Source organism: Rhodococcus sp. NKCM2511 (genome assembly GCF_014905595.1).
In the GTDB taxonomy this organism is placed as follows: domain Bacteria; phylum Actinomycetota; class Actinomycetes; order Mycobacteriales; family Mycobacteriaceae; genus Rhodococcoides; species Rhodococcoides fascians.
Genome location: NZ_BNHJ02000001.1, coordinates 3,488,657 through 3,544,843, shown reverse-complemented (window position 1 = coordinate 3,544,843; position 56,187 = coordinate 3,488,657). Strand labels below are relative to the sequence as shown.

Sequence of the window (56,187 nt, the reverse complement as noted above, 5' to 3'; positions counted from 1 at the left end):
CTCCACTCGAGGAGTACAACAAACGACTGCTCGTTGCGACGACCACGTGAACCCGTCACGAGGTTCCACTCACATGGGTGGTCACAAACGGTCTTTGACGGCCTTCGACAGGCGGGATCCATCGGCCTTACCGGCAGCGAGTCCCGACGCGATCTTCATGACCTGACCCATCTGCTTCATGGCCGGTCGCTCGTCCAATTCTTCGGCAACCTGGGCGATGGCGGTGTCGACGATGGTGGCCAGTTCCTCGTCGGTCAGCGGAGTGGGCAGGTACTCGTTGATGATCTGCGCCTCGGCGTGCTCGTTGGCGGCGAGTTCACCGCGACCGTTCTGCGTGTAGATCTCGGCCGATTCGCCGCGCTTCTTCGATTCCTTCGCCAGCACCTTCAGGACGTCGTCGTCGGTCAGCTCGTGGGCCTCCTTGCCGGAGACCTCCTCGGTCTGAATGGCGGCGAGGATCATGCGCAGCGTTGCCAGCCGGAGCTTGTCCTTCGCTTTCATCGCTGTGGTCAGGTCGGTTCGGATACGGGCCTTGAGTTCGGACATGGCAGAAACGCTACGCGGCCCAGCCGTCGGCTCGCGCGTCCATATCGGCTTGCTGCCGTATCGTGGACTGGGTGGCCGTTCACATCAGTTCCTCGTTACTGCCAACCTCGGCGCAACTACGCAGTGCCTCCACGCAACTACGCAGTGCCTCCACGCAACTGCGGTCGGTTGCCGAGCACACGCGCGACGTCGTCAGAGCGGCACCGCTCAAGAGCTCGGTGATCGGGACGGCGGGTGCTGCGGCCTTGGGCATCGGCTACGCCACCCTCGTCGAGCGCAACGCGTTCACGCTCCGTGAGACGTCGATGGCGGTGCTCGAACCCGGCTCCGCGACGCTGCGAGTACTGCACATCAGCGACCTGCACATGATGCCGGGCCAGCGGATGAAGCAGAACTGGCTCCGCGAACTGGACCGCCTCGAACCCGACCTCGTGGTCAACACCGGCGACAATCTGTCGCACCAACGCGCTGTCCCCAGCGTCGTGCAGGCTCTCGGGCCGCTGCTGTCGCGTCCAGGGCTGTTCGTGTTCGGCAGCAACGACTACTTCGCGCCCAAGCCGAAGAACCCCTTCAAGTACTTCGACAAGAACCACAAGCGCACGACGGGCGAGTCGCTGCCGTGGCGTGACCTGCGGGCTGCGTTCTCCGAACGCGGCTGGCTCGACGTGACGCATGTCCGCCGCGAACTCGAAGTCGCCGGCGTCCGGATCGCATCGGCGGGCGTCGACGATCCGCACCTGAAGCGCGATCGCTACGACACCATCGCCGGCCAGCCGAACCCGTTGGCAGATTTGCGCCTCGGCATCACCCACTCCCCCGAGCCCCGGGTGTTGGACAAGTTCGCGCAGGACGGTTACGACCTCGTCCTCGCCGGGCACACCCACGGCGGCCAGCTGTGCCTGCCGTTCTACGGTGCGCTGGTGACGAACTGCGAGATCGATCGCTCCCGGGTCAAAGGACCGTCCAAGTGGGGCGCGCACACTCAGCTCCACGTGTCGGCCGGTCTCGGGACCTCGCCATACGCGCCTGCCCGCTTCTGCTGCCGCCCCGAAGCAACCCTGATCACGCTCACTCCTGCCCCCAGAAAGGGCCCCAAGGACGTCTCCGACGAGGGCGTTTCGCGTTCTGAGGCAGTCGTGAGTTAGACTTCTCCAGCGGTACACGGGGTGTGGCGCAGCTTGGTAGCGCGCTTCGTTCGGGACGAAGAGGTCGTGGGTTCGAATCCCGCCACCCCGACAGTTGGACCACGAAAAGGGACCCACTCGATTCAGTCGAGCGGGTCCCTTTTCTTTGCCTGATCGGCGCTACTGTGAGGCATGCCGACCCCCACCCGCGTTCATGTCACCCATCGGTTCGCTTCGTCTCCCGACGTCGTCTTCGCGGCGCTGTCCGAACACGAGAACCTCGGCCCGTTGTTCCTGGCCAAGATCCGCCGGGTGCGCGACGGAGACACCTCCCGCAACGGCGTCGGATCGGCTCGTAGCCTGAAGCTGGGGCCACTCCCCGCGTTCGAGGAGACCACCACCGTCTCGGAGCCGAACACCCTCATCGAGTACCGCATCACCAAAGGTGGCCCGCTACGCGGTCATTGGGGTGTGCAGAAGCTGACCCCCACCACTGACGGCGGTACCGAACTCGACTACACAATTGGATTCGACGCCCCGATCCCCGGTCTCGCCGCGATCGTCGGCAAGGCACTGACGTCGAGCATCTCGAAGAACCTGCCGCGCTTGGCTCGGTAGCACTGCCGCACAACGACAAGACCCCGATCGATGGTCTCGATCGGGGTCTTCTCGTGTGTGCTCAGCTGGACGCAGCGCGCAGCTTCTCCAACAGTGGGCCGGCCGCCTCGGCCAGGAAGCGCTCCTGAGTTTCGTCGCCCACCTGCACCAGCGCGATGTCGGTGTAACCGGCCTCCCAGTACGGCTTCACGGCCTCGACGATGGCGTCCAGGTCCGGTCCGCACGGGATCGTGTCGGCCACATCCTCTTTCCTGACGAACTTCGTCGCACCGGCGAAACCGGCCGTCGTCGGCAGATCGGCGTTGACGGCCCAACCGCCGGCGAACCAGCGGAAACGGTCGTGTGCGCGATCGATGGCTGCGTCCTTGTCGGGGTCCCACGAAATGGGGATCTGGCCGATGGAGCGCGCCGGTCCCTCGTGGTTGTCCGACCACGCCTTGACGAGATCCGCATCCGGCTCAGTGGCGATGAGGTGATCGCCGTACTCGGCGAACCTCGCCACGGCCTTCTCGCCGCCGGCTGCGATGCCGATCGGGACGCCGCCCTCGGGCAGGTCCCAGATCCGAGCCGAGTCGACGCGAAAGTGCTTGCCCTCGTAGGTGACCAGGCCACCGGCGTGCAGTGCGCGGATGATCTCGAGTGCCTCGACGAACATGTCCTGTCGCTTGTCGATGGACGGCCAGCCTTCACCCACGACGTGCTCGTTGAGGTTCTCGCCGCTGCCGAGGCCGAGGGTGAAACGTCCGTCGGCCAGGATCTGCAATGTCGCCGCCTTCTGGGCGACGACGGCCGGGTGGTACCGGATGATCGGGCACGTCACGTACGTCATCAACTCGACGCGCTCCGTGGCCTGCGCGACCGCACCCAAAGTGGTCCACGCGTAAGGAGAGTGGCCCATGGACGAGAGCCACGGCGAGTAGTGGTCACTGCTGACCTCGAAGTCGAAGCCGACCTTCTCGGCTCCGACGGCGTACTTCACCAGCTCTTTGGGACCGCTCTGCTCGGTCATCAACGTGTATCCGAAATTGGTCATGCTGTTCTCCTAAATTGTTGCGACGGAACCGGCGTCGACTCGGTAGTTGGATCCGTTGACGAAGGACGCGCGGTCCGAGCACAGGAACGTGATCACCGAGGCCACTTCCTCGGGTTCGCCGCGGCGTCCCAGTTCCATGTACGGGCGCTCCTCGTCGAGGAAGCTCCCGATGGCACCGTCTCTGTCGGTGCCCTTCTCTTCGGCTCGCTTGTCCATCATCGCGTCGGTCATCGGGGTGTGAATGAATGCCGGGGAGACCGCGTTGACCAGCAGGCCCTCCGACGCGTAGCTGCGCGAAAGCCCCTTGGCCAGGGCCAGAACTCCGGCTTTGGCCGAGCAGTAGGGCAATTCGTCGTCGTACGGCTGCACGGCGTCCTCGGACGTCAACAGCACGATGCGCCCCCATCCACCGCGCCGGAGGGCGGGGAGAAACGCGCGCAGTAGGCGGACCGGGCCCATGAGGTCGATGTCGAGGGTGGAGCGCCACCCTTCCTCGTCGATCTCGTGGAACAGCCCCTGCGCGCCGGTGACGCCGGAGGACTGCACCAGAATGTCGATGTCGCCCACGGCCTGCTGCGTGCGCACTGCCAGGTTCTCGACGGCCTCGGTGTCGGTCACGTCCGCGGCGAACGCGAACACCTGTCCTTCTGCTGCACCGAGTTTCGCGGCGGCTTCGTCCAGCGAACTCTGGTCCTTGTCGCTGACGACCACACGGACGCCTTCGGCCAGCAGCAGCTTCGCAGTGTGCCACCCGATGCCGGAGTCGGCTCCGGTCACGAGTGCGGCTCTACCGTCGATTCCCAAATCCATTCGATCCCACTTTGCGCTAGAGGTCGGTTGTCAGGCTGTGGCGTCGTGCGAACGCGCGATGGTCAACGCCGCATTCACCAGGGCCAGGTGGCTCAAGCCCTGCGGGAAGTTACCCAGAAACGACCCATCCGAAGCATCGATCATCTCGCTGTACAGCCCGACGTCGTTGGACATTTCCACCAACTGGTCCATCAGGGCCGTGGCCTCGTCGTCTCGGCCGACGCACGACAGCGCCGATACTCGCCAGAACGCGCAGGCCACGAACGTGACCTCTTCTTCGGACACTCCGCTGTAGCGGTACATCAGGGGCCCGGCACCGAGCTCTTCACCGAGCGCATCGATCGTGGCCGAAATACGTTCTCCGCGATCGAAATTCATCTCGGCTGCCAGCAGCACCGACGCGTCGAGCCCGTCGGCACCCGGGTACGCGAGGTAGGTCTGCCGCTCCTCGGACCAGCACTCGGTTTCGATGTACCGCCGTATGCACTCCTTCTCGGCTTTCCACCGATCCGGTATGCCCGGGATCTCCCCGGCTTCGGCCAGGTGCACCGCGCAGTCCAGTGCCTGCCAGCACCCGAGCTTGGAGCTCGTGTAGTGCTGCTCCACCTCGAGCTCCCAGATACCGGCATCCTTGCGCTGCCACGAGTCGCAGGCCTCGTCCGCGATGGTCGCCAACAGCCGACCGGTCTGCGCGTCGAGGATGTTGCCCGCGTCCACGTACTGCCGAATGATCGAGAACAGGTCTCCGAAGATCATCAGCTGGAGTTGGTCCGCCGCGGCGTTGCCGTTGACCACCGGTCCGATGCCGCGCCAGCCGGGCACGTCGGGCTGCTCTGTGCCGCCCGGCAATTCGCCGCCGAGGGTGTAGAACACGTTCACCAACGGATCGTTGACTCGAATGACCTTCAGCAGCCACGCGACCGCAGCATGGATTTCCTCACGCAGACCGAACCGTTGCAGCGCCCGAATGGTGTACGCGGCGTCCCGAACCCAGGCGTACCGGTAGTCCCAGTTCTTGCCACCTGTGCGATTCTCGGGCAGTGACGTGGTCGCTGCCGCCGCGATGGCACCGGATGGGCTGTGCAGCAACAGCTTCAACGCCAACGCGCTGCGAGCGACGTGCTTCGCCCACGGGCCCTCGTACGAGAACTCGTCCGACCAGACGCGCCAATTGTCGATGGTCCGGTCGATGCCCTCGTCGAGGTGCTGAGGATCCGGCAGCGGCAGTGGCTCGTTCTCGGTTCCGACCACACCGATGACGTGACGCGAACCCGAGCGCGTGGTGAAGACGCCGCTGATGTCGCGATCCGCGAGCTGCACATCTTCGATCCCCAAAGTCCGGACTGCCAGCGTCAATCCGTCGACGCGCAGGACGGTTCCGTGCTCGGTGTCGTACGCCCACGGCGACGCGATACCGAGCATCGTGCCCGGTGCGACGGACCACGTCATGTCCACTGTTCCGTCCAGTCCGTCGATGCGGCGCGCCAACTCCACCCACGGCAATCGCCCGGCCACACCGGTGTTGAGCGAGTCGGTGATTCGGACGGTACCGCTGTCGGTGCGGAACGTGGTGGTCAGAACGTTTGTGCCGGGCACGAATTCGCGCTCGACGGTGAACTCGTCTCTGGGCGTCAGTTCGATGTACCCACCGTGCGGGGCGTCGAGCAGCGAGGCGAACGGCGGTGGTGAATCGAGATTCGGTACCGGGAACCAATCGATGCGGCCGTCGTCGGCGATCATGGCGACGGTTCGACCGTCACCGATCGCGCCGTAACTTTCGATGGGGACGTACCCGTCGACCCTCGGACAAGGCTTTCGGAAGTTGCTCAAGCACTTGCCTTGTCGGCAAGGATCGGGCTCTCGGCGAGGTGTTCCAGCAGATCGGCCGGGTCGTCGAACACTGCCACCGCACCCGCGTCGAGCAGCTCTGCGCGTGAGATGCCGCCGCTCAACACGCCGATGGCCCGCACCCCTGCTCGACCGGCGGATTCGATGTCCCACACGCTGTCTCCCACCATGACCGCGCTGTCGGCGTCGACGCCGGCGCGCTCGAGCGCAACACCGATGATGTCGGGCTCCGGCTTTGCCACCTCGGCGTCCTCGCCGGATGTCACCACCGCCACAGAATCCTCTACCTCGAGCAGATCACGCAACGTCGACAGCTCGGACTCCGGCGCGGACGTCGCGAGCACCACGGTGACCTCGCGAGTGTTCAGCTCTGTCAACAGCTCCCGTGCACCCGGTAGGATTTCCAAGGTCTTCGACGCCGCCGCGTAATACTCCCCGTGCAGGGTTTTTGCTTCCTGCGCGAGCGCGCTGTCGGGCGAACCGACCAACGCCTCCAGCAACTTCGACCCGTCCATCCCGATACTGCGATGAATACGCCACGACGACACCTCGTGCCCGGCATCGCGGAACGCGCGGGACCACGCGTCGACATGGACGTAATTGGAATCGACGAGCGTGCCGTCGATATCGAACAACACCGCGTCGACCTTCGGACCACTTTCAGACATGGGCGTACGAATACCCATGGGCTGTACACGCAAACAAAGCGGGCCCCTCACCACCGGTGAGGGGCCCGCATCGAATTCAGGTTTCAGCTGGCCTGGGCCTGCCACATCCAGTGCAGCTGCTCGAGCCGAGCAGTGATGGCGATGAGCAGGTCCTGCGTCACCGGGTCGGCTTCCGCGGTATCAGCGACGCGTCCACGCAGCCGGTCGACGACGGCAGCGATGTTGTCGACGACGGCCGGCACCACTTCGCTGTCCTGGGTCCACCCGGCACCGAAGCCCTTGGTTCCGGCCGTCGAGGAGACGGTGGCTGCCCGGCCGTCCGGGCTGACACCGATCGCGGTGGCGCGCTCGGCCGCCTGATCGGTGAATTCACGTGCAGCAGTGACCAATTCGTCGAGCTCGAGGTGCACGGACCGGAAGTTCTTGCCGATCACGTTCCAGTGCGCCTGCTTCGCGATGAGCGAGAGATCGATCAGGTCGACGACGGTGCCCTGCAGAGCGTCGCCCGCGATCTTCTGCTGACCTGCGTCGAGGGTGCTGGTGATGGGGTTCGTCATGATGTGGCCTCCCTGCCGTTGTACGACGGTGTGCATCGCACGCCATTATTGTGCTTCCGTCTGTATTGCACAACGGCAGCATCGCGCCGGTTGTTCCGGAATCGGCGTCGTTGTGACGCCGATCCCAGGAACGGACGGATCAGACCTTGGCGGCCTCGTCAGCAGGATCGTCGATCGCGCCGGCACCGGTGGTGGGAGCGGTCTCGTTCTGCTGCGACCGAACACCTTCCTCGACCTTCTTGCCGAGCTCGGGGTCGACGTTGGTCCAATACTCGAACACCCGGCTCAGAACCGGCTCGCTGACGCCGTTGAGGACGTGTCCGACGATGTTTCCGACCAGACGCTCGCGCTGCGCGTCGTCCATGACCTCACGGACCAGGGCTCCCGCTTGCACGAAGTCGCCGTCCTCGGGGTGCTCGATGTAGCCGGTGCGGACGAAGCGAGGCTCGAAGTCCCACGCTCCGTCGTCGCCGTATTTGTTCGTGTCCGCCGACGGACCGCCGAAGGAGTTCGGCGCGTAGACGGGCGTCTCCGGAGAGTTGAACGAGTACCGCATGTTGCCGTCCTTGGAGTACGAGTTGACCTCGGACTTCGGGGCGTTGACCGGCAACTGCGCGTAGTTCGCTCCGATGCGGTACCGGTGCGCGTCCGCGTAGGAGAACACGCGGCCGAGCAACATCTTGTCGGGGCTGAAGCCGATGCCGGGCACGGTGTTGGACGGCTCGAACGAGCTCTGCTCGATCTGAGCGAAGAAGTTCTCCGGGTTGCGGTTCAAGGTCATCTTGCCGACCTCGATGAGCGGGTAGTCCTTCTGCGACCAGACCTTGGTAAGGTCGAACGGGTTGTACTTGTAGTTCTCGGCCTCGTCGTACGGCATGAGCTGGACCTTGAGGGTCCAACTGGGGAAGTCGCCGTTTTTGATGGACCCGAACAGATCCTGACGGTGGTGGTCGGGTGACGTACCCGCAACCTCGTCGGCCTTGTCCTGCGTCAGGAAATCGATGCCCTGATCGGTCTTGAAGTGGAACTTCACCCAGGTCTTCGTGCCGTCCTCGGCGATGAGCTGGTACGTGTGCGAACCGAAACCGTCCATGTGGCGGAACGACTTCGGGATGCCGCGGTCACCCATGAGCCACGTGACCTGGTGCGCCGACTCGGGCGAGAGGGTCCAGAAGTCCCACTGCATGTTGTTGTCACGCAGACCGGAATCGGGCATGCGCTTCTGGCTGCGGATGAAGTCCTGGAACTTGATCGGATCCTTGACGAAAAAGATCGGCGTGTTGTTGCCGACGAGGTCCCAGTTGCCTTCCTCGGTGTAGAACTTCAACGAGAAGCCGCGCGGATCACGCCAGGTGTCGGGGCTACCCTGCTCGCCGGCGACGGTGGAGAACCGTGCCAGCATCTCGGTCTTCGCGCCGGGCTGCAACGCCTTCGCCTTGGTGTACTTGCTGATGTCACCGGTGATCTCGAGCTCGCCGAACGCGCCCGCGCCCTTGGCATGCACGACGCGCTCCGGGACTCGCTCGCGGTTGAACTGCGCCATCTTTTCGATCAGGTAGTGATCGTGCAGCAGGATCGGGCCCTGTGCGCCGGCGGTGAGCGACTGATCGTCGCTGGCTACGGGGATTCCCGAGTTGCTGGTGGTGGGCTTGCTGGTGGTCGGCTTGGTCATACGAAGCCTCCTGATGGCTGTAGAGAGTCCGAGAGGGCTGTCCCGGACGAAATCTGTGCGGCCGAGGGCGCGGCCGGATTCTCATGGGGAATGCCCGTACTCACGCGGCATAAACCCTCGAGCTCGACCACCAGCATGCCATCAATCTGTACTAAGTCAAGAAAAGGATTGCCGTCACGGCACCAGCCGCGCTTCGCCCGTCCGCATCGAACCCGACACGATCTGCAACCCGAAATACGTGCCCGACGGCATCCAGCGATCGAGCGTCGGCCCCGACGCATCCACCTCCACCCGGGCCAACCTGGCTTTCCCCTTCAAGCTCGCGACGCCCAGAGCCGATCCGCCGGGCACCGGCTGCGCGAACCCGATCGATCCGCGCATCGGAAATGCGGGCCCGAAGCCGCGGGAGCCGGTCCGCACCGACCAGTCCCCACCGCTGACCCCGGCCTTGTTCAGCACGTCGCCGTCGAACTCGGCCAGCACCTTGGGCAGATGCCAGTTGGTCCTACCGCCGTGCACCGACGTCGCCGAATCGACGGCGATGAACGGCACCGACATCCGCGGAATCTTTCCGACGTCCCGGCGCAACACCGGGCTCGCCAGTATCTCGCGGTAGGGACCGACGGGTGACGTCATGTAGTCGACGACCATGCACATCGTGATCGGCAACGTCTTCGCGCCGGCAGGCGCGAAATCCGACGACCGGGCGCGATGCCACCAGATCGTGGCCCGGACGTTCGCCGGCCACGGCGCTGCGGGGCTGACCGGCCAATCGGTGCGCTCGGTCTCCGACTCGGCGACGCTCCACATCAGGAGTCCCTCCCCACGACGGTCAGCGGCAGGCGCAGCGCGCCCGGCGCGGTCACCGGCACCACCGGGTTGGACGGTTGAACCGGTGCCACCTCGACATAACCCGAGCCGACGGCAGGCCTACGGTCCGGCTCACCCTTGTTGGGCCACAACGCCATTGCCCGCTCGGCCTGCGCGGTGATGGTCAGAGACGGATTGACGCCGAGGTTGGCGCTGACGGCAGACCCGTCGAGCACGTGCAAGCCCTCGTACCCGTACACCCGCTGGTAGCCGTCGATCACACCGGTGTTCGGTGAATCACCGATGGCGCAGCCGCCGAGGAAGTGCGCGGTCATCGGAATGTTGACGATCTCGGCGATCGACCCGCCCGGATCGCCGCCGATCTTGTCGGCGAGCAACCTGATGGCCGTGTGCCCCTGCGGAATCCACTGCGGCGGCGGATCGCCCGCCCCGGGCCGACTCGTCAGTCGACGCCCGAACGGCCCCTTCTTCGAGCCCAGCTCGAGGGAGTTGTCGTCGGTCTGCATCACCAGAGCGATGACGGTGCGTTCGGACCACCTGTGGACCGACAGACTGCGGGCCGCCGCGCCGGGGTGACGCAGCGCCACTCCGAGCGTCTTGAGAATCCGCGGCACCTTGCCGCCGCCGTCACTGAGAACGGTTTGCAGCAGCCCGATCGCGTTGCTGCCCTTGCCGTATCGCACCGGTTCGATGTGCGTGTGATCGTCCGGGTGGAACGACGAGGTGATCGCCACTCCCTCGTGGTAGTCGACCTCGCGTCCGCGCGCCGTTGCGGCCAGTACGGCCTCGGAGTTGGTACGTACCAACGAACCGATCTTGTTCGACAGCCGCGGCAACGAGCCCTTCTCCTTCGCGGCGAGCATGAGCTTCTGCGTTCCGTAGGTGCCGGCCGAGAAGACCACCTGATCGGCGGTGATCGTCTTCTCCTTGCGGCGCAGCTTGCCGCCGGTGCGGCGCGTCACGACGTCGTAGCCGCTGCCGTTCGGGCGGACGTCCACGACGGTCGTCAGCGGAAGGATGTGTGCGCCTGCACGTTCGGCGAGATACAGGTAATTCTTGACGAGGGTGTTCTTCGCGCCGACGCGGCAACCCGTCATGCACGAACCACACTCGGTGCACCCGGTCCGCTCGGGACCGGCACCACCGAAGAACGGGTCGGGTGCGGTCTTGCCACGGTCACCGAAGTAGACGCCCACCGGAGTCGAGGTGAACGTGTCGCCCACGCCCATGTCCTCGGCGACCTCCTTCATGACCTTGTCCGAGGCAGTGATCGTCGGGTTCGTCTCGACCCCGAGCATCCGACGCGCCTGGTCGTAGTACGGATTCAGCTCACGCTTCCAGTCCGTGATGGCACCCCACTGCGGGTCCTCGAAGAACTTCGTCGGCGGCTGGTACAGCGTGTTGGCGTAGTTGAGCGAGCCTCCGCCGACGCCTGCCCCCGCCATCACCAGCACGTCGGGCAACAGATGGATACGTTGGACGCCGTAGCAGCCGAGCGCCGGAGCCCACAGGTACTTACGCAAACGCCAACTGGTCTTGGGCAATTCGTGATCGGCGAACCGTCGGCCGGATTCCAGCACCGCCACCCGGTAGCCCTTCTCGACGGCCCGCAGCGCGGCAACGCTTCCGCCGAACCCGGAGCCGATGATCAGTACGTCGTAGTCGCTCATGCGGAAACCGCCTTCTTGTCTGATTCACGGGTGTCGGAGACGAGTCGGTAATTCGAGGTGTCGAACGTTCGCGTCTTGTTGCGGAACCGGAACGTGTACGTGGGCCACATCGTCGAGTTACGTCCGTTGGCGTCGAGGTACCAGCTCGAGCAGCCGCCGGCATTCCAGACTGTGCCGTCGAGAGAAGAGTCGACCCACGAGTTGTGCTGCTGCTGAGCGGATTCGGACACCTCGACGGCGGTTGCCCGGTGGTCCCGCATCTCACTGAGCGCCGAGACGACGTAATTGGCCTGCGACTCGAGCATGTAGACGATCGAACTGTGCCCGAGATTGGTGTTGGGGCCGTACATCAGGAAGAGGTTCGGGAACCCGGCGACGGTGGTGCCCAGGTGGGCCTGCGGGCTACCGCCCCAGCGCTCCGCGAGAGTACGACCATCGCTGCCGCGCAACAAGTGCGACACCGGCGGTTCGGTCGGGGTGAACCCCGTCGCGAAGATGATGGTGTCCACCTCGTAGTTGCGGCCCGACGCGTCGACGACGCCGTTCTCGGTCACCGACGTCAGGCCCGATGTCACCAAGTCGACGTCTTGTCGATCCAGCGTCCGCAGCCAATCATTGGACAGCAGAAGACGTTTGCAGCCGGGTGCGTAGTCGGGTGTGAGGGCCGCCCTCTTCGTCGGGTTCTTGACCTGACGCTTCAGATTGGCCTTCGCGAATGCCTTGACGGCGGGCAACATCCACGGGTTGTCGGCCAGCACGGTCACGTATGCCTCGCGGTACCCGTAGATGATGCCGCGAACCGCGCGATGAGCCGCGGGGACCTTCTCGTACAGAGTCCGCTCGACCCGGCCGATGGTGCGGTCCAGACGTGGGATCACCCAGGCGGGTGTGCGCTGAAAGACGGTGAGCCGCTGGGCCTTGTCGACGATCTCGGGCACGAACTGCACCGCCGACGCTCCAGTGCCGATCACGGCGACGCGCTCCCCGGTGAGATCGTGCTCGTGGATCCACGTCGCGGAGTGGAACACCGTTCCCTGGAATGTGTCGATGCCCGGCACGTCGGGGATCTTCGGCGTCGACAGTGCGCCGGTGGCAGCTATGAGAACTCTGACGCTCGCCGCGCCCTTCGAGGTCTGCACGGTCCACCGCTGGTCCGTGTCACTCCAATCGGCCGACAGCAGTTCGCAATCGGTGACGATGCGATCCCGCAGGTTCAGCCGCTCGACCACCGATTGGAGGTAGTCGAACAGCTCCGGTTGGCGCGCGAAGGTGTGACTCCACTTCGGGCTCGGCGCGAACGAGAACGAGTACAGCGACGTCGGGACATCGCACGCACACCCGGGGTAAGTGTTGTCCCGCCATGTGCCGCCCACCTCCGACGCTCGCTCGATGACGGTCACGTCGGCACTCGGATCGGCGGCGAGGATCTTCGCCACCGCGGCGAGGCCGGCAAAACCGGCTCCGACGACGAGCACGTCGACTTGTTGGGGCAGTGCAGAATTCACGAGTCCATCACCTTTTCGGACCAGACGGGGAGGAGCCGTCCGCGCAGCTGCGCGTCGGCTTCGGGGGTACGGAACAGAGCCGATACAGCGAGCCCGCGTGCCAGCTCGACGCTGAGCTCGATGGACTCGGTGGACATGCGGCTACCCATGACGATCTGAGCGCCGCTCTGGATGGCCTCGGCGACGCGGCGCTCGAGCGGAACCATTGCCTCGTGCAGAGCCGGATCGGTACGTGCCGCGACCCACAGCTCGAGCGCGGCATAGAACAGCGGGCCCGAGAACGCGTCGACGAGGATCTCGGGTCCGCGTTCCGGATCGGGCTCGGCTTCCAAGATTTCGGACAGGCGGCGGTCGACGAGATGCTCGACGGCAGCGGTCACCAACGTCTCCTTGGTCGGGAAGTGGTGCAGCTGCGCTCCACGGGATACTCCGGCACGCCGCGCGATCTCCTGCGTGCTGGTCTTCGAGAAACCCAGCTCGACGAGGCACTCGATGGCTGCATCGAGCAACTTTGCGCGGGTCCCCGCGGTGCGTTCGGCCTGCGTGCGGCGCGGGGTAGGCGCGCCGTCGCTGAGCTCTGTGTCGGTAGTCACACTTCGTACAGTAGCGTCAAATCAACAAACAGTCCAGCCTGACTTTAAGTTCTTTCACAAAGCCGCCCACGATGTCGATTCGCCCGCAGGGCGGCCCCTCGATGAAGCACTCGGCTCGCTGGGTGGATACGAGACGGTGGCGTTCTATGTGTTCGAGCCATGGGAGTCGCGCACCGCACACCTGCTGGACGCGGCGACTCGGTCCGACAGACCATCAGTTTGTGCCGACTCGCAGCGGGCAATACCCCGGCCATGCCTCTCCCCTCGCACGGCCGCTTCGAGTACTCCCCCATCGTGGACCGGCCACAGTTCGAGTGGCCGGGCGGCGCGCGCCTCGCGGTGTATGTCGCGGTCAACTGCGAGCATTTTCCGTACGACGACGGACCGCCCGGCCTCGGCTACACGCCCGCGATGGACCAGCCCAACACGTACAACTGGGGCTGGCGTGAATACGGCAATCGCGTCGGCGGCTTCCGTATCGCAGAGACATTGCAGCAGTGCGGAATTCGGCCGACATTATTGATCAACACCGAAGTCTACGAGCACGCCCGCAGCTGGCCGCGGCGTTCCGTGGTTTGCGTGCGGAAGTCGTCGCGCACGGCCGAACGAACGCTGTGCAACCGAACGATCTGGACGAGGACGCCGAACGCCGATCGATCGATGAGGTGACGACGGCTGTCGAGCGCCACGAAGGTTCGCCGCCCCGAGGATGGATGAGCCCCGGTGCGAATCCGAGCCGCGTCACCGAAGACCTCCTCGCGGAGCGCGGGTATGAGTACACCTTGGACTGGCCCGTCGACGACCAGCCGGTGTGGCTTCGGACCCGCGGCGGCCCACTCCTCGGCGTCCCCTATCCCCACGAGATCAACGACCTACCGATGTTCGTCCATCACCATCAGACCGCAGAGGCGTTCGAGCACAACATCATCGGCAGCTTCGACGAATTGAAGGAGAACTCGGCGAGGCAACCGGTCGTGCTCGCCGTCTCCGTGCACACGTTCCTGACCGGACAGCCCTACCGACTTCGACGGTTCCGCGCGGCGCTGAAGCATATGACCGATAACAGTGACGGCGTCTGGTTTACCACCCCCGGCGACATCGCGGCGCACTACCGCAAATCCATACCTGCAACTCTGTAACACGGACTATTGGTCCGATCTTCTGACGGACTCTCAGCGCGGTATTGCCCGCGCCGCGAGGTCGAGCAGCGGAGAGTCTGCGTACTTGGTGTGAATCGACACTCCACCGAGAAGAGATCCAACCTGCCAGGCCCGGGCGCACAGGCTCATACACCAGGTAGGGGGCTTACCCAGCGTAGGTGCGCACACGGCATCGCCCGAAACACACACATCTCGTACATCAGGGATTGCGAACTTCTGCGGCTGGCTACCACTTCCCAAAACTGTGAAATTCTGGCCAACCCCAGATCGTGTGCCTGCGGCACCTCCGAATCTCGTCGTGAAGTCGCCACTAACCCGGTCGCCATCTGCGACGAGGAGCGGACTCCAGAGATTTACGCCTGAGATAGCTCGCTGGTCGTGTAAGACTCTGTGCATCACCATAGCTCCCTGCGAATAGCCTGCAAGCATGAGGCCTTTTCCTGCACATTCAGGACGAGACCGGTAGTCGTTCAGCAATGTCTTTGTATAATCGACCCCAACATTGATAGATCGAAAGAATGCGTTCTGACCATTCAGCTGGAAGGCGAGGGCGTGGACAGGTTGCGCGTCATAGACAACCGCTACCGCCCGCAAATTCTGACCACCGAAGCCGTTATTCTGCATCTCGTCGTGCATCGATCGATATGCAGACCACATTGTCGAACCCAGACCCTGATAAGAGCCACTAGCCTCGCCAGACCCACGCGCCGCGATCAGCACAACATCAGCATCACGACAGGCCTGAATCATCGTCGCCAGTACGGGGGGCGGCTCGGCAGGTGCCGCCAGGGCTGGGGTGCCAATCCCCACCATTTGAAGAACGACCAATGTGGTGGTCAAAACAGCTGCAATGAACGAGCCCTTCCGAGATACAAAAGACTGGTTATTGCTTGCCAATTTCGGGACCACGACGCCTCAAATCTGTAACCGGATATCGTCGGGATCGAGTATGGCTGTCTCACCGAACGCAGCACCATCGTTCATTCGGACTAACAGAAGGGTCGCCAAAGCTTCGGCAACTGCCAGACGGATTATCTTCCACAGAGCTATAACCGGGAGGCCGGAGCCGGTCCACGTGTCCTCAGGCTGCCCGCCGTTTTCGTCGGTGGTAGCTGGGGATGGGTTGTCTTCTGGGGTCGACGGATTCGGGTGGGACGGCGTACGGGTGACCGTCGTCTCCCATGAACAGATGCCAGTCGCCGTGGTGGACGAGGCGGTGGCACTCCCCGCAGACCAACGCCAGGTTGTTCAGATCGGTTCTGCCGCCGTGTTCCCAGAATTTCATGTGGTGGGCCTGGCACCACTGCGCGGGGCGGCCGCACATCACGCAACATCGGTCGCGGATGGTCAGCGCGATGCGCTGGTCGTCGCTGGCAAGTCTCGTGGTCCGCCCCAGCGCGAGAGGCACCCCGTTGCCATCGACGATGACCGGCGTCAGGTCGGCATCGCACGTGACCAGCTCGGCGAGTGAGCGACTGATCGGGCCGGTCCAGTCGAAGTGGAACGGCCATTCGGCGTGACCCGGCCCCGGGACAGACTTCTGCCCAGTACCAGCATCGCCACCGCCACCGCCACCGCCACCGCCACCGTCACCGGCCCCGCCGTGAGCATCTCGGTTGGCCGGCTCGGAGGCAGACTTCTTCCCGACGACCTCGCTGCCAGCACCAGCACCAGCACCGTCGGCGGAAGTCCCGACCAACCCAGTTTCTTCCGTCGAAGCTCCTGCCGCAGTTGCGGGCCGGCGTTTGTCGTCGGCGAGCAGGTCCCGCAGCGGAACGATCAGGTGCACTGACGCCCGCGACCCGCCTGCCGACCCGCGGTTTCCACCGCGCAGGTGCCGGTCCAGGATCTGATCGAGCGCATCGGCCCGCCGCTTCGACGGGCTACGTGGATCACGTTCACCGCCGGGACCTGGCCGCGGCGCAGTCAACTCCGACAGCGCGGTGAGCAACTTCTCCCCCAGCAGTCGGTCGATGTCGCCACCGAACTGGAAGCGGCCGTTGGCCAGAGCATGCAGATCGAATCGGTTCAGTGCCGGGTTTTCTGCCACCGGTCGCGGTGCAGGCGGCGGAACAGGCTCGGGCGCAGGCGGTTCCGGATCGGGCGGCCTGCCGGTAGAGGTCGCAGCATCATCTCCCCGCTGCTCCTGATCGTGACGCTCGCGTTCCTGCTGTCGTTGCTCTTCGCGGCGTTGTTTCTCGGCTTCTTCGTGTCGTGCTCGGGCGTCGTCCGCGGCGGCATGCGCCAATGCCTGGGCCCGGGACGAAACCTGGCCGGCGGTGCTACGCAACGCGGTGTCGAGAAGTTCTACGACGATTGCATCACGTCTGTCCTGACCCAACGTCGAGTCGGCCAGCAGAACGACGTCGTATCCCTCGGCGATCGCTGCGGCGTGCGCGGCGTTGATTTCTCCGCCGGCGAGGGCGTCGAGCACGGAGGGGTGATCGAACAGCCAATACCCCAGCGCGTTCTGCCGGGCCGCGGATCCGTCGGTGATCCGAACCGCTCGGGCGTACCAGCGGGTGACGGACGAGTGCCCCAGTTTCATCGCTAGTCCACGTCGGTCGATCTCGGCCAGCAACGTGAGTCTGGTTGCAGCAAGGGCATTCTCGCGTGAAGTCACGTCGGCCAGCTCGGTGACCAATTCCTGGTCCCGAGCTCGAACACATCCCCCCATGTCTTCACACCACGAAAGCTATACCCACCCACCGACAAACTCTGTCGACGACTCCCTACAGGGCGCGCATGCTGTTGTTCCGTGCATTGTGGGTGAGTTCGGCAGGGCCCAGCTCTTCGAGTAGCGGCGGTAGGTACGTCCCCAACCGGCCGCGGTATCCGTTCCTGAGTCCGTACCACCCGCCGACCGGGTTGTCGGGCGAGCGCCCCCACGCCTCGACCGTATCCGGGGCAGCAGGCTTCTTCTCGTCTGCGGCACCGAGCATCACCCAGTCGGCACGCGCAGTCAGGCAGCCGTGGAGATCCTCGATCGCCTGGATGCGGTATCGCAGAGTCGTCGACCCCACCTGGCATACGAGGGCAGGCGGCTCATGGTCGAGATTCCGGTACATGGTGTATTCCGACGTGCCGGGGGCGGTCGTGAGTGCCCAGGGGTCGGATGTGGTTCCGCTGCCGGTCATGGGCCAAGTCCGTTCCGTGGTCGAGTGCGCCGCACTACAGGGTCGGCCGGCGATTACATCCAGCTCACGGAGCGACAGTGCGGTACCGCAGCATCATTTCGTGGTCCTCGTGGTCGAGCATGTGGCAGTGCCACATGTACCCCTGCAATTCGGACGGACCCGCAGCCGGCATGTCGTGACCACTCATGTCGTGACCGCTCATGTCGTGACCGCCGTGGTGTGCGGCCGGTCCCGCGAACGTGGCGTCGGGATCGAAGCCGAGTTCGTCGGCCGTCGGGAATCGAACGAGGATCTGGGTAACGGTGCCCGGGTACGTGTTGACGGTGTCTTTCCACCCGGCTTCCCAGGTGGCCGGCGGCACCGAGGGCCCGGTGAGGAACTTCTCGACCGGCGGAGCCCATTTGGTGCCGAACGTCGGCCGGGGGAAGTCGCGTTGGTACGCCGCGAGGTCGATGGGAATGCGTCCCAGCGTCCGGAAGTGCGCCAGGTGCAGGTGAATCGGGTGCGGCTCGACCGTCGTGTTGACGATGTTCCACATCTCCACGGTGCCCTGCTTGGGCATCTCGATGTCCGGGTCGGAGTACCGCAGGTTGTTCAGGTTCATCAGCGTCATGTCGAGGTTCAGCCCACCGGAGGGCTGGTTGACGGTGACGGTGCGCGTGAAGGTGGGGGTCGGCAACGCGGGCAACAGATCCGGCTGCCCCTTACCTCCGCGCAACAGGGACGGCATGCCGCCCCGGAACCCTGCCGCGGACGCGACGCGGAACTGGCAGAACATCGGCATCGGGACGGCTCCGAGGGACGCGGCCTGCGCCGGCGGAGGCTCGTCGTTCAGCAGCTCGACGAGGGCACCTGCCTCGACCGCTCCGAAGTCGACGAGGATGTCGGCACGCTCGGCGGGCGCGAGCCGGATGCTGGTGGTCTCCACCGGTGCGTCGAGTAATCCACCGTCGTTTCCGATGACCCAGAATCGTAACTTGTTGGTGAAGAAGAGGTTCCACACGCTGTACGACCCGGCGTTGACGAGCCGCAGCCGGTACATGCCCCGGGCCACTTCCATCGTCGGCCAGATCTTGCCGTTGACGACGCCGACGTCGCCGGTACCGCCACCCTCCCACTTACCCTGCGGCACAGTGATATTGGAGCGGATACTCATGCTGCCGTCTGGATTCATGATCTTTTCCTGCAGCACCAACGGCAACTCGAACTCACCCGAAGGCAGACCGAGCGCATTGTCGGAAGTACCGGTGTCCCAACGATCACGGACGAGGTTCATCCCGAGCAGGCCCGCGTAGACGTTGATGCGCGTCATCGACATGGCGTGGTCGTGGTACCACAGCCCGGCAGCATCGTTGAGCCCGGAAAAATTGTGAGTCATCGACTCGCCCGGACGCACCAGCATCTCGGAGTGCCCGTCACTGGCCGGTTCGGTGACGGCACCGTGCAGGTGCAGTGCCGTCGGCGTCATCGTGCGATCCATCTCGCTCATGCCGTGCAGCGAGGTGTCTACGTCGGCGGCGAGTGGGTTGCCTGCGGTGGTGTTGGAGTACTTCAGCGTCCACGGCTCGCCCTGCTGCGATTCGATGGTGGGCCCGAGGTAGTCGCACTGACCGTAGCCGAACGTAGGCCCGGGCCTGAGATCGGCGTGGAAAGAGTGGGTGGCGCTGTGCGCGTCGAGGGAGATCTCGGTACCGCTGATCAGCGGCAACCGCGGTAGCTCGTCACGGAACGGCGTCAGCTGCGGCGAATGGAACAGCAGTGGGCTCTGCCCTCGGAGGAAGTCGTCGGCCAGCGCTCGACGCGTCGTCGACGCCACGGGTATCGCGGCTGCTCCGGCTGCCACTGCGGCCGCCGCCAGCCCACGTAGGGCGGTGCGTCTGGACACGGAGCCGCTCACCCGGCCACCTTCCTCCTGGTTGTGATGGGGCCCATACTATGTGCTGGTCGGCTCCCGCCGTCACCCCACACTCGGATCGTCCGGCACGTTCCTGCCGGTGGAGGGATCTATTTCGTCATGGCAACAATTTCTTTCGAGCGCACGACCAGGCTTTTTCCCGGCTCCGACACCCCCGCGGTGAACGAGCTCGACTTGCACATCGAGGACGGTGAGTTCCTCGTTCTGGTCGGCCCCTCCGGGTGCGGCAAGTCGACGTCGCTCCGGATGCTCGCCGGGCTCGAGGAGGTCAACTCGGGACGCATCCTCATCGGCGGCAAGGACGTCACCAATTCCGAACCCAAGGATCGCGATATCGCGATGGTGTTCCAGAACTACGCGCTGTACCCCCACATGACCGTCGCCGAGAACATGGGGTTCGCGCTCAAGCTGGCGAAGGCGAACAAGGAGGACATTCGCACTCGCGTCGAGGAGGCCGCCAAGCTGCTCGACCTCGAGCCGTACCTGGACCGCAAGCCGAAGGCGCTCTCCGGCGGCCAGCGGCAGCGAGTTGCCATGGGGCGCGCCATCGTTCGGCAGCCCCAGGTGTTTTTGATGGACGAGCCGCTGTCCAATCTCGACGCCAAACTGAGGGTTCAGACGCGGACGCAGATCGCTCAGTTGCAGCGTCGGCTCGGCACGACGACGGTCTACGTCACGCACGATCAGGTCGAGGCCATGACGATGGGTGATCGCGTCGCCGTCCTGAAAGGTGGTGTGCTGCAACAGTGCGCCACCCCGCGTGAGCTCTACCGAACCCCGGTCAACGCATTCGTCGCCGGGTTCATGGGCTCACCGTCGATGAATCTGTTCCGCGCTCCGGTCACCGACGGCGGCGTCCGCCTGGCCGATCAGATAGTCCCGGTCCCACGTCAGACGCTCGGTTCCGCCACCGAGGTGATGTTCGGCATTCGTCCCGAGCACATCGAGATCGCGAGCAGCGGAATAGCTCTCGAGATCGACGTCGTCGAAGAGCTCGGTTCCGAGGCCTTCGTGTTCGGCCGCGCGGACATCAACGGCCGGACCGAAACCATTGTCGCTCGGGCCGATTGGCGCAGCCCGCCCGAGAAGGGCGATCGCGTTCACGTCCGCATCGACGAAGCCCATGCGCACATCTTCGACGCCTCCGCCGAAGGTCACCGCCTGAACTGACCGTCGTGCGCGTTGTGCGTACCCCTGGGGACGCACAACGCGCACGACCTCAGACCAGGAGCTCGGCGATCTGAATAGTGTTGAGCGCGGCACCCTTACGCAGGTTGTCGCCCGAGACGAACAGCGCGAGTCCGCGGCCCTCGGGGACACCCGGATCCTGGCGGATGCGGCCGACGAGGGAGTCGTCCTTGCCTGCGGCTTCCAGCGGCGTCGGTACGTCGACCAGCGAGACACCCGGTGCGGAGGCCAGCAGTTCACGAGCGCGTTCCACTGACAGCGGTGAAGCGAACTCGGCGTTGATCGACAGCGAGTGCCCGGTGAAGACCGGAACGCGCACGCAGGTGCCACTGACCAGCAGGTCGGGCAGTCCGAGGATCTTGCGCGATTCGTTGCGTAGCTTCTGGTCCTCGTCCGTCTCGCCGGATCCGTCGTCGACCAACGCGCCGGCCAGCGGCAGGACGTTGAACGCGATGGGCGCGACGTACTTGTTCGGGGCCGGGAAATCGACCGACGAACCGTCGTGCACCAGTTTTTCGACGTCGTCGATGACGGCGCGTGCCTGCGTGGCGAGCTCGTCGACGCCGGCGAGGCCGCTACCGGACACCGCCTGGTAACTCGAGACGATCAACCGCTGCAAGCCGGCTTCGTCGTGCAGCACCTTGAGCACCGGCATGGCGGCCATGGTGGTGCAGTTGGGGTTGGCGATGATGCCGCGGGGCGGGTTCTTCGCGGCCTCGGGGTTGACCTCGCTGACCACCAGCGGCACATCGGAGTCCTTGCGGAACGCCGACGAGTTGTCGATGACGGTGGCACCTGCGGCAGCGAATCGCGGTGCCTGCTCACGCGAGAGCGTGGCACCGGCCGAGAACAGTGCGATGTCGATACCGGTGAGGTCCGCGGTGGACGCGTCCTCGACGATGATCTCCTCGCCGCGGAACGGCAGCTTCTTGCCCGCCGAGCGTGCGGAGGCGAAGAATCGAACGGTGTCGGCGGGGAAGTTGCGCTCCTCCAACAGGGTTCGCATGACGGCACCGACCTGGCCGGTGGCTCCTACGACTGCAACTGTGGTCATGGCTATCGTCCTGTTCCTGCGTGCACGACGGCTTCTTCGTCGCCGCCGAGATCGAAGGCGGCGTGCAGTGCGCGCACGGCGTCGTCGAGCTGAGTGTCGCTGCACAGCACCGAGATACGGATTTCGGAGGTGCTGATGAGATCGATGTTGATGCCGGCGTCGGCGAGGGCCTCACAGAACGTCGCTGTGACGCCGGGGTGGCTTTTCATACCGGCACCGACGAGCGAGACCTTGCCGATGTGGTCGTCGTAGAGCACCTGCGCGAAGCCGATATCGGCCTGCAGCTTGGTGAGCTTCTCCACTGCCGTCGGGCCGTCGGCCTTGGGGCAGGTGAAGGTGATGTCGGTCTTGCCGGTGTCGATCTTGGAGACGTTCTGCAACACCATGTCGATGTTGATCTCGGAGTCGGCCACGGCGCGAAAGACCTTGGCGGCGTAGCCCGGTGTGTCGGGCAGACCGACGACGGTGACCTTCGCCTCGCTGCGATCGTGTGCGACGCCGGTGAGAATTGCTTCTTCCACTGGAATGTCCTCCATAGATCCGGAGACGATCGTTCCGGGTTTGGTGGTGTACGACGAGCGCACGTGAACGGGAACGTTGTAACGACGGGCATATTCGACGCAGCGCAGCATGAGCACCTTCGCGCCGCAGGCTGCCATTTCGAGCATCTCCTCGAACGAGACGGTCTCGAGGTGGCGTGCGTTGGGAACGATGCGCGGGTCTGCGGTGAAGATGCCGTCGACGTCGGTGTAGATCTCGCAGACGTCGGCGTTCAAGGCCGCGGCGAGCGCGACGGCGGTGGTGTCGGACCCACCACGACCGAGCGTCGTGACGTCCTTGCTGTCCTGGCTGACACCCTGGAAGCCGGCGACGAGCACGATCGAGCCCTCGTCGAGTGCGCTGCGGACGCGGCCGGGGGTGACGTCGATGATCTTGGCGTTGCCGTGCACGCTGGTGGTGACGACGCCTGCCTGGGAACCGGTGAACGACCGTGCCTCGGCGCCGAGCGAGTGGATGGCCATCGCGACCAGTGCGTTGGAGATGCGTTCACCCGAGGTGAGCAGCATGTCCATCTCGCGGGCGGGCGGGGCCGGGCACACCTGCTGTGCCAGGTCGAGCAGTTCGTCGGTGGTGTCGCCCATCGCCGATACGACGACGACAACGTCGTTGCCCGCCTTCTTGGTCTCGACGATTCGTTCAGCGACGCGTCGGATACGTTCGGCGGTCCCCACCGACGATCCACCGTACTTCTGGACGATGAGAGCCACGCGTTTTACCTCCGCTGGATAGCCGACAATCGTTCGATTGTCCGCGGGTCACCTTACCGAGCGAATGCCCCGAGCAGTGGGCCGGGTAGCTCCGAGCTGGGACTTTAGGGCCTCTCGCCTGCCTTAACATGTTCGAGTGACCGTTCCCGAACATCTCCCACCACCGCCGGCTCGAGGCCTGAAGGTGCTCTTCGGGCTCCCCGCCGTCGGCCGGCGTTGGCCCGGTGGACTGCGTTCGGCGCTGGCGTTCGGTGTTCCGGCGATCCTGGCGTGGCTGCTCGGATTCCACACCGAGGCACTGCTGGTGGTCTCGGGCAGTTTCGCGGTGATCTACGGCGAGGGCCGGCCCTACCGGTCGCGGTGGTGGGTGGTGCTGACCGCAGGTGCCGCCCTGGTGGCCTGGGTGTGGCTGGGCGCGACGGCCGGTCGGCTCGCCCTCGACTTCGGCGAGACCGGATGGGCGCGGATGATTCCGGTGGCCGTGTTGTCGGTTCTCGCTCTTGTCGCGGTCTACGTCGTGGCAGCGCTGCGACTCGGCCCGCCCGGAGCCTTCTTCTTCGTGCTGGTGTGCGCGGTGGCGTCGTACCTCCCTGCCGCCGACATCAGCGCGACCCGCGGTGCCGTGTGTGCGGCGATCGGGGTGGCGTCGGCGCTGGTGGTCGCGATGTCCGGGGTGGTGCGTGACCCGAGGGGTCCCGAACGGGCGGCCGTCGATGCGGCCGTGGCGGCGATCGAGAAGTACACGGCATCGCCGACGGCGTCCGTCGGCGATCGGCACACCGCCGCCTCGCGTCTGCACGCGGCGTGGGCCGCGGTGTACGAGGCCGGGTCGACGCGCGGGACCTCGCGCCCCGCGCTGGTACAGACCCTGTTCGACGCCCATCTCGCGTTTGCGGCCGCCACGAGGGCGCGCGCCGGCACCCTTCCGGATCCGGAAAGTGCGGTGGAATCGCCACGAGATCAGCTGCCGCTGGCGCGTCCGGGCATCGGGTATCGGTTGAAGCGGTCGTTGCATCGAGATTCGCACGCGGCGTCCACGGCGATCCGGGTGTTCTGCGCGGCGGCAGGTGCCGGCGGCATCAGCGTGGCGCTGGGTTTGAGCAGGCCGGATTGGGCGATCCTCGGCGCGGTCCTGGTGCTCCAGCAGGGGCCGGATCGTGTGCACGGGACGTACCGCGGCATGCAGCGGCTCGGCGGAACGCTGGCCGGAGTGGTGCTGTTCTCGGCGATCTATCTCTCACCGCTGACCGGTCTTGCGGTGATCGTGGTGTTGATGGTGCTGCAGTTCGCGATCGAGATCAGTGTTGCGCGCAATTACGGTCTCGCCGTCACGTTCATCACCCCACTCGCGTTACTGATGGGCACCATCTCGCATCCGGGCGCTCCGCTCGGCGGCATCGTCGTCGATCGGGTGGTGGAGACCGCGGTGGGTGTCGCCCTTGCCTTCGCGGCGCTGTGGTTGTTGTTACCGGGCGCTTTTCGGCGCGCGCTGCTGTGGTCCGATCGGCGGGTTCTGGAGTTGACCGACCGATTGTTGACGGCCCTCCGAACCGAAAAAGCCTCGGCGGCAGCCACTATGGAGCTACGGCGAGATATCCAGTTCGAGCTGGTCGGTGCCGCGCTCGCGGGAGCCGAAGCGGCGCACAACGATCGCCGCTGGGCGCATCGAATGTGGGAGAGGCATGCAGAGGTCGACCACCTCGGATACGAACTGCTCGCACGGTGTTGGACCGCGGACGATGTCGGACGACCGAACGACATCGATCAGTGGCAACGCAGGCACGACACCGTGACCGGAAAATTCGACTCCCGAACCCTGGGGTAGGCGGTCGGTCTGCGGTAGTACACTCACCCCATGCTGCGAGCTCTCCTTCTTAACAGCCGCGACGGGGTCTGAGACCAGACTGGCTTCCCGTCGCGGGGTTCGTTGCGCCGGTCGAACACCATTGCTCTGATCTGTACGGAGAGACGAAGACCATGTCACCAGCCGACGCATTCACCTCGGGATCCCGCACCATCACCCCTCCCTCACGGCCCGCGCCCAGCGACCAGCCTGCGTGGAACACCCAGAAGAACTCCTCGATGCCCACGTTCCGTTATCGGCCGTTCGCCGAGGAAGTGGAGCCCGTCACCCTCCCCGACCGCACGTGGCCGGACAAGATCATCGACCGGACGCCGCAGTGGTGTGCAGTCGATCTGCGTGACGGCAACCAGGCGCTGATCGATCCGATGAGCCCCGCGCGCAAGCGCCGGATGTTCGACCTGCTGGTCCGCATGGGCTACAAGCAGATCGAGGTCGGCTTCCCGTCCGCCAGCCAGACCGACTTCGACTTCGTCCGCGAGATCATCGAGGACGGCGCGATTCCCGACGACGTCACCATCCAGGTTCTGACGCAGTGCCGTCCCGAACTGATCGAGCGCACGTTCGTCGCGTGCGAGGGCGCTCGCAGCGTCATCGTGCACTTCTACAACTCGACGTCGATCCTGCAGCGCAAAGTGGTGTTCCGGGCCGATCGTGACGTCATCAAGAAGATCGCGACCGACGGTGCTCGCAAGGTACTCGAAGAAGCGGCCAAGTTCCCCGATACCGACTGGCGCTACGAGTACTCCCCCGAGTCCTACACCGGCACCGAACTCAGCTACGCCAAAGAGGTGTGCGACGCGGTCACCGCTGTCATCGACCCGACGCCCGAGAAGCCTCTGATCCTGAACCTGCCGGCCACCGTCGAGATGGCGACGCCGAACGTCTACGCCGACTCGATCGAGTGGATGAGCCGCAACCTCGATCGTCGCGACAGCATCGTGCTGTCTCTGCACCCGCACAACGACCGCGGAACCGGTGTTGCCGCAGCCGAACTGGGCTACCAGGCCGGTGCCGATCGCATCGAGGGATGCCTGTTCGGCAACGGTGAGCGCACCGGCAACGTCTGCCTGGTCACGCTCGGCCTGAATCTGTTCACCCGCGGCGTCGATCCGCAGATCGACTTCTCCAACATCGACGAGATTCGCCGCACGGTCGAGTACTGCAACCAGTTGCCCGTCGCCGAGCGCCACCCCTACGGCGGCGACCTGGTGTACACCGCGTTCTCGGGCAGCCATCAGGACGCCATCAACAAGGGCCTCGATGCCATGAAAGTCACGGCAGACGAACAGGGTTCGGACATCGGCGACATCACCTGGCAGGTGCCGTACCTGCCCATCGACCCCAAGGACGTCGGCCGCACCTACGAGGCCGTCATCCGCGTCAACTCGCAGTCCGGCAAGGGCGGCGTCGCGTACATCATGAAGTCCGATCACGGACTGAACCTGCCGCGTCGCCTGCAGATCGAGTTCTCCCAGGCCGTCCAGCGCATCACCGACGGTGAGGGCGGCGAGGTCTCGCCGAAGGAGATGTGGGACGTCTTCGCCGAGGAGTACCTGACGCCGATCCGTCCGCTCGAGCGCATCAAGCAGTCGGTACAGGCTGCCGAAATCGACGGCGGAACCGACACCATCACCGCCACGGTCAAGGTCGACGGCGTCGAGCAGGAAATCTCCGGCTCCGGCAACGGACCACTCGCTTCGTTCGTCGACGCGCTGTCCACCATCGGTTACGACGTCAGCGTCCTCGACTATTCCGAGCACGCACTGTCCGCAGGCGACGACGCCCAGGCCGCCGCCTACGTCGAAGCCTCGGTCACCTCGCCTGCAGGTGTCGCCACCACCGTCTGGGGCGTCGGAATCGCGACCTCGATCACCACCGCGTCACTGCGCGCTGTGGTGTCTGCCGTGAACCGCGCGCTGAAGTAACTTCGCTGCTCGACGAAAAGCCGCCCATTCGCTTCGAGTGGGCGGCTTTTCGCGTCCGCGGCTCACCGCTGCTCGGCAGTTCTGGAGTGCCTGGCTGCGATGGACACGACCACGGTGAGAGATGCGATGACGATCATCGCGCCGAGGGTGCGGCCGTATCCGGTCAGCAGCTGATCCACCGCGGCCTCCGACACGTCACTGACCGTTCCCGCGAACACGTACTTGCGCAGTTCCAGGGGCATTGCGCTGGTCACGACCGACAGAATCACGGCTGTCCCGACGACGAATCCGCTGGTCTGCAGAAGCAGGCGCATGGCGTTGGCGATGCCGAGACGTTCGTCGGGGAGATCACGCATCAAGGCCGTCGCATTGGATGGCATGAACAACCCGGAACCGAATCCTGCGAGCGCCAGCCCGGTGAGGACGACCGCCGCGTGCATCCGTCCCGTTGTCGACACCAGAAGAATCAACAGAGCGACCACGGTCAGAACATTGCCGGCGACGGACAGCGACGACGCAGAGATCTTGCGCTGCAACGGCCCGGATCCGAGCGAGGCGACAAGCGCTGCGACGGCGACAGGCAGCACCATCAGCCCTGCTTCGAGTGGGCTGACTCCCGAGACTGCTTGGAAGTAAAGAGCGAACAGAAGCACGATCCCGCTCTGTGAAATCGAGTTCATGAAGGACGCCAGGAGGCCGAATCCGAACGGCCAGTGTTTAAACAAAGCGACGTCGATGAGTGGGTCGGGCACACGCCGCTCGAACCACAGAAACAGCGGGACCACCACGACTGCCACCGCCAGACCGCCGACCACGAGTGGGTGCGACCAGCCCAGTGACGTGGCTTGCGACAGTGCGGCCAGACCACTGGTCAACGCCACGAGAATCATTGCGTTGCCTCGCAAGTCGAGCGAATAGCCTTTCGCACCACCACGGGGCGGAGACTTCAGCGCGATGGCACCCCAGATGAGACAGAGAATCCCGATCGGAACGTTGAACCAGAACACCCAGCGCCACCCGGCTTGCTGCGCGATCAAGCCACCCAAGGTAGGCCCGCACAGCTGCGCGATGGAGAACGACGCCAGATAGATGCCCATCCCTTCCCCGAGTCTGTGACGGGGAAACGCTGCGGTCACCAGTGCCGCACTATTGGTGAGCAACATGGCACCCCCCGCCGCCTGCAACACGCGAAAAGCGACGAGCCACCACGCATTCGGGGCGAGACCGCACAATATGCTGCCGGTGGTGTACAGGCCGAGACCGGTGAGATACATGGTTCGACGGCCGAACATGTCGGCCATCCGTCCGAACGCAACCAGAAGCACGGTATTGGTCAGCAGGTACGCGAGCAGGATCCAGCTGGCGGCCACACTGCTGGCGTCGAAGTGGCGAACGACCGTCGGCAGAGCAACGTTGAGGGCGCTCCCGGACATCCCCGACACCATGCTGGCGAACGCAACCACCGACAGCGTTCTCCACGCATCGTGCATGACCTGACGCTCGGATCGGGGTTCCACCTTCCGCCGCGGTGCCGTGCATTCGGTGTCGGGCCGAGCCGTCATTGTCTGCGCCCCGAATTCGTTGTGGGCGAACCGAAGCCCGACTCGAGAAAGACCACCATCGACTCGACGGATGAGTGTGCAGCTTTCAACACGTCTGGATCCTCGATGTGCCGATACATGACGCCCACCAGATCCTCGACCTCCGTCGTTCCCGAATTTCGAAGAGCTGCAACCTGTTCGATGCGTCGTCTTCGTGCGGCAACTCGATACAGCGCCGCGGCCTCCACATCAGCGATCACCGGCCCGTGCCCCGGCAATCCGACTGTCGATCCCCCGTGACCGACCTCCGCCAACATGCGCAGGCTCTCGATCATGCCCGCCAGCAACGCCGGGTGGACGACCGGTGAGCCGCCGCCGAGCAGGGTGTCACCGGTCAACACGGCGTCGTCGTCCGGCAAACTCACGCACACCGAATCTCGAGTGTGCCCGGGCGTACCCAGAATTCGAGCCGTCACGTGCCCTGCCAACACCATTCGTTGCAGGTGCTCGATCGGGGTTCGCCCGAATACCGCACGCTGCGCAAGCACCGGTGCCTTCGTACGTTCGGCCAGCGCATGCGCCCCGTCGGCGTGGTCGTTGTGTCCGTGCGTCAGTACGATTTCCGTCACTGTCCGACGGCCGGCAGCGGCCAGGATCGACTCCAGGTGTCCGGCATCTGCCGGCCCCGGATCGATCACCGCGCACTGCGAGGCATCGGGAGCACCGATCAACCACGTATTGGTGCCCTCGAACGTCCACGCCCCGGCATTGGGAGCCAGTAGTCGCTCGACACGAGGTGCAACCCGAACGGCGACACCGGGTAGAGGTATCGCCTCTCTCGATCCAGACATACACGCCCTCCCTAGAAGCAACTTCTAGAATCGTACTCTCTAATTGACCCGAGGTAGGTACGAAACGGCACGACGTTCGAGCCGGGAAAGCCAAAAAGCCCGGTGCGCAACAAAATTGCACACCGGGCCGAGAGGTCGAGGCCTAGTCGGAAGCGATCTTCCGAATCAGGTCGCACATGATGTCGGCGACCACACCTGCCTGCTTCTTCGTCCGGCAGTTCAGAATGACCTCGCGCGACGATTCGACGATGATGTCGGTCAGCACCCCGACGGTGATTCGCTGCGCACTGTCGTCACCCGGGCCGAGCAGCGCCGAGTTCTGCCTGATCCATTCGATGCGATTCTCCCTGCGCAGCTTCTCGAAACCAGGCGGCCCGTCGTTGTCCACAAAAACGAGAGCGACTTCGCGGCGCTGCCAACTTCCGTTGAGGAACGCACGTGCGCCGACACAGAACAGGTCGAGCGGATCGGTGGTGCCGCCCCGGCGCTCGGCGATGACCGACGCCCTGACCTGTTCGAGGTGTGCCGTGTTGTGACGATCCCACAACGCGGTGAACAGCTCGGATTTGCCGCCGAAATGGTGGTACAGACTGCCCGTGCTCGATCCGGCCCGCTCGACGATGTCGGAGATGCTCGCGTTGACGAAACCCGACTCCGCGAACACCTCTTGAGCCGCGTCGAGGAGCTTGCGCTGGGTCTCGCCGGTCTTGCTCCACTGCCACGTCGTCGAACCGGCCCGTTCGGTCATGATCCCCACCAATCCTCTTCGCTTTCGCCCCACCCGAGGGGTAAAGCGTAATTCTAGAATTGGCAGCTGGTCAAGCCGAATCCACCCACCGACCTCAGGCTGCAGCGAGGATCAGAGTCGAGCCTGCCGCGAACATTCCACCGTTGCCCTGCACCAAGCTGGTCTGCACGCCGTCCACCTGTGCCGGAGCCGTTCCTCGTAGTTGACGGACCGATTCCATGATGGCGAACATGCCGTACATCCCTGTGTGGGTGTACGACAAGCCACCGCCGTTGGTGTTCATCGGCAGCGAACCACCGGGAGCTGTGTGACCCGAACGGACGAACTCGCCCGACTCCCCCCTGCCTACGAAGCCCAGATCCTCGAGTCCGTACAACGGCAGATGCGCGAACGCGTCGTAGATCATCAGATGGTCGATATCGGCAGGCGTCATCTGTGCCGCCCGAAACGCGTCGGCACCCGAATTCTTGAATCCTTTGAAGGTGGTGAAGTCCTCCATCATCGAGATACCCGACGACTCATAACCCTCACCGGTCCCCAGCACACGAACCGCCGGAACGTCGAGATCCTTCGCCCGTTCTCGTGTGGTCAGCACCAGAGCTCCACCACCATCGGTGACCAGACAGCATTCGAGAAGATGAAACGGCCAGGCTATGACCGGCGAGTTCTGCACGTCGTCGACCGTGATCGGTTCACGAAACTTGGCCCGTGGATTCAGTGAAGCCCACTTCCGTTGCGCGACAGCCACATCGGCGAGATGGCGCGCCTCGGTTCCGGTCTCCTTCATGAACCTCAGGAACGGGAGGGTGAATCTGCTCGGCGGCCCGGTCACGCCGTAGGGAGCCTCGAACTGGCCGACGACCGAGGCCGGATCGGGCGTGTAGCGAGGCGCACCGACCTGAGATCGACCGGATTCACCGTGGGTGATCAGTACGACGGAGCAATGCCCTGCTTCGATCGCCGCCACGGCGTGTCGAACATGAGTGAGGAACGACGTTCCTCCGACGCTGGTGGTGTCCATCCAGCGTGGTTCGATCCCCAGGCTGTGTGCCACCGAGATCGGCCCCGGCATCGACACGCCGGCGATACCGTCGACCTCACTCTTGTCGATTCCGCAGTCCCGTAGCGCATTACGTGCAGCTTCGGTGTGCAGCCTCATCGTCGAATGATTCGGGAGCGTTCCGATCTCGTCGGTTTCTGCTGCCCCGACGATGACCACCCCGCCGCTCATGCCGACGCTCCGGTCGGTGCGAACACGGGGACCCACATCTCACCGCGTGGCTCGAACTGCACACTCAGCTCCATGTCCAGCGGCAGATTCTCCGGGAGCGGTTCCACGCCGACGATATTGGTCATCATGCGCGGCCCCTCCTCGAGCTGTACTACGGCAACGACATACGGACCGTCGTTCTCGAAGCCGGGCCCGGGCCGATGTTCGATCACGTAGGAGTACAAGGTCGCACGTCCCGAGCACTTGATCCACTCCACCAGGTCCGAACTGCACGCCGGGCAGAAGTCTCTCGGATAGAAGTACACATGGGAGCACGCCTGGCAGCGCTGGACGGACAAACGCCCCTCCGCTGCCGCATCCCAGTACGGTCGTGTCTCGGGGGTCGGCGACGGTGCCATTTTCGCACGTGGCTTCCTGACCGCCTCGGCCTTGCCACGGAGTTCTTCGATCGTTCCGGTCATAATCGGTCGCTCGATTCTGTCGTCGAATTCTTCTGTTGTGCAGTCGATGTGCTCAATAGGGCAACGCCGCGGACGCGGCCGTCCCGATGCGACCGACAGTGTCGTGCAAGGCGCATACCGACACCGCCACTCCGCCGCTCTGTACGTGGTCGAGGTTCTCGAAACCGATCCACGGCCCCACCGGAAGACGGCTGCAGTAGAGGGTCACGTCAGCGTTGATGTACGCCAATCGATCCGCGCCCATGTTGGTGAAGGGACTGACCCAGTCCGCCGCAGCCGCCAACGTCCCGAACGGGGTGTCCCGCCGGCCCTCCAGCAGCTCGCACGTCTCGCGGAACCAGGAGAAGCGACGGCCGTCGACCGACTCGTCGACGCGACGTACCTCCCCGAAATGTCGTGGAGCCACCCGAGTCGGCGGACCGACCACCTCAGGGGAGGGGGCGGTGTAGTACTCGGGTACCCATACGACGTCGGGACCGGGCGGACCGGACCGCAGAATCTGCACCGTCGCCAACGCGACCGGGACATCGCCGGAGCTCACGGTCACCTCGACCACGATCAACCGCTTGCCCTCGCGGCGGACGACCGTGTCGATCGTCAACGGAGACATGGGGATCGGCCGGAACAGATCGGTCGTCATCCGCGCCGGATGCAGATCGGCCCCCAGGTGCCGTCGTTCGACCTCGTGGGCCATCAAACCCGAGACCAGCCGACCGTGAACGAGATCCTCGGACCATGGACTGCGAGCATGAGCGCGCGGGACGAACACGCCGTCGACGGACTCGAAGAATGCTGCACCCGACGAGGAGGATTCGGATCGGGTCGACACTGCCCTGTCGGCCTGTGCCGTTGTGTCGATCATCGGATTTCCACCGTTCCCCGGTCGATCACCGTCGTGCCGTCGTCGAGTGCGGTTCGGAAACGGATCCCGTCCGCGGTGTCCCACAGGGAGACTGTCACGTTCTGACCTGGGTACACGGGGTGGGTGAAGCGCCCAGCCATCGACCGAAGTCGCGTGGGATCCGAGCCGCACAGTTCGTGCAGCAATGCCCGACCGGTGACACCGTATGTACAGAGTCCGTGCAGGATCGGCCGCGCGAAACCCGCCCGCGCGGCGAACTTCGGATCGGAGTGCAACGGGTTCCTGTCGCCCGAAAGCCGATAGAGCAGAGCCTGTTCCGGGCGGGTGGAGTACGTGACCTGCGAGTCGGGCGTTCTCTCGGGCATCGGAGCCGCAGAAGTCGACGATCCCCGACGGCCACTGCCACCCTCCCCGGTGATGAACACCGAGGAACGAGATGTCGCCAGGACCGCACCGGTTTCCGCGTCGCGAGCCTCGGCGCCACTGACCACCAGAGCCCCCGATCCCTTGTCCTCGATCGCAGTCACGGTGGACGTGACGTCGACACAGCCCTCCACCGGAAGGGTTCCGAAGAGCTCGAAGGCCTGTTCGGCGTGGACCAGCTTGGCCGGGTCGAAATCACCGAGTGTGCGGCCCGACGGGGCCTGAGTGGCCAACACCGCGAAGGTCGGGAGCACCGATTGCTCGATGCCGGAGGAGTTCTCGGTCGTGAATGCCGATTCGTCCAGCGCCGAGTCCTGACCGGCTCCCACCCCGACCGCATACAGGAGCGCGTCTTTCGACGTCCAGGCCTTGCGCGTCGGCGGGCTCGGTATTCCGATGACGCCCTGGTCGAGTGTCATCAGGGCACCTGCTCGGGGACGCGCCCGTTCATGGCGGCGTTGTCCGCCGCCTCCGACACCAGGCGGGGAATCACCTCACCGAGCTCACCCGGTACCCATTTGGCACCTTTGTCCATCTCGGGACCGGACTTCCAGCCCTCGGCAACACTGATCAATCCTCCCCGCACGTTGAACACTCGCCCGGTGATGCTTCGCGACTGCTCACTTCCCAGCCACACCACGAGTGGTGAGATGTTCTCCGGTGCAGCCGCATCGAACTCCCCCGGCTCAGGAGCAGAGCGCGAAAGGTTGCCGTTCAAATTCTCGGTCATTCGGGTCAGCGCGGCCGGAGCGACGGCGTTGACCGTCACGCCGTACCTCGCCAACTCCATCGATGCGATGATGGACAGGCTTGCGATACCCGCCTTGGCTGCACCGTAGTTACCTTGCCCGATATTGCCGTAGATCCCCGACGACGACGTCGTGTTGATCACCCGTGCGTCCACCGCGGATCCGGACTTGTGTTGCGTCTTCCAATGATTCGAGGCGTGATGCAGCGTCAGGAAGGTGCCCCGTAGGTGCACTCTGATGACGTCGTCCCATTCTGCGACGGTCATGTTCGTGATCATGCGGTCGCGCAGGATCCCGGCGTTGTTCACCAGTACGTGCAGGTCCCCGTAGTGCTCGATGGTGCTCTCGATCAGACGTCGTGCGCCGTCGTCGTCGGAGACATCGGACCCGTCCACCCGGGCCTGCCCGCCGGCAGCACGAATCGTCTCCACGACCTCGCCGGCCGGCCCCTCGGCGCTTCCCGATCCATCCACCTCTGCACCGATGTCGTTCACCACCACCGACGCGCCCTCCTTCGCGAACTCGATCGCGTGAGCTCGGCCTATCCCGCGGCCGGCTCCGGTCACCACGACCACGCGGCCGTCACAGATTCCCGTCATGACACTGCCTCCGTCTCGTTACCCGTCTCCGACCACGTGATCAGAGCATCGAGTGCCTCGCATTCGCTTCCGCGAACCATCAGCGGATTGATCTCCAAGGCCTGCAGCCGATCCCCCAGTCGATAGGCGACGTCGCCGATCTGGGCCACGCACGTCGCGAGCGCGTCGATGTCCACCGGTTCGGACCCTCGGGTTCCGCGCAACAGGGCTATTCCGCGCAGGCTTTCGATCGCATCGCGAACGTCGTCCACGCCGACCGGCAACACCCGGATCGCCGCGTCCGCCAACACCTCGACCCACACACCGCCCAGACCTACTGCCAACGTCAGGCCCCACACCGGATCGCGGACCACGCCGACGAGCATCTCCAGGCCGTTCGACGGCCGCTGCGGTTGTATCAGCGCCGCAGCCCCGGTGGCGCCTGCATCGGCGAGTGTGGCGAGCACCGAGTTGTAGGCCTCGGCCACATCTTCCGCCGATCGTAAGTCGAGGCGAACACCACCGATGTCGCTCTTGTGGCCGAGTCCGTCGGCGACCGCCTTGAGGACCACCGGATACCCGTAAGCGGCTGCACACTCCTGCGCTTGTTCCACCGATCCGACCGGACTCGAGGGAACCATCGGTATTCCGTTGCGGGAAAGCAATTCCGAAGACCGGTACTCGGTCCATACGCCGGCCGGCTCGGTTTCGAAATCCACCGGAACGACGAAGGGATCGAGCTCGGCCGGCTTCGAGGATGCGGCTCCTCGAAGCGCAGACCACCGAACTGCATTGCCCAGAGCGGTCAAACCGTGTTCGATTCCACCGACCACGTGCGGGAACTCGGTGGCGTCGGCGACCGATCTGCCGTAGTCGGTGACGTCTGTCAGCACGGTACTCAGAACCACGGTGGGTACGGCGGTCTCACGAATGTTGCGGGCGGACTCGCCATAGGCGGTCAGCGTCAGCGACGGGTCGGCGGCCTGTACCCGCGGCAGTTCCGAAAGCAGTACTGCAAAGTCCACATTGGGATCTCGCGCCACCACTGCGAGCGAGCGCCGCATCAACGTGCGGTCGATGACGACGTAACCGGTCACGTCGAGTGGGTTCTGCACAGTCGCGAACGCAGGCACGATCTCACCGAGTGCTGCAGTGGTCTCCTCCGAGAACCCTGGCAGCACCAGTCCCTCGTCCTCCGCACGATCGGCGATGATCTCCGAGGCTCCACCCGACGGCGTAACCACCCCCATTCGCGGCCCCGGCAGGCCACCACCGAGGCCGGCCATGAGACCGGCGGTGGTGATCAGATCCTCGAGCGAGCGGACCCGGATGACACCCATCTGCTCGAAGGCGGCGTCGATGACGGCGTTGTCACCCACCAGAGCCCCCGTATGCGCGAGGGCAGCACGGGCACCGAGCACACTGCGGCCGATCTTCAGAGCGACGATCGGTTTGCCGGCATGCAAGGCGCGCAGAGCAATCCGACGGAATTCGACCGGGTCACGGACGGACTCCAAGAACAATGCAATGACCGAAGTGTTGGGATCGTCGACCAGGTAGTTCATGACGTCGGTGACCGACATCAGGGATTCGTTGCCCATGGCGGTCAGGAAGCTCACCCCGACGTTCCGCGACTGGGCGAACTGCAGAACCGAACTCGCCAACGCCCCGCTCTGCAGTACGAAGCCGACCGTTCCTTGGATCAGCGGTCGACCTATCGGCAGACCGTACGGCGTGATGTTCTCGGCGGCATTGATGAATCCGTTTCCGTTCGGCCCGAGGACGGTCAAGCCGCTCGATCGTGCGAAATCGATGATCTCGTCTTCCATCTGCTGCCCGGCGGGGCCGGTCTCGCCGAAACCCGCAGTGAGGATGACCGCGGACCGAACGCCGCATTCGACCGCTGCACGCAGGGTCGGCAGCACCACGGTGGTGGGAACCATCACGAAGATCAGGTCCACCACCTCGGGCAGGCCTGCAATCGAGTCGAATGTTCTCTCTCCGTGCACGATCGGACTGGTCGGATTGACGAGGTAGACGCTTCCCCCGAATCCGGAGTCCTTGATGTTCTGGTAGGTGTTGAGCGACCACGGTGACTTGTCCGTGGCTCCGATCAGTGCGATGGATCGGGGTTCGAACAGTGTGCGTAGGTCCATGCCCTGAACTGTCGCTTTGGTCATGAAGAATCCTGTCATCGAGTGACTACGAGTTGTGAGCCAGCATGGCTGTGGTCAGTGTCCGAAGCCGTCGGAATTGACATATCCCTTGATCAGATTTCGAGCGATGGTTCGCCGCTGGATCTCGTCGGTCCCCTCGAAGATGCGCAGTAGTCGCAACTCGCGGTACCAGCGCTCGATCGGGAGTTCCTTCGTGTAGCCCATTCCGCCGTGAATCTGCAGCACACGGTCGACGACGTTGTTGGCCATGATGCTGCCGTGCAACTTGGCGACCGAGGAGACGTGGCGGGCGTCGACGCCCTGCGCGACCGTCCACGCCGCCCGTAGCGTCAGCAACTTGCTCGATTCGATTTCCACGTGCGAGTCCGCGATCTGCCACTGAATGGCTTGATATTCGGCGATGGGATGTCCCATGGACACTCGATTCTTGGAGTGTTCGATCGCCATGTCCAGCAAGCGCTCGGCCGAGCCGATCGCACGGGCCGGAATCATGTACCGCCCTTGACCGATCCAACTCATGGCTAGATCGAAACCCTTGCCGACCTCGCCGAGAACATTGCTCTCGGGTACCCGAACGTCGACGAACGACAGCGCAGCAGGACCCCACTGACCCATGGTGGGGATAGGAGTCGATGTCCACCCCATGTCGCGGTCGACGATGAAGCATGTGACGCCGCCGTTGGCCCCCTTCTCTTTGTCGGTCACCGCGAAGACCATGACGAAATCGGCTTCGTTACCCCCGGTGATGAAAATTTTCTCACCGTTGATGACCCAGTCCGACCCGTTCTTGACCGCGCGAGTCTTGATGCTGCGGGCGTCGGAGCCGGCTCCGGGCTCGGTGATGGCGAAGCACGATCGGCGCTCGCCAGCGATCGTCGGGATCAGGTATCTCTGCTTCTGCTCCTCGTTGGCACCGTAGAGAATGTTGTCGGCCGAACCACCGAAGGAGAACGGTACGAAAGTGCGGCCGGCCTCCGCAGCGATGATTGCGCTCATGACGGGGCCGAGATTCGCGCCACCGTATTCCTCCGGAGTGTTGATTCCCCAGAATCCCGACTTCTTGGCTTTCTCCCGCAATGCTTTGATCTCGCCGTCGGGCAAACCGGGTCGGCCCTCACGTTCGTTCCTGAGGACCTCGTTCTCCAGGGGGAAAACTTCCTTCTCCAGGAATGCACGCACCGACTTGCGCATCAATTCCTCTTCTTCGTTCAGGGCGAAATCGACCATGTTCTGACTTCCTTTCGATCGGTGACGAGGACGCGCGCAGCGCATCCAGAATGCGATTCTAGAACTGAAATCTAGCAAATCGTGACCGACGCGCACCTCGATTGTCAAGACCCCCATGTCCGGTTCATACCAATTCGGCCGAACCCTTGACAGTCCTGACGTTTTAGAACATCCTTCTAGAAATCGCCTGTCACACAGGCACCGACCACCAGCGAAGTCTCGACGGCCCACCCTCCCAGTCGATCTGGGAACGCTGCGGCTTCGCCGCCCGACCGGGACGTGGTCCGCTGCATCGAATTGGAGGGCCAATGCCGGCCAGGCCGCTGTTCACCGCCGCAGTCTCGATTCTCACCGTCTGCCTACTCGGCACCGGCTGCGCGGGAATCGACCAACAAACGTTCGATCCGAATGCCTTGGATCGCGACGCCGAAGTCGTCTACGGACAGATCGTGGTGCCCAGCAGCCTGGACCCACATCGTGGAGTCACCGAAAACGACCTACCACTGCTCGCGGTCATCTACGATCGAATCACCGACGTCGACACCGACGGCAACCCGATTCCGATGCTCGCCGAAAGCTGGGCACTCGACGAGTCCAGTAAGACGTTCACGCTCGTAATGCGGTCGGATGCAACATTTTCCGATGGCACTCCTGTCGACGCACCGGCTGTCAAGGCCAACTTCGAACGGATCCTGACCGACCCGCAATCGACGATCAGGGGACAGATCGCCACGACGATCGGTTCGGTGGACGTCCTCGACTCACGCACCGTTCGGCTCAATCTGGTCGGACCGGGTGGAGCGCTCCCCACGCTGCTCGCCTCACGTCCGGGAATGCTCGTATCGCCGGCCGCACTGGCCAACCCGGACCTCGATCAAAACCCCGTCGGTGCCGGAGCATTCACGATGACCCGCTCCATCCCAGGAACCGCGTACTACTTCGAGCGCCGACAGGACTACTGGGACGACGACGCGTACCGATTCAGCAATCTGACCTTTCTCATCCAGCTAGATACGGCTACTCGCATGAACTCGCTGCAGGCAGGCGAGTCCACGATGACCGGTGTAGTGGGTCCGCAGAAGGAAGAAGCCGCGGCAGGCGGACTTCAAGTGTTCACCTCCTCCGGCGCAAGTACCAGCATGGCTCGAATTTCTCTGAACACCGAACGGAGTGAATTCGCCAAGAAACAAGTGCGCCAAGCGATGAATCTCGCGATCGATCGTGAAGCGATATCGAGGGTGCTGTATTCGGGCGATTGCATCCCCGGGGCTCAGCCTTATCCCGAGGGGTACTTTGCGCACAGCGACGAATTGGACGATTCCGGTTGGTCGTCCTACGACCCCGATCGCGCCCGAGAGCTACTCGCCGAGGCCGGACTGCCGAACGGGTTCACCTTCACCGCAGCCGTTCCCAGCCTGTCGATCTACCAGAACAATGCGCAGGTCGTTCAACAGAATCTCGCCGACGTCGGCATCGACATGCGGATCGAGGTGATGGACGCGACCCAGGCGAGGGCGCGATTCGTCACCGGCGATGCAGACGCGCTGGTCGGGCAGTACGGCGGCGGAACCGACCCCGGCCTTTATGTCCAGTCCGCCTATATGTCCGGGGGTGGCGACAACCCCGGCAACCTCTCGACTCCCGAGATGGCCGAGCTGTTCGCCGAAACAGCCCGCTCCACCGACGTCGAACAACGCTCGGCAGCGTACGCGGATCTGCTCGCCGAGGCCTTCGACATGGGGCCCGCCCAGATCGTTCTCTGCCACTCCGTCGCGTCGGTCGCTACGCAGGGGAATCTCGCCAACTACGAGTTCTACAAGACCGGTGGAACCGGCCTACGAACCCTCGACATCAGCAAGTAGCTGTCCGCCGCGTACGAAGAAGAGGTGATCGAATTGTGTTGATCTTCATGGTCAAACGAATTCTTGCAGCCATTCCAGTCCTGTTCATCGTCACGATACTGAGCTTTTCGATGATTCATCTGATCCCCGGTGATGCGGCGGTGGTCGCGGCCGGGGATGCAGCCACCGCCGAACAGATCGCAGCCACCAGGAGCCAACTCGGCCTCGACGAGAACATCGTCGTGCAGTACTTCGGCTGGATCGGTAACCTGCTGACCGGCGACCTGGGCACCTCGTTGCTGAGCAGCCACCGCAACATCGATGCCATTCTGGAGGCACTTCCGGTCACGTTGTCCCTGGCCTTCGTTGCACTGTCCTGGTCACTCGTCGTCGGCGTCCTCGCGGGCGTCTTTGCCGGACTACGCAGAGGCACCTGGATCGACCGGACACTGACCGGCCTGACGACACTGGGCATCTCGATGCCGAGCTTCTGGCTCGGCCTGTTGTTCGTGACCTTCTTCTCGCTGCAACTCCGACTCTTCCCCGCCACCGGGTACTCCCCGCTCAGCGACGGATTCTTCGCCTGGTTCGCCCATCTCGCGCTGCCCGCCTTCGCACTGGGTACCGTCACCGCCGCGGAGATCGCCCGCCAGGCTCGTGCCGGCGTCATCGACGTCCTCGAGCGGGACTACATCCGAACGGCAACAGCCAAGGGACTACCCCGGTGGAAGGTGGTCGTCAAGCACACGGCCAAGAACGCCGCCATACCGGTCGTCACCGTCTTCGGGCTGCAAGCTGCAGCACTTGTCGGCGGTGCGGTGATCATCGAGCAGGTCTTCGGAATGCCTGGATTGGGTTCGGTAGCGCTCAAGGCGATTCTCGAACGAGACTTCCCCGTCATCCAAGCGTTCGTCGTAGTCATCACGTTGTTCGTATTGCTGATCAATCTGGCCGTGGACATCTCCTACGCGTACTTCAACCCGAAAGTCAGGCAGGCATGACCATCAGTCGTTCGGTACCGCGCGTTGCACCGGGTGTCCGCAGAACTGTGGGCGCACCGATCGGCGCAGTGCATTCCAATCCTGCGCCGCCGTCTCCCGGACGGGTCTTCGTCCGTCGAATCCTCAAGTCCCGCACCAACGTGGCCTGCCTGATCTTTCTCGGACTGCTGGCGGTGGTGGCCGTAGCTGCACCGTGGATCGCCCCCTACGATCCCGCTTACCAGAAGTTGGCCTCGGCGTTTCTTCCCTTGTTCTCGGACAACCACCTGCTCGGGACCGATCAGCTCGGACGAGACACCCTCAGTCGACTCATCTACGCGACGCAGATATCACTGGTCGCACCGCTGATCGCAGTCGGATTCGCCGCTGTCACCGGCTTGCCGCTCGGCTTGCTGGCCGGGTACCTCGGGGGCAAATTCGACTGGATCGCAGGACGAGTGGCCGACGCCCTCATCGCATTGCCCGCACTGGTTCTCGCGCTCGCGATCATCGCGATCTTCGGCCCCGGATTGACCAACGCGATGCTGGCGGTGGGAGCGGCCACCGCGCCTCGACTGTTTCGCGTGGTCCGCGGCGCTGCCATGAACGTTCGAGAAGAGACCTACATCGAGGCCAGCAAGGTGGTCGGATGTTCCACCGGGCGAACCGTTCTGGTCCACGTGTTACCCAATGTGAGGTCTCCCCTCCTGGTGCAGCTGACCCTGATGCTGTCGCTGGCGCTGCTTGCCGAGGCGGGCCTGAGCTTTCTCGGTCTCGGCGTGCAACCACCGACCGCGAGCTGGGGCTCGATGCTGCGCGGCGCATTCGACAACAGATTCCAGAGTCCCTGGATGGTGGTGCCGCCCGGGCTTGCCATCATGCTGACGATTCTGTCCCTCAACATGCTCGGCGACGGCATTCGCGACGCCGTCGGACAGGAACGGAGAAAGGCATGACCGCACTCGATATGAGGGACGAACGGCTCGAAACGGACAGCCTGCTCTCGATCCGGGATCTACAGGTGGAGTTTCGCACCGAGAGCGGCTGGACACCCGTTGTTCTCGGCGGAAGGCTCGATCTCGGGCGCGGTGGAACGCGGGCGCTGGTCGGCGAATCCGGCTCGGGCAAAACCGTGACCGCCCTGTCGATCCTCCGCTTACTGCCGGACAACAGTCGAACAACACACGGGCACATCGACTTCTGCGGTGCAGATCTTCTGACGAAGTCCGAGCGACAGATGCGCGCGATCCGCGGCCGTGAGATCGCGATGATCTTCCAAGAGCCGATGACGAGTCTGAATCCGGTGTTCACCGTCGGCGAGCAGATCGCGGAAACGGTACGTACCCACTTCGGCAAGTCCAGAAAGCAAGCGCGGGACCGCGCCGTCGAGGTGCTCGACCTCGTCGGGATACCCGCTGCAGCCAGACGGGCCAAGGACTACCCACACAGCTTCAGCGGGGGAATGCGTCAGCGGGCGATGATCGCGATGTCGATCGCCTGCGATCCGAAACTTCTCATCGCCGACGAACCGACCACTGCCCTCGACGTCACGGTCCAAGCGAGCATTCTTCAACTGCTGCGCAGGCTGCAGGAGGATATGGGCACCGCCGTCCTGCTCGTCACCCACGACCTCGGCGTCGTGGCCGACTTCTGCGACGAGGTGACGGTGATGTATGCCGGCGAACCCGTCGAAATCGCCCACGCGGATGCGCTGTTCACGCGGCCCCTGCATCCGTACACCGCAGCCCTGCTCGAGTCGTTGCCTCAACGCATCGAACCGGGAAACGACCTCGTTGCGATACCCGGAATGGTGCCTCGGCCGGACAACATGCCATCCGGCTGCCGGTTCAGCCCACGATGCACCTATTCGATTTCGGGACTCTGCGATTCGGATCACCCGCCGCTCGTTGCGATGGACGACGAACGAAGTACCCGGTGCATCCGCATCGTCGACGGCACCGTGACGACGCTGGTGCCCGAGATTCCCACTCCGCAGTCCGACATGTCGGCGGACAGAACGACGATGGTCGACTCCGAGAGGAAAGGTCAACTGTGACCACCACCGAAAAGCCGGTCCTGTTGGACGTCGTCGGCCTGTCCAAGTCCTTCGTGCGCTCACGCGACCTGCTCGGCCGACCACGCGAGACCGTCCGAGCGGTTCGAGACATCAGTCTTACTGTGCGGCAGGGCGAAACTCTGGGGATCGTCGGCGAGTCGGGATCGGGAAAGTCCACTCTCGGTAGATCCATTCTGAGGCTCGAGACGCCCGAAAGCGGCAAGATCGTCTACGGCGGCGACGACCTCCTGACTCTCGGCCGTAGGGCCATGCGCAGGAAGCGTCGAGATCTCCAGATGATCTTTCAGGATCCGTTCGCCTCACTCGACCCCAGCAAGACGGTGGGAACCTCGATTTCCGAGCCCCTGCGGATCTACGACCACGCCGATCGATCCTCGTGCGAGGCGAAAGTCGCCGAGCTGTTGTCCAAGGTCGGCCTACGCAGCGATTTCGCGGCGCGCTACCCCGCCGAGATGTCCGGCGGACAACGTCAGAGGGTGGCGATAGCCCGAGCGCTGGCGTTGGACCCCAAGATGATTATCGCGGACGAGGCGGTCTCGGCGCTCGATGTGTCGACGCAGTCCGAGGTGATCAATCTGCTGGTGCACCTGACCGACGAATTCGATCTCACGTGTATCTTCATCTCTCACAATCTCAGTGTGGTTCGACATATCAGCGACCGAATCGCCGTGATGTACCTGGGACGGATTGTCGAAATAGGCTCCGCAGCACAGGTGTACGACCGTCCTTCACACCCGTACACCAAAGCATTGTTGTCGGCCATCCCGGTTCCCGACCCGTCGATCCAACGGGCACGCCCCAGAACGATCCTCGAGGGCGACTCCCCCGATCCGGCCCATCCACCTGCCGGGTGCGCCTTCGTCTCGAGATGTCCGTACGCGATGGACCTGTGCCGACAGGTGGAGCCGATGCTCGAGCAGCATGGAGACGGTTCGATGTCCGCATGCCACCTGGTCGATTCAATGGAACCTCAACCAGTTGGAGCCGGCCCGGAGAACTACTGATTTGCCCGCTTGTCGACCGTGGCATCGCGACCTCGATCACCACCGCGTCGCTGCGTGCTGTGGTGTCTGCCCTGAACCGCGCACTGAAGTAACTTCGCTGCTCGACGACACGCCGCTCGCCTTTCGGGGTGGGCGGCGTGTTGCGTTGTCGAGCCCTCACGAAACGAAACGAAACGAAACGGGCGCGGTCGACGTGGGGCTCACTGGGATTTCCGGTCGACGAAAGGGACCAAAGACCCGTGTGCACGGGGTGCCGCCACTGCCACACTGAACTCCTGTCAGCCCACACAATTGAACGGAGATCGATCATGGACTCTTTCTGGGATTTCCTCTGGCTCCTCATCGTTGGATTCGCATTCGTGGCCTACCTGATGGTGACGTTCTCGATCATCGGAGATCTTTTTCGGGACCACAAGACATCCGGGTTCGTCAAGGCTCTGTGGGTGCTCTTCCTCATCATTGCGCCGTTCCTGACCGCGTTGATCTACCTCATCGCGAACGGCAGCAAGATGACCAAGCGCGAGAGTGCTGCCCTGCAGCACGCCCAAGAGCAGCAGGAGGACTACATCAGGCACGTCGCCGGCCGATCGTCATCCGAGGAGATTGCTCGCGCAAAGATGTTGCTGGACAACGGAACCATCGATCAGGACGAGTTCACGACGCTGAAGGCCAAAGCGCTGTCCTGAACGTAGCTTCCGCTCCGAACGCATCGAGCACAGCGGCGATCGCGGGTAGTCGCCGCGCATCCGTTCTCGTCGCGAGTTCGTAGATTCGCCCGGCTCGAACGCCGGCGAGCTCTCGACGTACCAGGCCCGGATGCACAACGGCGTAGCGCGGCATCAGCGCCACTCCGTGCCCGGCGGCGACCAGTGTTTCGGTCACTCGAAAGTCGTTGATGCGTTGGACAACTCGCGGCTGCACTCCGGTCACCGAGGCCACGGAGAGCAACACGTCGTCGACCGGAAAACCGCCGCGAACGCTGATCCACCGCTCGTCGATCAGGTCTCGCAGATCGATCGAGCCTTGCTGCGCCAGTGCGTGATCGAGAGGCAACACCAGATCGATGGGCTCGCGCATCAGGGTCGTCACCTCGATCCGTGGACCCGCCGTCGACGGAGCCCTGTCGTCTCGGTGGGTGAGCACCACGTCGTAATCGGCGAGTAGCTCGGGCACCGAGGATGCGGGCAGGTCCTCGTCGCGCGCATCGATGTCGACGTCCGAGTCCGCCAACCGCGTCAGGACCCCGGGCAGCAGCAGTGCCGCACCCGACGGGAACAGCGCAACTCGGACGCGTCCCCGCGGAGACGCTCGATACCGATCCATTTCTGCGGTGGCGCGGGCGAGGGCAGCGAGAACCTCGTCGGTTCTGAGTACCAGTGCCCGCCCGGCGTCGGTGAGGCGCAGCCGGCGTCCGTCCGGTTCGAGCAATGTCACGCCGGCCTCGCGCGCCAGCAACTTGAGCTGTTGAGACACCGCCGACGGAGTCATCGACATCGCCTCGGCGACCGATGCAACGGTCCCGCGGTCGGCAAGCTCTGCGAGGATCCGGAGCCGCTCCACGTTCATACAGAAAATCTTAACTGTTGGTGCGGATATATTCGATTGTGCTGATTGTTTGCACCCGTCACGATAAATGGCATGACCACACGCGACCGCCTCCTCGGACTGACTGTCGCCGTTCTGTGGGGACTGAACTTCCTCGCCATCCGCGTCGGGCTCGACCACTTTCCGCCCTTCTTCTTCGCGGCACTACGCTTTCTGGTCATCGCAGTTCCTGTTGTGATGTTCGTTCCGCGACCGAAGGTGCCCCTCAAGTGGTTGCTGCTCTACGGCTTCGGCTTCGGCTTCCTGCAGTTCGCCTTCCTGTTCGCGGCGATGGCGGCAGGCATGCCCACCGGATTGGCGTCGCTCGTCCTGCAGTCGTCGGCCCCGTTCACCGTCGTTCTCGGCGCGCTTCTGCTACGCGAACACGTGAGCCGCAGGCAGGCGATCGGCATCGGCGTGGCCGTCCTCGGCATGGTCCTCATCGGGTGGGATCGCGCCCAGAACGCCACCCTGCTTCCTGTCGTCCTCACCCTGCTCGCCGGTCTGGGCTGGGCCTTCGGCAATCTCGGAAACCGACTGGCCAAATCCGACTCCCCGATGACACTGATGCTCTGGATGACCGTCGTACCGCCGGTGCCGATGTTGGCGCTGTCGGCGGTCGTCGAGGGCCCGAGCACGGGCTGGCACGCGCTGGCCGACTCGTTCGGTTCGCAGGGCTGGCCCGGTCTGGTCGCGTTGGCGTACATCGTGATTCCCGCCACGATCGTGGGCAGCGGCCTGTGGAGCATCCTGATGAGCCGCAACCCGGCCGGTCTCGTCGCACCGTTCTCGCTGCTGGTTCCCGTCGTCGGTATCGCGGGTGCCTGGGCGTTTCTCGACGAAACCCCGTCGCTGTTGGCCCTGCTCGGCGGAGCGATCGTCATCGGCGGCTGCCTGGGCGGAATGGCTGCCAGGAAGCCTGCCCCAGTTCTGGAGAAAGTACCGGTATGAGGGCGGGAGTGGAGCCTGCGGAATGACCCAGGGGTAGCGAGCCGCCGATATGAAACGCCACCCTGTTCTGTGCCAGACTCGGCGGATGGCTGAACTGGGTGAGCGCAGACGTATCGGCGCCCGCGGCCGCGTGGCATTACGCGCGGCGGAGATGGCGACGTGGGCGTCCCGCAAGGCGGGCCGAGGCAAGGGCTCGATGATCGGTGGTCTGGTCGCGCTCAAGATCGATCCGACCATTCTGGGCGGCCTGGGCCGTGGGCGACGCACCGTCATCGTCACCGGCACCAACGGCAAGTCCACTACGACGCGGATGACGGCAGCCGCACTGGCCACTCTCGGCGACGTCGCCACCCAGGCCGACGGCGCGAACATGGATGCCGGCATCGTCGCGGCATTGCACGCCCATTTCGACGCGGAGCTGGCGGCCCTGGAGGTCGACGAACTCCACGTCCCCCACGTTTCCGATGCGGTCGATCCCGCGGCGATCGTTCTGCTGAATCTCAGCCGCGACCAGCTCGACCGCGTCGGCGAGATCAACATGATCGAGCGAGCCCTGCGCGCCGGATTGGCCCGTCATCCCGACACCGTCGTCATTGCCAATTGCGACGACGTCCTCGTCACCTCGGCGGCGTTCGATGCGCCGAACGTCGTGTGGGTCGCAGCGGGCGGCGGCTGGGCCGGCGACTCCGTCAGCTGCCCGCGTACCGGCGAACCCATCGTCTGGGACGGCGAGCACTGGTACAGCACCGGCAGCGACTTCAAGCGTCCGACGCCGGATTGGTGGCTCGACGACGAGAATCTCTACGGCCCCGACGGGCTCGTTCTGCCGATGACATTGGCGCTGCCCGGGAAGGCCAACCGCGGCAACGCAGCTCAGGCCGTGGCTGCAGCCGTCACTCTCGGCGCAGCACCAGCCGACGCCGTCGCTGCCGCATCGGGAGTCGACGAGGTGGCCGGACGCTATTCCACCGTCCAGTACGGATCGCATTCCGTCCGAATGCTTCTCGCCAAGAATCCTGCCGGCTGGCAGGAAGCACTGTCGATGATCGATCCCACGTGCGACGGTCTCGTCATCGCCGTCAACGGACAGGTTCCCGACGGCGAAGACCTGTCGTGGCTGTGGGACGTGCGTTTCGAGCACTTCGAGGACGTCGCTGTCGTCGCGGCCGGTGAACGCGCGACCGACCTGGGTGTCCGCCTGCTCTACGCAGGTTCGCAGCACACCACAGTCGCAGATCCGTTGCAGGCCATCGCATCCTGCCCGCCGGGACGCGTCGAAGTGCTGGCCAACTACACCGCGTTCCGCGATCTCGGTCGCGCACTGGCACGGGAGACCAAGGATGTCTGAGTCCACCGTTCGCATCGGCCTCGTTCTGCCCGACGTCATGGGCACGTACGGCGACAACGGCAATGCCCTCGTTCTCCGCCAGCGACTGCGGATGCGCAACATCGACGCCGAGGTCGTGCACATCACGCTCAACGATCCGGTCCCGGATTCGTTGGACGTGTACACCCTTGGTGGAGCCGAGGATTCGGCTCAGCGCCTCGCGACGCGTCACCTCACCCGATACCCGGGCCTGCAGAACGCAGCTGCTCGCGGTGTGCCGGTACTCGCCATCTGCGCCGCGATCCAGGTACTCGGGCACTGGTACGAGACCTCCGCAGGCGAACGCGTCGATGGCATCTCCCTCTTCGACGTGACCACCGCGCCCCAGGCCACCCGATCCATCGGTGAAGTCGTCACCGAACCCACGCTCGACGGTCTCACCCAGAAGCTCAGCGGATTCGAGAACCACCGCGGCGGAACGACACTCGGGCCTGATGCCGCACCGCTCGCCAAGGTCACGCACGGGGTCGGCAACGGCGTCGGCGACGGACGCGAAGGCGTCGTGCAGGGTTCGGTGTTGGGCACCTACATGCACGGGCCGGTACTCGCCCGAAACCCGGAGTTGGCGGACTACCTACTCGAACGGGCGCTGGGCACTACTCTCGCTCCCCTCGACCTCCCCGAGGTCACGCAACTCCGCAGGGAGCGGCTCCGGTAGTGCCTGCGCAGTGGTGTGGTTATGTGCCCTCGGCGGCACCTAACCGCACCACTGGGCAGCACTTCTTGCAGGCATACGACGCATCCACCCACCCCTCGCGCACCAGCACCTCGCGGACTTCGCGGTACACCCCGCAGGGGTCCGTCGACACTTCGTGCCATCCGTACACCAGCCGAGGTCGCCCACTGAGCTCGGCAGCGTTGTCTCGCAACCTGTCTCGGAACCTCACACTGCTCGCCGCGTGGAACTGCTGGCCGTCCAGACGAACGATCAGACCCTCGGCGCCGTATTCGACGTCCTCGAACACCACCCGGTCACCGATGTGGTGTGGCGCTTGACGGCGACCGGCGGGCAGTCCGTGCGCCTGCTCGACGTCGATCGCATAGCGAAACTCGAGAACGGACTGGACGCCACCTGCCAACAGGGAGAGGGCGTCGAGCATGATTTTCTTGTACCGCCGCGGACGCCGCAGTTCGATCTTGCGACGCATTGCCGGGATGGACACTTTTCCGTTGGTCATGGCCGCCACAAAAGCTGCTGCGGCTTCTGGGGCAGTCGGCTCGGACGCGGCCAGGTCCATGACTGTGTCTTCCTTGCTCGTCCGACGCGGCTCGGTATCGACACCGATGTGCTCGATGGCCAGAGACCGATGCACCACCACCCCGGGATGGATGCGCGCATTGCTCAGCGACGTCGGCCGCGTCAGAACATGCCGCATCGTCGGTGGCTGGCTGATGGCCGAGCACGGGCGAGGGACAGTGAGGTGAATCGGCCCGGCAGACTCCCGCAGCATTCCCCACTGATACGCGGCGGTGTCATGGCTCAGGATCGCGCCCCCGCCTCCGTACAGCAGCGCCGCTTGCAGCTCCATATCCCTGCTGAGTGGACCGCTGGTCAGACAGATCACGTTTCGAAACACTCGTAGCCACCGACCGGTTTCGACATGGTGGCGGATTGCCTTCGGCGTGAACCCGAATGTGCTGAGCTGAACCGAGGTCATCAAACCGTGCTGATCGTCGAGAACGGACTGCGGTATGCGGGTCCCGTCGTTTGTCATGGCGGGATATTGCACCAGGGGTACGACAAGTGCCTCCGGCAGTGGTGCGGTTATGCGCCGCCTGGGGCACTTAACCACACCACTGCCTCCGGCATCTCACATACGACGCCTACCGGTGAGAGCTCGACCCAGTGTCAGTTCGTCGGCAAATTCGAGGTCTCCGCCCATCGGCAGGCCGGAGGCGAGACGGGTGATGGCGAGACCGGGGAAATCGCGCATCATCCGGACGAGATACGTAGCCGTTGCTTCGCCCTCGGTGTTGGGGTCGGTGGCGATGATGACCTCGGTGACGTCGACGCCGTCGTCCTGAGTTCCGACGCGGGTCAACAACTCTCGGATGCGCAGCTGGTCGGGGCCTACTCCGTTGAGTGGGTCGAGCGCTCCGCCGAGTACGTGGTACCGGCCTTTGAATTCGCGCGTACGTTCCACGGCCTGAACGTCTTTGGGCTCTTCGACGACGCAGATCATGGACCTGTCGCGTCGGGAGTCGGCGCAGATTCGGCACAGTTCCTTGTCCGATACGGTCCCGCAGACGATGCAGAACTGCACGCCGTCGCGGATGCGCTGTAGCGCGCGCATGAGGCGATCGACCTCGGGTGGCTCGACGGCCAGGAGGTGAAACGCTATGCGCTGAGCGCTCTTCGGACCGACTCCGGGGAACTTTCCCAGCTCGTCGATCAGATCCTGTACGGGACCTTCGTACACTCGTCTCGCCTAGAAGCCGGGTAGTCCGAGGGAGCCGCCGCCGAGACCGCCTGCGAGGGGGCCGAGCTTCTCGCTCGCTACGTTCTGCGCTGCCTTCGACGCGTCGGCGATGGCACCGATCACCAGGTCCTGCAGTGTCTCGACGTCGTCGGGATCGACGATCTTGGGGTCGATGGTCAGTCCGACCACTTCGCCTGTTCCCTTGACGGTCGCCACGACGAGTCCGCCGCCGGCCTGACCGGTGACCTCGGTTTCGGCGATCTCCGCCTGTGCCGCCATCAGTTGCTGCTGCATCTGCTGAGCCTGCTGCAGAATCGAGGCCATGTCGGGCTGTTCACCGGGTTGCACTGTGCCGTCCTCTCGCGTGGGCCGAAGCGAGCTCCAGCGTAGTCGTACGGTGTCGGACGACGTTCGGCCGCACGATCGGGTTCGACACTCGACTGACGTTCCGTCAGTTCTGAGCCCACGTAGCCTGAGGGCATGAACGCGCCGGCGAGCTCGACCCCTCGCAAGCGCCGAGTGACTCCCGAAACCATGGCAGAGGCAGGCATCGCCCTGACGCTGCCCAAGGTGACGGTGAAGTCGGTCGCCGACGCGCTGGGCGTATCGATCGTCGCGATCTACAACAACATCGACGGCCCGGCCGCGCTCAAGGCCCTGGTCGCCGAGGAGATCCTGCGACGCTGGTCGCCGCCGCTCCCCGGAGACGACGAGTCGATGCACGACGCGTTACTGGGACTCTCGTCCGCACTGCGGGTGCTCGTACTCGAGAACCCGGGCATCGCCGAGTATCTGATCGGACTGACTCCCAGTTCCGTCGACGCGCTGCGCATGGCCGACACCGTGCAGACCCGATATCGAGTGCGGTACGAACTGACTTCCAAGCAGGCGACGTGGGCCGTCATCACCGTCAGCGAACATGCACTGGCGTTGGCGCAGATGGTGTACAACGCCGATCGCCGCGACCGTGAGTACGACGACGCGATCGCCGCACGCACCGACCTCGACACCCTGCCGGGGGCCTACGACACGATCGACCGTGGACCCGACGGGATGTTTCTGTGGTCGATGCGCACCGTGGTGGTCGGCACGTTGGCATTGATCGAAGAGCCGGATTTCGAGCGGGTCTAGATCAACTCGCGGCGCAGGTTGTCGAGGGTCGCGGCCTGGATCTTCTTCAATCCGAGGGGCGCGAACGTCTTCTCGAAGAATCCGCCGATTCCTCCGGCACCCGCCCACTCGGTCGTCGTGGTGACGACGGTGCTGTTGCCTTCGGGGGCGACGGTCCAGGTGGTGACCATCGAGGAGTTGGCGTCGCGTTCGGTGATGGTCGAGCCGGAGACCGTGACGGCTGCGCTCACGTTGCGCACTCGCTTCTCGGTGGCCTGCAGGGTCCATTCGGCCACGGTGCCGTCGCCTTGTCCGCCCTGCACCACCCGGTAGTCGCGATACTGCTCGGGAAGGATGCGGGGCCGCACGGTTTCGTAGTCGGCGAGCGCGGCGAGCACCTGATCGGGTGTGGTGGCGATGGTGGCGGAACTGGATGCGCTGACCTGAGCCACGAGAACGTTCTCCTTCGAGTCGATTGGGGTTGCAATCTCCATCCTGCCTCGCGTCGCTCCCGATGTCGGCACTGCCGCCGAGGGTGTGTGAGGTGGTTCACATACGTTCAGTTGTCATCGAAAAACACATGCATGATGCAACCATTTGTCCGAATAGTTCTGTTTGAGCCGTCCGATTCGACAACAGTTGCGTGAAGTTTCACCGGACCGTCGGCAGCTTCGGTGGATACCGAGCAGTACGAGATATAGCGTCTACTCGTGGCTTCAGTGAATGCTCTTCTCGGACGACGGCCAGAACCGAGGGAGAGCGGTTACGCAGCGCATCGGTCGGGTGTCGAGAAGTTGCTTCGCAGCTATCGCGCAATACCGACCGACGCGACGGTGCGTCTGGCTAAGAAGACGTCCAACCTGTTTCGGGCCAGGACGACCTCGAAGACGCCGGGACTCGACGTCTCGGGATTGAGCAAGGTCGTCACCGTCGATGCCGCGGCTCGCACCGCCGACGTGGCGGGGATGTGCACGTACGAGGATCTGGTCGACGCGACGCTGCCCTACGGCCTCGCCCCTCTCGTCGTTCCGCAGCTCAAGACGATCACCCTCGGCGGCGCGGTCACCGGACTCGGCATCGAGTCGACGTCGTTCCGCAGCGGGCTTCCGCACGAGTCGGTACTCGAGATCGACGTCCTCACCGGTAGCGGTGAGATCCTCACGGCAACACCCGAGGGCGAACACGCGGACCTGTACTGGGGCTTTCCCAACTCGTACGGCACTCTCGGCTACTCGACGCGGCTGAAGATCGAACTCGAGCCGGTACTTCCGTTCGTTGCTCTGCGCCACTTGCGATTCCACGATCTGGACACGCTTCAAACGACGATGGACACCATCGTCGCTCGGCGTGAGTACGACGGCATCGAAGTTCAGTACCTGGACGGCGTCGTCTTCAGCGCCGACGAAAGCTACCTCACTCTCGGGGTCCAGACCGACGAGCCCGGCCCCGTCAGCGACTACACCGGTGCCGACATCTTCTACCGCTCGATCCAGCATTCGTCGGACACTCCGAAGACCGATCGGCTCACCATCCACGATTACCTGTGGCGCTGGGACACCGACTGGTTCTGGTGCTCGCGTGCGTTCGGAACCCAGAACCCCCGGATCCGACGCTTCTGGCCGCGCAAGTACCGACGCAGCAGCTTCTACTGGAAGTTGATCGGCCTCGATCGCAAGTACGACATCGCCGATCGACTCGAGAAGCGCAAGGGAAATCCGCCGCGCGAACGCGTCGTACAGGACGTCGAGGTTCCCATCGAACACACCGCCGGCTTCGTACGCGGGTTTCTCGACGAGATTCCGATCGAGCCGTTGTGGTTGTGCCCCTTACGTCTTCGCGAACCGGCCGCCCCCGGAGCCGATCCGTCCAGGCCGTGGCCGCTGTACCCGCTCGAGCCCAAGCGCACCTACGTCAACATCGGCTTCTGGTCGTCGGTGCCGATCGTGCCCGGTCGACCCGAGGGTGCCGCGAACCGCGCCATCGAGAAGAAGGTCACCGAGTTCGAGGGGCATAAATCGCTGTACTCGGACGCTTACTACACCGAGGATGAATTCGCCGTTCTCTACGGCGGCGAGAAATACAGAGAACTGAAGAAGAAATACGATCCCGAATCCCGATTGCTGGATTTGTACTCGAAGGCGGTGCAGCGCAAATGACGACGTTCAAGGACTCCGGCAATCGCACGGTGAACGGGCCACAGAAACTCAAGATCTCCGAGATCCTCGAGCTGATCTCCGACGGCAACATTCCCCTGCGTTTCACCGCGTACGACGGCAGCGTGGCCGGCCCCGAGGATGCCAAGATCGGCCTCAACCTCAAGAGCCCACGCGGAACCACCTATCTCGCAACAGCTCCCGGTGATCTCGGCATGGCCCGCGCCTATGTCTCCGGCGACCTGGAGGCCACCGGTGTTCATCCCGGCGATCCCTACGAACTGCTCGCGCTGATGGGCGACGAGCTCCACTTCCGCCGCCCGTCGGCCATGACCTTGACCTCGATCGCTCGGTCGCTCGGCTGGGACGTGCTGCGTCCCATCGCTCCTCCGCCCCAGGAGGCGATTCCGCGGTGGCGTCGCATCGCCGAAGGTCTGCGGCATTCCAAGACACGCGATGCCGAAGCGATCCACCACCACTACGACGTGTCCAACCGGTTCTACGAGATGGTCCTCGGTCCCTCGATGACGTACACCTGTGCGGCATTCGAGAACGTCGAGCAGTCTCTGGAGGCCGCGCAGGAGAACAAGTATCGGTTGGTGTTCGACAAACTGGGTCTGCAGCCCGGTGATCGCCTGCTCGACATCGGGTGCGGCTGGGGTTCGATGGTGCGCTACGCAGCGCGACGCGGAGTTCAGGTCATCGGTGTGACTCTCTCGCAGGAGCAGGCCTCGTGGGCGCAGAAGGCCATCGAAGACGAGGGTCTTGCGGACCTCGCCGAGGTTCGCTTCTCCGATTACCGCGACGTGCCCGAGACGAATTTCGACGCGATCTCGTCGATCGGGCTGACCGAGCACATCGGTGTCGGCAACTACCCGGCGTACTTCACGTTCATCCAGTCCAAGCTGCGTGACGGTGGTCGACTGCTGAACCACTCGATCACCCGGCCCGACAACCGCGCGCACGCCAAGGCAGGCAGCTTCATCGACCGGTACGTCTTTCCCGACGGGGAACTCACCGGATCGGGTCGCATCATCACCGAGATCCAGGACGTCGGCCTCGAGGTCCGGCACGAGGAGAACCTGCGCGAGCACTATGCGCTGACCCTCGCCGGGTGGTGCCAGAACCTGGTGGACAACTGGGATGCGTGCGTCGCCGAGGCCGGCGAGGGAACAGCCCGTGTCTGGGGCCTCTACATGGCCGGGTCCCGTCTGGGATTCGAGCGCAATGTCGTTCAGCTGCACCAGGTTCTAGCGGTCAAGCTGGGACCGAAAGGTCAAGCCGACGTACCTCTGCGTCCGTGGTGGAACGGCTGAGCCTTGTGAGTGGAACTTCGTAGCAGGGGTCGAAGTTCCACTCACATGGGAGCTAGCGACCGGTCGCCCGCAGGATGACTCGGGCGGTTTCGGTCGGCTGGTCCCAGTGCGGGAAGTGTCCGCATTTGTCGAACCAGTGTAGGGTGGCGTCGGGGAAACGCTGCATTGCCACCTCTGCCTGGCTGGGCGTCGTCACCTTGTCCCGACGGCCCCAGCCGATGAGCAGCGACCCCTGCAGGGAACCTTTCGGGGCACCCTGCTGCTTGGGCCCGTGGATCAGTGCCTTGCGAGCGGCGTCGAGCGAGGGTGAAGTCTTGGCAGAGAAGCCCTTCAGCTCCCGTTCGACCAGTCCGCTCGGCAATTTCCACGGCGCGGCCGAGAACTGCGCCAGTGCAGCGGTTCTGGTGATCGGGTTCCCGGCCAGGAAGGGCACCAGCGGTTGCGCCCGCTTCATCAACGCCAGCGATGCGGTGATGGTCGCCCCGAACACCTTGACCTGACGGTCGTTCCAGAAGCCGCCCGGATCGAGGGCCACCATCGACCCCCGGTGCCCCCGGCGAGCCAGCTCGACGACCATCCGCGCGCCCATCGAGCTGCCGACGAGATCGGCGTCGGACAATCCCTCGCTGTCGAGGTACGCGCGCAGGGCATCGGTCAACGACGCGATGGACACGTCGGCCAGCGGCGGTGTCCGTCCGAACCCGGGGAGATCGAGGGCGATGACCTCGCGGTGCTCCGCGAGTGCCGGGACGATCGGATCCCAGTTGCGGTACGAGGACCCGAGCCCGTGGACGAGGACCAGCGGCGACCCGCTGCCAGTTCTGACGTTGTACATACCCGCGTCGTACCCGGAGACCGGAAACCTACACTTTCGGGCTGTAGTGCGACGGGTGCGAGCGACGCTGCGCCGGCGGCAGATTGCGGGCGGGCGTGTGCACCAGAGGAGCCGTTGCCGGCCTGTGGCCCGCGACGCGATCCCAGCCGGCTCGGGCGCGCGGATGGAGTCGGCGACGACGCGGCACCAGCCCGAACGCCAGGTTCACCGCCCTGCCGAACACCGCGAACCGTCGTGCGTCCCGCTCCGACCACGTGTACCCCAGCAGCTCCCGGACGGGCGGGTCGTAGAGCCCGACGGTGATCCAGACGAACAACGATGCCACCGGTCTGCGCAGCACGGCCCACACTCGTTCCGGCAGCCAGGAGGCATACGGCGGCGGTCCGAGCGCGGACAGATCCAGCACTCCACGTGCAGCCATGTTGTCTTCCAGCACGTGTGTGCACATGCGCTCCCAGTACTTCTGGAATTCGGCCCAGGTCTCCGGCACCGATCGCATGCTCATGCCGTAGAGCCGGTACCACTGCACGTGCTCGTCGAACAGTTGCACTTTCTGCGTTTCGGTCAGTCCGCCCATGAATCGGTCGGCGGTGAGCACCGTGCCCATGAAGAACGTCGCGTGTGCCCAGTAGAAGGTGTCGGGATCGAGGGCGTGGTACGTGCGCCCTTTCGAGTCGATTCCCTTGATGTCGTTG

At 64.4% G+C, this 56,187-nt stretch carries 53 protein-coding genes and 1 tRNA gene (1 of these 54 running past the window's edge); 20 read left to right on the top strand and 34 right to left on the bottom strand.

Annotated elements, in window-relative coordinates; genetic code table 11:
- Positions 1-81: 81 nt before the first annotated feature.
- The gene (locus tag JLZ96_RS16595) at positions 82-546 is read right to left on the bottom strand and encodes a GatB/YqeY domain-containing protein (protein ID WP_201010613.1); all 465 of its coding nucleotides are present in this window, start codon (positions 544-546) and stop codon (positions 82-84) included.
- A 218-nt stretch (positions 547-764) separates the two neighbouring features.
- On the opposite strand from JLZ96_RS16595, the gene JLZ96_RS16590 reads away from it, so the two are divergent.
- The 3 genes from JLZ96_RS16590 to JLZ96_RS16580 all read left to right on the top strand — a co-directional run bounded on the left by JLZ96_RS16590 (position 765) and on the right by JLZ96_RS16580 (position 2,288).
- Positions 765-1,691 (top strand): metallophosphoesterase, encoded by a 927-nt coding sequence (locus JLZ96_RS16590; RefSeq protein WP_228139376.1) that lies wholly within the window; start codon positions 765-767, stop codon positions 1,689-1,691.
- 17 nt (positions 1,692-1,708) lie between these two features.
- A tRNA-Pro gene (locus JLZ96_RS16585) sits at positions 1,709-1,782 on the top strand.
- A gap of 80 nt (positions 1,783-1,862) precedes the next feature.
- Positions 1,863-2,288: an SRPBCC family protein gene (locus tag JLZ96_RS16580; protein WP_027494505.1), complete on the top strand. Its 426-nt coding sequence runs from the start codon at positions 1,863-1,865 to the stop codon at positions 2,286-2,288.
- A gap of 61 nt (positions 2,289-2,349) precedes the next feature.
- Here JLZ96_RS16580 and JLZ96_RS16575 read toward each other — a convergent pair whose 3' ends face one another.
- The 10 genes from JLZ96_RS16575 to JLZ96_RS16530 form a co-directional block, all read right to left on the bottom strand.
- Entirely contained in the window at positions 2,350-3,321 is a 972-nt protein-coding gene (locus tag JLZ96_RS16575; RefSeq protein WP_027494506.1) for an LLM class F420-dependent oxidoreductase, read from the bottom strand.
- Between the two features lie 9 nt (positions 3,322-3,330).
- Positions 3,331-4,131 carry an SDR family NAD(P)-dependent oxidoreductase gene (locus JLZ96_RS16570; RefSeq protein WP_201010611.1) on the bottom strand — a complete coding sequence of 267 codons (801 nt, stop codon included), beginning with the start codon at positions 4,129-4,131 and terminating at the stop codon, positions 3,331-3,333.
- A 30-nt stretch (positions 4,132-4,161) separates the two neighbouring features.
- Positions 4,162-5,961 carry a glycoside hydrolase family 15 protein gene (locus JLZ96_RS16565; protein ID WP_048316748.1) on the bottom strand — a complete coding sequence of 600 codons (1,800 nt, stop codon included), beginning with the start codon at positions 5,959-5,961 and terminating at the stop codon, positions 4,162-4,164.
- Complete coding sequence (locus tag JLZ96_RS16560) at positions 5,958-6,647, bottom strand: HAD family hydrolase (RefSeq protein ID WP_201010610.1); 690 nt, start codon at positions 6,645-6,647, stop codon at positions 5,958-5,960. Before JLZ96_RS16560 ends, JLZ96_RS16565 begins: the two co-directional genes overlap by 4 nt.
- Before the next feature lie 83 nt (positions 6,648-6,730).
- Positions 6,731-7,204 (bottom strand): Dps family protein, encoded by a 474-nt coding sequence (locus JLZ96_RS16555; protein ID WP_201010609.1) that lies wholly within the window; start codon positions 7,202-7,204, stop codon positions 6,731-6,733.
- Positions 7,205-7,343: 139 nt separating this feature from the next.
- A complete protein-coding gene (locus JLZ96_RS16550; RefSeq protein ID WP_027494511.1) occupies positions 7,344-8,876 on the bottom strand; it encodes a catalase in 1,533 nt (510 codons plus the stop codon).
- 174 nt (positions 8,877-9,050) lie between these two features.
- Positions 9,051-9,686: a hypothetical protein gene (locus JLZ96_RS16545; RefSeq protein ID WP_027494512.1), complete on the bottom strand. Its 636-nt coding sequence runs from the start codon at positions 9,684-9,686 to the stop codon at positions 9,051-9,053.
- On the bottom strand, positions 9,686-11,377 hold the full coding sequence (locus JLZ96_RS16540) for a GMC oxidoreductase (protein ID WP_032373786.1): 1,692 nt from the start codon (positions 11,375-11,377) through the stop codon (positions 9,686-9,688). The genes JLZ96_RS16545 and JLZ96_RS16540 overlap by 1 nt, the downstream gene beginning before the upstream one ends.
- Positions 11,374-12,882 (bottom strand): NAD(P)/FAD-dependent oxidoreductase, encoded by a 1,509-nt coding sequence (locus JLZ96_RS16535; protein ID WP_236254030.1) that lies wholly within the window; start codon positions 12,880-12,882, stop codon positions 11,374-11,376. The genes JLZ96_RS16540 and JLZ96_RS16535 overlap by 4 nt, the downstream gene beginning before the upstream one ends.
- On the bottom strand, positions 12,879-13,475 hold the full coding sequence (locus JLZ96_RS16530; protein ID WP_027494515.1) for a TetR/AcrR family transcriptional regulator: 597 nt from the start codon (positions 13,473-13,475) through the stop codon (positions 12,879-12,881). Before JLZ96_RS16530 ends, JLZ96_RS16535 begins: the two co-directional genes overlap by 4 nt.
- Before the next feature lie 252 nt (positions 13,476-13,727).
- Between JLZ96_RS16530 and JLZ96_RS16525 the strand changes: the two genes are divergently transcribed.
- Complete coding sequence (locus tag JLZ96_RS16525) at positions 13,728-14,144, top strand: hypothetical protein (RefSeq protein ID WP_201010608.1); 417 nt, start codon at positions 13,728-13,730, stop codon at positions 14,142-14,144.
- On the top strand, positions 14,090-14,614 hold the full coding sequence (locus JLZ96_RS16520) for a hypothetical protein (protein WP_201010607.1): 525 nt from the start codon (positions 14,090-14,092) through the stop codon (positions 14,612-14,614). The genes JLZ96_RS16525 and JLZ96_RS16520 overlap by 55 nt, the downstream gene beginning before the upstream one ends.
- A 33-nt stretch (positions 14,615-14,647) precedes the next feature.
- On the opposite strand, the gene JLZ96_RS16515 is transcribed toward JLZ96_RS16520, so the two are convergent.
- From JLZ96_RS16515 to JLZ96_RS16500, 4 genes are all read right to left on the bottom strand, one after another.
- Complete coding sequence (locus tag JLZ96_RS16515; RefSeq protein WP_201010606.1) at positions 14,648-15,544, bottom strand: cutinase family protein; 897 nt, start codon at positions 15,542-15,544, stop codon at positions 14,648-14,650.
- A 172-nt stretch (positions 15,545-15,716) separates the two neighbouring features.
- Positions 15,717-17,258 carry an HNH endonuclease signature motif containing protein gene (locus JLZ96_RS16510; RefSeq protein ID WP_236254028.1) on the bottom strand — a complete coding sequence of 514 codons (1,542 nt, stop codon included), beginning with the start codon at positions 17,256-17,258 and terminating at the stop codon, positions 15,717-15,719.
- A 109-nt stretch (positions 17,259-17,367) separates the two neighbouring features.
- Positions 17,368-17,772, bottom strand: coding sequence for a DUF6855 family protein (locus tag JLZ96_RS16505; RefSeq protein ID WP_201010605.1), 405 nt, complete (start codon positions 17,770-17,772; stop codon positions 17,368-17,370).
- A 64-nt stretch (positions 17,773-17,836) separates the two neighbouring features.
- A complete protein-coding gene (locus tag JLZ96_RS16500) occupies positions 17,837-19,669 on the bottom strand; it encodes a multicopper oxidase family protein (RefSeq protein ID WP_201010604.1) in 1,833 nt (610 codons plus the stop codon).
- A 117-nt stretch (positions 19,670-19,786) separates the two neighbouring features.
- On the opposite strand from JLZ96_RS16500, the gene JLZ96_RS16495 reads away from it, so the two are divergent.
- A complete protein-coding gene (locus JLZ96_RS16495; protein WP_201010603.1) occupies positions 19,787-20,857 on the top strand; it encodes an ABC transporter ATP-binding protein in 1,071 nt (356 codons plus the stop codon).
- A 49-nt stretch (positions 20,858-20,906) separates the two neighbouring features.
- Here the strand turns inward: JLZ96_RS16495 and JLZ96_RS16490 are convergent, their stop codons facing one another.
- Together JLZ96_RS16490 and JLZ96_RS16485 are read right to left on the bottom strand one after the other, a co-directional pair.
- On the bottom strand, positions 20,907-21,929 hold the full coding sequence (locus tag JLZ96_RS16490; protein WP_027494522.1) for an aspartate-semialdehyde dehydrogenase: 1,023 nt from the start codon (positions 21,927-21,929) through the stop codon (positions 20,907-20,909).
- Between the two features lie 2 nt (positions 21,930-21,931).
- On the bottom strand, positions 21,932-23,197 hold the full coding sequence (locus JLZ96_RS16485; RefSeq protein ID WP_027494523.1) for an aspartate kinase: 1,266 nt from the start codon (positions 23,195-23,197) through the stop codon (positions 21,932-21,934).
- Positions 23,198-23,333: 136 nt separating this feature from the next.
- On the opposite strand from JLZ96_RS16485, the gene JLZ96_RS16480 reads away from it, so the two are divergent.
- Both JLZ96_RS16480 and leuA read left to right on the top strand, forming a co-directional pair.
- A complete protein-coding gene (locus tag JLZ96_RS16480) occupies positions 23,334-25,022 on the top strand; it encodes an FUSC family protein (RefSeq protein ID WP_201010602.1) in 1,689 nt (562 codons plus the stop codon).
- 152 nt (positions 25,023-25,174) lie between these two features.
- Positions 25,175-26,986, top strand: coding sequence for a 2-isopropylmalate synthase (gene leuA, locus JLZ96_RS16475; RefSeq protein WP_032364570.1), 1,812 nt, complete (start codon positions 25,175-25,177; stop codon positions 26,984-26,986).
- 62 nt (positions 26,987-27,048) lie between these two features.
- Here leuA and JLZ96_RS16470 read toward each other — a convergent pair whose 3' ends face one another.
- The 10 genes from JLZ96_RS16470 to JLZ96_RS16425 form a co-directional block, all read right to left on the bottom strand.
- Entirely contained in the window at positions 27,049-28,476 is a 1,428-nt protein-coding gene (locus JLZ96_RS16470) for an MFS transporter (RefSeq protein ID WP_230591106.1), read from the bottom strand.
- Positions 28,477-28,544: 68 nt separating this feature from the next.
- Positions 28,545-29,378, bottom strand: coding sequence for an MBL fold metallo-hydrolase (locus tag JLZ96_RS16465; protein ID WP_201010601.1), 834 nt, complete (start codon positions 29,376-29,378; stop codon positions 28,545-28,547).
- A 142-nt stretch (positions 29,379-29,520) separates the two neighbouring features.
- Positions 29,521-30,126, bottom strand: a complete 606-nt coding sequence (locus JLZ96_RS16460; RefSeq protein ID WP_080731877.1) for a TetR/AcrR family transcriptional regulator — start codon at positions 30,124-30,126, stop codon at positions 29,521-29,523.
- Between the two features lie 94 nt (positions 30,127-30,220).
- Positions 30,221-31,357 carry a thiolase gene (locus JLZ96_RS16455; protein ID WP_032386600.1) on the bottom strand — a complete coding sequence of 379 codons (1,137 nt, stop codon included), beginning with the start codon at positions 31,355-31,357 and terminating at the stop codon, positions 30,221-30,223.
- Positions 31,354-31,818: a Zn-ribbon domain-containing OB-fold protein gene (locus JLZ96_RS16450; protein ID WP_201010600.1), complete on the bottom strand. Its 465-nt coding sequence runs from the start codon at positions 31,816-31,818 to the stop codon at positions 31,354-31,356. Before JLZ96_RS16450 ends, JLZ96_RS16455 begins: the two co-directional genes overlap by 4 nt.
- 52 nt (positions 31,819-31,870) lie before the next feature.
- A complete protein-coding gene (locus tag JLZ96_RS16445) occupies positions 31,871-32,680 on the bottom strand; it encodes an acyl-CoA thioesterase domain-containing protein (RefSeq protein ID WP_052056926.1) in 810 nt (269 codons plus the stop codon).
- On the bottom strand, positions 32,677-33,522 hold the full coding sequence (locus JLZ96_RS16440) for a MaoC/PaaZ C-terminal domain-containing protein (protein ID WP_032385989.1): 846 nt from the start codon (positions 33,520-33,522) through the stop codon (positions 32,677-32,679). Before JLZ96_RS16440 ends, JLZ96_RS16445 begins: the two co-directional genes overlap by 4 nt.
- On the bottom strand, positions 33,522-34,451 hold the full coding sequence (locus JLZ96_RS16435) for an SDR family oxidoreductase (RefSeq protein WP_201010599.1): 930 nt from the start codon (positions 34,449-34,451) through the stop codon (positions 33,522-33,524). Before JLZ96_RS16435 ends, JLZ96_RS16440 begins: the two co-directional genes overlap by 1 nt.
- Entirely contained in the window at positions 34,448-36,610 is a 2,163-nt protein-coding gene (locus JLZ96_RS16430; protein ID WP_032385987.1) for an acetate--CoA ligase family protein, read from the bottom strand. Before JLZ96_RS16430 ends, JLZ96_RS16435 begins: the two co-directional genes overlap by 4 nt.
- Before the next feature lie 51 nt (positions 36,611-36,661).
- Positions 36,662-37,834: an acyl-CoA dehydrogenase family protein gene (locus tag JLZ96_RS16425; RefSeq protein WP_032385986.1), complete on the bottom strand. Its 1,173-nt coding sequence runs from the start codon at positions 37,832-37,834 to the stop codon at positions 36,662-36,664.
- A 308-nt stretch (positions 37,835-38,142) separates the two neighbouring features.
- Between JLZ96_RS16425 and JLZ96_RS16420 the strand changes: the two genes are divergently transcribed.
- From JLZ96_RS16420 to JLZ96_RS16395, 6 genes are all read left to right on the top strand, one after another.
- Complete coding sequence (locus JLZ96_RS16420; RefSeq protein WP_052056924.1) at positions 38,143-39,696, top strand: ABC transporter substrate-binding protein; 1,554 nt, start codon at positions 38,143-38,145, stop codon at positions 39,694-39,696.
- A 35-nt stretch (positions 39,697-39,731) separates the two neighbouring features.
- The gene (locus JLZ96_RS16415) at positions 39,732-40,676 is read left to right on the top strand and encodes an ABC transporter permease (protein WP_032385985.1); all 945 of its coding nucleotides are present in this window, start codon (positions 39,732-39,734) and stop codon (positions 40,674-40,676) included.
- The gene (locus JLZ96_RS16410) at positions 40,673-41,611 is read left to right on the top strand and encodes an ABC transporter permease (RefSeq protein ID WP_080731876.1); all 939 of its coding nucleotides are present in this window, start codon (positions 40,673-40,675) and stop codon (positions 41,609-41,611) included. Before JLZ96_RS16415 ends, JLZ96_RS16410 begins: the two co-directional genes overlap by 4 nt.
- Positions 41,608-42,711, top strand: a complete 1,104-nt coding sequence (locus JLZ96_RS16405) for an ABC transporter ATP-binding protein (protein ID WP_236254026.1) — start codon at positions 41,608-41,610, stop codon at positions 42,709-42,711. Before JLZ96_RS16410 ends, JLZ96_RS16405 begins: the two co-directional genes overlap by 4 nt.
- Positions 42,708-43,736, top strand: a complete 1,029-nt coding sequence (locus tag JLZ96_RS16400; RefSeq protein ID WP_052056922.1) for an ABC transporter ATP-binding protein — start codon at positions 42,708-42,710, stop codon at positions 43,734-43,736. Before JLZ96_RS16405 ends, JLZ96_RS16400 begins: the two co-directional genes overlap by 4 nt.
- A gap of 308 nt (positions 43,737-44,044) precedes the next feature.
- Entirely contained in the window at positions 44,045-44,422 is a 378-nt protein-coding gene (locus tag JLZ96_RS16395) for an SHOCT domain-containing protein (protein WP_201010598.1), read from the top strand.
- Here the strand turns inward: JLZ96_RS16395 and JLZ96_RS16390 are convergent.
- Positions 44,391-45,302 carry a LysR family transcriptional regulator gene (locus tag JLZ96_RS16390; protein WP_032384094.1) on the bottom strand — a complete coding sequence of 304 codons (912 nt, stop codon included), beginning with the start codon at positions 45,300-45,302 and terminating at the stop codon, positions 44,391-44,393. The genes JLZ96_RS16395 and JLZ96_RS16390 overlap by 32 nt on opposite strands.
- 72 nt (positions 45,303-45,374) lie before the next feature.
- Between JLZ96_RS16390 and JLZ96_RS16385 the strand changes: the two genes are divergently transcribed.
- The 3 genes from JLZ96_RS16385 (at position 45,375) to JLZ96_RS16375 (ending at position 48,316) form a co-directional block, all read left to right on the top strand.
- Entirely contained in the window at positions 45,375-46,271 is an 897-nt protein-coding gene (locus JLZ96_RS16385; RefSeq protein WP_032387967.1) for an EamA family transporter, read from the top strand.
- 85 nt (positions 46,272-46,356) lie between these two features.
- Positions 46,357-47,619 (top strand): Mur ligase family protein, encoded by a 1,263-nt coding sequence (locus tag JLZ96_RS16380; protein ID WP_201010597.1) that lies wholly within the window; start codon positions 46,357-46,359, stop codon positions 47,617-47,619.
- Complete coding sequence (locus JLZ96_RS16375; protein WP_032385980.1) at positions 47,612-48,316, top strand: type 1 glutamine amidotransferase; 705 nt, start codon at positions 47,612-47,614, stop codon at positions 48,314-48,316. Before JLZ96_RS16380 ends, JLZ96_RS16375 begins: the two co-directional genes overlap by 8 nt.
- Before the next feature lie 19 nt (positions 48,317-48,335).
- Here JLZ96_RS16375 and JLZ96_RS16370 read toward each other — a convergent pair whose 3' ends face one another.
- The 3 genes from JLZ96_RS16370 to JLZ96_RS16360 all read right to left on the bottom strand — a co-directional run bounded on the left by JLZ96_RS16370 (position 48,336) and on the right by JLZ96_RS16360 (position 50,426).
- Positions 48,336-49,373 carry a hypothetical protein gene (locus JLZ96_RS16370; RefSeq protein WP_032385979.1) on the bottom strand — a complete coding sequence of 346 codons (1,038 nt, stop codon included), beginning with the start codon at positions 49,371-49,373 and terminating at the stop codon, positions 48,336-48,338.
- 96 nt (positions 49,374-49,469) lie between these two features.
- Positions 49,470-50,078 (bottom strand): recombination mediator RecR, encoded by a 609-nt coding sequence (gene recR / locus JLZ96_RS16365; protein WP_027494532.1) that lies wholly within the window; start codon positions 50,076-50,078, stop codon positions 49,470-49,472.
- Between the two features lie 9 nt (positions 50,079-50,087).
- A complete protein-coding gene (locus JLZ96_RS16360; RefSeq protein WP_027494533.1) occupies positions 50,088-50,426 on the bottom strand; it encodes a YbaB/EbfC family nucleoid-associated protein in 339 nt (112 codons plus the stop codon).
- Between the two features lie 132 nt (positions 50,427-50,558).
- On the opposite strand from JLZ96_RS16360, the gene JLZ96_RS16355 reads away from it, so the two are divergent.
- Positions 50,559-51,209 carry a hypothetical protein gene (locus JLZ96_RS16355; protein ID WP_143537119.1) on the top strand — a complete coding sequence of 217 codons (651 nt, stop codon included), beginning with the start codon at positions 50,559-50,561 and terminating at the stop codon, positions 51,207-51,209.
- Here JLZ96_RS16355 and JLZ96_RS16350 read toward each other — a convergent pair.
- Positions 51,206-51,640, bottom strand: coding sequence for an SRPBCC family protein (locus JLZ96_RS16350; RefSeq protein ID WP_201010596.1), 435 nt, complete (start codon positions 51,638-51,640; stop codon positions 51,206-51,208). The genes JLZ96_RS16355 and JLZ96_RS16350 overlap by 4 nt on opposite strands.
- A gap of 258 nt (positions 51,641-51,898) precedes the next feature.
- Here JLZ96_RS16350 and JLZ96_RS16345 point away from each other — a divergent pair, with 258 nt between their 5' ends.
- The gene (locus JLZ96_RS16345) at positions 51,899-53,344 is read left to right on the top strand and encodes an FAD-binding oxidoreductase (protein ID WP_201010595.1); all 1,446 of its coding nucleotides are present in this window, start codon (positions 51,899-51,901) and stop codon (positions 53,342-53,344) included.
- Complete coding sequence (locus tag JLZ96_RS16340; protein ID WP_027494537.1) at positions 53,341-54,657, top strand: class I SAM-dependent methyltransferase; 1,317 nt, start codon at positions 53,341-53,343, stop codon at positions 54,655-54,657. Before JLZ96_RS16345 ends, JLZ96_RS16340 begins: the two co-directional genes overlap by 4 nt.
- Before the next feature lie 52 nt (positions 54,658-54,709).
- On the opposite strand, the gene JLZ96_RS16335 is transcribed toward JLZ96_RS16340, so the two are convergent.
- Both JLZ96_RS16335 and JLZ96_RS16330 read right to left on the bottom strand, forming a co-directional pair.
- Positions 54,710-55,492 (bottom strand): alpha/beta fold hydrolase, encoded by a 783-nt coding sequence (locus JLZ96_RS16335; RefSeq protein ID WP_201010594.1) that lies wholly within the window; start codon positions 55,490-55,492, stop codon positions 54,710-54,712.
- A 28-nt stretch (positions 55,493-55,520) separates the two neighbouring features.
- Positions 55,521-56,187: the 3' portion of an oxygenase MpaB family protein gene (locus tag JLZ96_RS16330; protein WP_201010593.1), read on the bottom strand. The gene runs 266 nt beyond the window's last position; only the last 667 of its 933 coding nucleotides appear in the window; its start codon lies off the right edge, out of view — the gene reads right to left on this strand; the stop codon is at positions 55,521-55,523.

What these genes read in the sequence shown, in the direction of transcription:
- JLZ96_RS16595 (WP_201010613.1), bottom strand. Translation starts at nt 546, where the DNA reads ATGTCCGAACTCAAGGCCCGTATCCGAACCGACCTGACCACAGCGATG.
- JLZ96_RS16580 (WP_027494505.1), top strand. Translation starts at nt 1,863, where the DNA reads ATGCCGACCCCCACCCGCGTTCATGTCACCCATCGGTTCGCTTCGTCT.
- JLZ96_RS16575 (WP_027494506.1), bottom strand. Translation starts at nt 3,321, where the DNA reads ATGACCAATTTCGGATACACGTTGATGACCGAGCAGAGCGGTCCCAAA.
- JLZ96_RS16570 (WP_201010611.1), bottom strand. Translation starts at nt 4,131, where the DNA reads ATGGATTTGGGAATCGACGGTAGAGCCGCACTCGTGACCGGAGCCGAC.
- JLZ96_RS16560 (WP_201010610.1), bottom strand. Translation starts at nt 6,647, where the DNA reads ATGTCTGAAAGTGGTCCGAAGGTCGACGCGGTGTTGTTCGATATCGAC.
- JLZ96_RS16555 (WP_201010609.1), bottom strand. Translation starts at nt 7,204, where the DNA reads ATGACGAACCCCATCACCAGCACCCTCGACGCAGGTCAGCAGAAGATC.
- JLZ96_RS16550 (WP_027494511.1), bottom strand. Translation starts at nt 8,876, where the DNA reads ATGACCAAGCCGACCACCAGCAAGCCCACCACCAGCAACTCGGGAATC.
- JLZ96_RS16545 (WP_027494512.1), bottom strand. Translation starts at nt 9,686, where the DNA reads ATGTGGAGCGTCGCCGAGTCGGAGACCGAGCGCACCGATTGGCCGGTC.
- JLZ96_RS16540 (WP_032373786.1), bottom strand. Translation starts at nt 11,377, where the DNA reads ATGAGCGACTACGACGTACTGATCATCGGCTCCGGGTTCGGCGGAAGC.
- JLZ96_RS16525 (WP_201010608.1), top strand. Translation starts at nt 13,728, where the DNA reads ATGCCTCTCCCCTCGCACGGCCGCTTCGAGTACTCCCCCATCGTGGAC.
- JLZ96_RS16505 (WP_201010605.1), bottom strand. Translation starts at nt 17,772, where the DNA reads ATGACCGGCAGCGGAACCACATCCGACCCCTGGGCACTCACGACCGCC.
- JLZ96_RS16495 (WP_201010603.1), top strand. Translation starts at nt 19,787, where the DNA reads ATGGCAACAATTTCTTTCGAGCGCACGACCAGGCTTTTTCCCGGCTCC.
- JLZ96_RS16490 (WP_027494522.1), bottom strand. Translation starts at nt 21,929, where the DNA reads ATGACCACAGTTGCAGTCGTAGGAGCCACCGGCCAGGTCGGTGCCGTC.
- leuA (WP_032364570.1), top strand. Translation starts at nt 25,175, where the DNA reads ATGTCACCAGCCGACGCATTCACCTCGGGATCCCGCACCATCACCCCT.
- JLZ96_RS16470 (WP_230591106.1), bottom strand. Translation starts at nt 28,476, where the DNA reads ATGCACGATGCGTGGAGAACGCTGTCGGTGGTTGCGTTCGCCAGCATG.
- JLZ96_RS16465 (WP_201010601.1), bottom strand. Translation starts at nt 29,378, where the DNA reads ATGTCTGGATCGAGAGAGGCGATACCTCTACCCGGTGTCGCCGTTCGG.
- JLZ96_RS16460 (WP_080731877.1), bottom strand. Translation starts at nt 30,126, where the DNA reads ATGACCGAACGGGCCGGTTCGACGACGTGGCAGTGGAGCAAGACCGGC.
- JLZ96_RS16455 (WP_032386600.1), bottom strand. Translation starts at nt 31,357, where the DNA reads ATGAGCGGCGGGGTGGTCATCGTCGGGGCAGCAGAAACCGACGAGATC.
- JLZ96_RS16450 (WP_201010600.1), bottom strand. Translation starts at nt 31,818, where the DNA reads ATGACCGGAACGATCGAAGAACTCCGTGGCAAGGCCGAGGCGGTCAGG.
- JLZ96_RS16445 (WP_052056926.1), bottom strand. Translation starts at nt 32,680, where the DNA reads ATGATCGACACAACGGCACAGGCCGACAGGGCAGTGTCGACCCGATCC.
- JLZ96_RS16440 (WP_032385989.1), bottom strand. Translation starts at nt 33,522, where the DNA reads ATGACACTCGACCAGGGCGTCATCGGAATACCGAGCCCGCCGACGCGC.
- JLZ96_RS16435 (WP_201010599.1), bottom strand. Translation starts at nt 34,451, where the DNA reads ATGACGGGAATCTGTGACGGCCGCGTGGTCGTGGTGACCGGAGCCGGC.
- JLZ96_RS16430 (WP_032385987.1), bottom strand. Translation starts at nt 36,610, where the DNA reads ATGACCAAAGCGACAGTTCAGGGCATGGACCTACGCACACTGTTCGAA.
- JLZ96_RS16425 (WP_032385986.1), bottom strand. Translation starts at nt 37,834, where the DNA reads ATGGTCGATTTCGCCCTGAACGAAGAAGAGGAATTGATGCGCAAGTCG.
- JLZ96_RS16420 (WP_052056924.1), top strand. Translation starts at nt 38,143, where the DNA reads ATGCCGGCCAGGCCGCTGTTCACCGCCGCAGTCTCGATTCTCACCGTC.
- JLZ96_RS16410 (WP_080731876.1), top strand. Translation starts at nt 40,673, where the DNA reads ATGACCATCAGTCGTTCGGTACCGCGCGTTGCACCGGGTGTCCGCAGA.
- JLZ96_RS16405 (WP_236254026.1), top strand. Translation starts at nt 41,608, where the DNA reads ATGACCGCACTCGATATGAGGGACGAACGGCTCGAAACGGACAGCCTG.
- JLZ96_RS16395 (WP_201010598.1), top strand. Translation starts at nt 44,045, where the DNA reads ATGGACTCTTTCTGGGATTTCCTCTGGCTCCTCATCGTTGGATTCGCA.
- JLZ96_RS16390 (WP_032384094.1), bottom strand. Translation starts at nt 45,302, where the DNA reads ATGAACGTGGAGCGGCTCCGGATCCTCGCAGAGCTTGCCGACCGCGGG.
- JLZ96_RS16385 (WP_032387967.1), top strand. Translation starts at nt 45,375, where the DNA reads ATGACCACACGCGACCGCCTCCTCGGACTGACTGTCGCCGTTCTGTGG.
- JLZ96_RS16380 (WP_201010597.1), top strand. Translation starts at nt 46,357, where the DNA reads ATGGCTGAACTGGGTGAGCGCAGACGTATCGGCGCCCGCGGCCGCGTG.
- JLZ96_RS16375 (WP_032385980.1), top strand. Translation starts at nt 47,612, where the DNA reads ATGTCTGAGTCCACCGTTCGCATCGGCCTCGTTCTGCCCGACGTCATG.
- JLZ96_RS16370 (WP_032385979.1), bottom strand. Translation starts at nt 49,373, where the DNA reads ATGACAAACGACGGGACCCGCATACCGCAGTCCGTTCTCGACGATCAG.
- JLZ96_RS16355 (WP_143537119.1), top strand. Translation starts at nt 50,559, where the DNA reads ATGAACGCGCCGGCGAGCTCGACCCCTCGCAAGCGCCGAGTGACTCCC.
- JLZ96_RS16340 (WP_027494537.1), top strand. Translation starts at nt 53,341, where the DNA reads ATGACGACGTTCAAGGACTCCGGCAATCGCACGGTGAACGGGCCACAG.
- JLZ96_RS16335 (WP_201010594.1), bottom strand. Translation starts at nt 55,492, where the DNA reads ATGTACAACGTCAGAACTGGCAGCGGGTCGCCGCTGGTCCTCGTCCAC.